General features: G+C 71.5%; 35 protein-coding genes and 2 pseudogenes. 26 read left to right on the forward strand and 11 right to left on the reverse strand.

Translation table 11 applies throughout. The features are described 5' to 3' along the window. Nucleotides 1-138: 138 nt before the first annotated feature. Nucleotides 139-759 carry a GTP cyclohydrolase I FolE gene (gene folE / locus ACZ63J_RS04355; protein WP_465342627.1) on the reverse strand — a complete coding sequence of 207 codons (621 nt, stop codon included), beginning with the start codon at nucleotides 757-759 and terminating at the stop codon, nucleotides 139-141. Nucleotides 760-846: 87 nt separating this feature from the next. Between folE and ACZ63J_RS04360 the strand changes: the two genes are divergently transcribed. Then, nucleotides 847-1,503, forward strand: coding sequence for a helix-turn-helix transcriptional regulator (locus tag ACZ63J_RS04360; RefSeq protein WP_465399784.1), 657 nt, complete (start codon nucleotides 847-849; stop codon nucleotides 1,501-1,503). 213 nt (nucleotides 1,504-1,716) lie between these two features. Here the strand turns inward: ACZ63J_RS04360 and ACZ63J_RS04365 are convergent, their stop codons facing one another. The 4 genes from ACZ63J_RS04365 to ACZ63J_RS04380 form a co-directional block, all read right to left on the reverse strand. Further along, nucleotides 1,717-2,445 (reverse strand): sulfite exporter TauE/SafE family protein, encoded by a 729-nt coding sequence (locus tag ACZ63J_RS04365; RefSeq protein WP_465342624.1) that lies wholly within the window; start codon nucleotides 2,443-2,445, stop codon nucleotides 1,717-1,719. Next, nucleotides 2,439-3,188: a FadR/GntR family transcriptional regulator gene (locus ACZ63J_RS04370; protein WP_465399783.1), complete on the reverse strand. Its 750-nt coding sequence runs from the start codon at nucleotides 3,186-3,188 to the stop codon at nucleotides 2,439-2,441. The genes ACZ63J_RS04365 and ACZ63J_RS04370 overlap by 7 nt, the downstream gene beginning before the upstream one ends. Nucleotides 3,189-3,250: 62 nt before the next feature. After that, nucleotides 3,251-4,360 carry a CU044_5270 family protein gene (locus ACZ63J_RS04375; RefSeq protein WP_465399782.1) on the reverse strand — a complete coding sequence of 370 codons (1,110 nt, stop codon included), beginning with the start codon at nucleotides 4,358-4,360 and terminating at the stop codon, nucleotides 3,251-3,253. Continuing rightward, nucleotides 4,353-4,925 (reverse strand): RNA polymerase sigma factor, encoded by a 573-nt coding sequence (locus tag ACZ63J_RS04380; RefSeq protein ID WP_465304251.1) that lies wholly within the window; start codon nucleotides 4,923-4,925, stop codon nucleotides 4,353-4,355. Before ACZ63J_RS04380 ends, ACZ63J_RS04375 begins: the two co-directional genes overlap by 8 nt. Nucleotides 4,926-5,041: 116 nt before the next feature. Here ACZ63J_RS04380 and ACZ63J_RS04385 point away from each other — a divergent pair, with 116 nt between their 5' ends. The 3 genes from ACZ63J_RS04385 (at nucleotide 5,042) to ACZ63J_RS04395 (ending at nucleotide 11,298) form a co-directional block, all read left to right on the forward strand. Continuing rightward, nucleotides 5,042-5,932 (forward strand): serine hydrolase, encoded by an 891-nt coding sequence (locus tag ACZ63J_RS04385; RefSeq protein ID WP_465399781.1) that lies wholly within the window; start codon nucleotides 5,042-5,044, stop codon nucleotides 5,930-5,932. A gap of 89 nt (nucleotides 5,933-6,021) precedes the next feature. Next, complete coding sequence (locus ACZ63J_RS04390) at nucleotides 6,022-7,065, forward strand: LacI family DNA-binding transcriptional regulator (RefSeq protein ID WP_465399990.1); 1,044 nt, start codon at nucleotides 6,022-6,024, stop codon at nucleotides 7,063-7,065. Nucleotides 7,066-7,218: 153 nt separating this feature from the next. Then, complete coding sequence (locus ACZ63J_RS04395; RefSeq protein ID WP_465399780.1) at nucleotides 7,219-11,298, forward strand: beta-galactosidase; 4,080 nt, start codon at nucleotides 7,219-7,221, stop codon at nucleotides 11,296-11,298. Here the strand turns inward: ACZ63J_RS04395 and ACZ63J_RS04400 are convergent. Then, entirely contained in the window at nucleotides 11,279-11,983 is a 705-nt protein-coding gene (locus tag ACZ63J_RS04400; RefSeq protein ID WP_465399779.1) for a DUF6008 family protein, read from the reverse strand. The two genes, ACZ63J_RS04395 and ACZ63J_RS04400, sit on opposite strands and share 20 nt — an antisense overlap. 110 nt (nucleotides 11,984-12,093) lie before the next feature. Next, nucleotides 12,094-12,711, reverse strand: a complete 618-nt coding sequence (locus tag ACZ63J_RS04405; protein WP_465399778.1) for a LysE family transporter — start codon at nucleotides 12,709-12,711, stop codon at nucleotides 12,094-12,096. Nucleotides 12,712-12,942: 231 nt separating this feature from the next. Here ACZ63J_RS04405 and ACZ63J_RS04410 point away from each other — a divergent pair, with 231 nt between their 5' ends. Both ACZ63J_RS04410 and ACZ63J_RS04415 read left to right on the forward strand, forming a co-directional pair. Then, nucleotides 12,943-13,737, forward strand: a complete 795-nt coding sequence (locus ACZ63J_RS04410) for an SDR family NAD(P)-dependent oxidoreductase (protein ID WP_465342213.1) — start codon at nucleotides 12,943-12,945, stop codon at nucleotides 13,735-13,737. Between the two features lie 215 nt (nucleotides 13,738-13,952). Next, nucleotides 13,953-14,078: a hypothetical protein gene (locus tag ACZ63J_RS04415; RefSeq protein ID WP_465304263.1), complete on the forward strand. Its 126-nt coding sequence runs from the start codon at nucleotides 13,953-13,955 to the stop codon at nucleotides 14,076-14,078. Here the strand turns inward: ACZ63J_RS04415 and ACZ63J_RS04420 are convergent, their stop codons facing one another. Both ACZ63J_RS04420 and ACZ63J_RS04425 read right to left on the reverse strand, forming a co-directional pair. Continuing rightward, nucleotides 14,079-15,545 (reverse strand): cellulose binding domain-containing protein, encoded by a 1,467-nt coding sequence (locus ACZ63J_RS04420; protein ID WP_465399777.1) that lies wholly within the window; start codon nucleotides 15,543-15,545, stop codon nucleotides 14,079-14,081. It abuts the gene before it with no gap. A gap of 122 nt (nucleotides 15,546-15,667) precedes the next feature. Then, nucleotides 15,668-17,707: a phosphocholine-specific phospholipase C gene (locus tag ACZ63J_RS04425; RefSeq protein ID WP_465399776.1), complete on the reverse strand. Its 2,040-nt coding sequence runs from the start codon at nucleotides 17,705-17,707 to the stop codon at nucleotides 15,668-15,670. 231 nt (nucleotides 17,708-17,938) lie between these two features. Here ACZ63J_RS04425 and ACZ63J_RS04430 point away from each other — a divergent pair, with 231 nt between their 5' ends. From ACZ63J_RS04430 to ACZ63J_RS04510, 17 genes and pseudogenes are all read left to right on the forward strand, one after another. Beyond that, complete coding sequence (locus ACZ63J_RS04430) at nucleotides 17,939-18,178, forward strand: hypothetical protein (protein WP_465399775.1); 240 nt, start codon at nucleotides 17,939-17,941, stop codon at nucleotides 18,176-18,178. Nucleotides 18,179-18,352: 174 nt separating this feature from the next. Beyond that, nucleotides 18,353-19,192: pseudogene (locus tag ACZ63J_RS04435) on the forward strand (glycoside hydrolase family 16 protein); the annotation flags it as partial. Between the two features lie 210 nt (nucleotides 19,193-19,402). Further along, complete coding sequence (locus ACZ63J_RS04440) at nucleotides 19,403-20,326, forward strand: D-alanyl-D-alanine carboxypeptidase family protein (RefSeq protein ID WP_465399774.1); 924 nt, start codon at nucleotides 19,403-19,405, stop codon at nucleotides 20,324-20,326. Nucleotides 20,327-20,343: 17 nt separating this feature from the next. Further along, entirely contained in the window at nucleotides 20,344-21,285 is a 942-nt protein-coding gene (locus tag ACZ63J_RS04445; RefSeq protein WP_465399989.1) for an endonuclease/exonuclease/phosphatase family protein, read from the forward strand. A gap of 131 nt (nucleotides 21,286-21,416) precedes the next feature. Further along, a complete protein-coding gene (locus ACZ63J_RS04450) occupies nucleotides 21,417-22,460 on the forward strand; it encodes a LacI family DNA-binding transcriptional regulator (protein ID WP_465399773.1) in 1,044 nt (347 codons plus the stop codon). Nucleotides 22,461-22,498: 38 nt separating this feature from the next. After that, the gene (locus ACZ63J_RS04455; RefSeq protein WP_465399772.1) at nucleotides 22,499-23,518 is read left to right on the forward strand and encodes an ABC transporter substrate-binding protein; all 1,020 of its coding nucleotides are present in this window, start codon (nucleotides 22,499-22,501) and stop codon (nucleotides 23,516-23,518) included. Between the two features lie 10 nt (nucleotides 23,519-23,528). After that, nucleotides 23,529-25,043, forward strand: a complete 1,515-nt coding sequence (locus ACZ63J_RS04460; protein WP_465399771.1) for a sugar ABC transporter ATP-binding protein — start codon at nucleotides 23,529-23,531, stop codon at nucleotides 25,041-25,043. After that, entirely contained in the window at nucleotides 25,040-26,074 is a 1,035-nt protein-coding gene (locus ACZ63J_RS04465; protein ID WP_465399770.1) for an ABC transporter permease, read from the forward strand. Before ACZ63J_RS04460 ends, ACZ63J_RS04465 begins: the two co-directional genes overlap by 4 nt. Continuing rightward, nucleotides 26,071-27,057, forward strand: coding sequence for a galactofuranose ABC transporter, permease protein YjfF (yjfF, locus tag ACZ63J_RS04470; protein WP_465399769.1), 987 nt, complete (start codon nucleotides 26,071-26,073; stop codon nucleotides 27,055-27,057). Before ACZ63J_RS04465 ends, yjfF begins: the two co-directional genes overlap by 4 nt. Then, entirely contained in the window at nucleotides 27,054-30,854 is a 3,801-nt protein-coding gene (locus tag ACZ63J_RS04475) for a LamG-like jellyroll fold domain-containing protein (RefSeq protein ID WP_465399768.1), read from the forward strand. The genes yjfF and ACZ63J_RS04475 overlap by 4 nt, the downstream gene beginning before the upstream one ends. A gap of 23 nt (nucleotides 30,855-30,877) precedes the next feature. Then, entirely contained in the window at nucleotides 30,878-32,509 is a 1,632-nt protein-coding gene (araB, locus tag ACZ63J_RS04480) for a ribulokinase (RefSeq protein WP_465399767.1), read from the forward strand. Then, on the forward strand, nucleotides 32,509-33,186 hold the full coding sequence (locus ACZ63J_RS04485) for an L-ribulose-5-phosphate 4-epimerase (protein ID WP_465399766.1): 678 nt from the start codon (nucleotides 32,509-32,511) through the stop codon (nucleotides 33,184-33,186). The genes araB and ACZ63J_RS04485 overlap by 1 nt, the downstream gene beginning before the upstream one ends. An 18-nt stretch (nucleotides 33,187-33,204) precedes the next feature. Beyond that, on the forward strand, nucleotides 33,205-34,704 hold the full coding sequence (gene araA, locus ACZ63J_RS04490; RefSeq protein ID WP_465399765.1) for an L-arabinose isomerase: 1,500 nt from the start codon (nucleotides 33,205-33,207) through the stop codon (nucleotides 34,702-34,704). Nucleotides 34,705-34,721: 17 nt separating this feature from the next. Further along, nucleotides 34,722-35,825 (forward strand): multiple monosaccharide ABC transporter substrate-binding protein, encoded by a 1,104-nt coding sequence (gene chvE / locus ACZ63J_RS04495; RefSeq protein WP_465399764.1) that lies wholly within the window; start codon nucleotides 34,722-34,724, stop codon nucleotides 35,823-35,825. Continuing rightward, entirely contained in the window at nucleotides 35,822-37,342 is a 1,521-nt protein-coding gene (gene mmsA / locus ACZ63J_RS04500) for a multiple monosaccharide ABC transporter ATP-binding protein (RefSeq protein ID WP_465399763.1), read from the forward strand. Before chvE ends, mmsA begins: the two co-directional genes overlap by 4 nt. Further along, the gene (gene mmsB / locus ACZ63J_RS04505; RefSeq protein ID WP_465304285.1) at nucleotides 37,339-38,559 is read left to right on the forward strand and encodes a multiple monosaccharide ABC transporter permease; all 1,221 of its coding nucleotides are present in this window, start codon (nucleotides 37,339-37,341) and stop codon (nucleotides 38,557-38,559) included. Before mmsA ends, mmsB begins: the two co-directional genes overlap by 4 nt. A 364-nt stretch (nucleotides 38,560-38,923) precedes the next feature. Further along, nucleotides 38,924-39,451, forward strand: a pseudogene (locus ACZ63J_RS04510) (substrate-binding domain-containing protein); the annotation flags it as partial. Between the two features lie 42 nt (nucleotides 39,452-39,493). Here ACZ63J_RS04510 and glpK (ACZ63J_RS04515) read toward each other — a convergent pair. Together glpK (ACZ63J_RS04515) and ACZ63J_RS04520 are read right to left on the reverse strand one after the other, a co-directional pair. Beyond that, complete coding sequence (gene glpK, locus ACZ63J_RS04515) at nucleotides 39,494-41,443, reverse strand: glycerol kinase GlpK (protein ID WP_465399762.1); 1,950 nt, start codon at nucleotides 41,441-41,443, stop codon at nucleotides 39,494-39,496. A 13-nt stretch (nucleotides 41,444-41,456) separates the two neighbouring features. Beyond that, nucleotides 41,457-42,209: an IclR family transcriptional regulator gene (locus ACZ63J_RS04520; RefSeq protein ID WP_465342192.1), complete on the reverse strand. Its 753-nt coding sequence runs from the start codon at nucleotides 42,207-42,209 to the stop codon at nucleotides 41,457-41,459. 153 nt (nucleotides 42,210-42,362) lie between these two features. Between ACZ63J_RS04520 and ACZ63J_RS04525 the strand changes: the two genes are divergently transcribed. The 3 genes from ACZ63J_RS04525 to ACZ63J_RS04535 are packed head-to-tail and all read left to right on the forward strand — an operon-like array spanning nucleotide 42,363 to nucleotide 46,423. Next, the gene (locus tag ACZ63J_RS04525; RefSeq protein ID WP_465399761.1) at nucleotides 42,363-43,184 is read left to right on the forward strand and encodes an MIP/aquaporin family protein; all 822 of its coding nucleotides are present in this window, start codon (nucleotides 42,363-42,365) and stop codon (nucleotides 43,182-43,184) included. 15 nt (nucleotides 43,185-43,199) lie between these two features. After that, nucleotides 43,200-44,717: a glycerol kinase GlpK gene (glpK, locus tag ACZ63J_RS04530; RefSeq protein WP_465399760.1), complete on the forward strand. Its 1,518-nt coding sequence runs from the start codon at nucleotides 43,200-43,202 to the stop codon at nucleotides 44,715-44,717. A gap of 2 nt (nucleotides 44,718-44,719) precedes the next feature. Continuing rightward, nucleotides 44,720-46,423 (forward strand): glycerol-3-phosphate dehydrogenase/oxidase, encoded by a 1,704-nt coding sequence (locus ACZ63J_RS04535; RefSeq protein WP_465399759.1) that lies wholly within the window; start codon nucleotides 44,720-44,722, stop codon nucleotides 46,421-46,423. The last annotated feature ends 361 nt before the right edge of the window (nucleotides 46,424-46,784 follow it).

A 46,784-nucleotide genomic window follows, 5' to 3' on the forward strand; every position in this document is an offset into this window, starting at 1 on the left:
ATGCGCCGACCCCGTGCCACAAATACGCCCCAAACCCCCCCCCCCCCCCCAGCCCCCCCCCCCCCCCCCCCCCCCCCCCCCCCCCCCCCCCCCCCCCCCCCCCCCCCCCCCCCCCCCCCCCCCCCCCCCCCACGGCCGTCAGGCGTTCACCCCGGTCAGCGCGAAGAACTCCTGCCGGGTCTTCGGCTGTTCACGGAGCAGGCCGTGCAGGGACGAGGTGACGGTGAGCGCGCCGGTCGCGCGCACCCCGCGCAGCGACATGCACATGTGCTCGGCTTCGATCACCACGCCGACGCCCTTCGGCGCCAGGTGCTCCTGCAGCCAGTCGGCGACCTGCTTGGTCAGCCGCTCCTGCACCTGCAGGTCGCGCGCGAAGAGCTCGACCACGCGGGCGAGCTTCGAGAGGCCGAGGATGCGCTCGCCGGGCAGGTAGCCGACGTGCGCGACCCCGCGGAAGGGCAGCAGGTGGTGCTCGCACAGCGACTGCACCGGGATGCTCTTGGCCAGCACGAGCTCGTCGTAGCCCTCGTCGTTGGGGAACGTCGTGAGCTGGAAGTCGCGTGGCTGCAGCATTTCCGCGTAGGCCTTGGCCACCCGCCGCGGGGTGTCGCCGAGGTGCTCCGACGACGGGTCCTTGCCCAGGGCGCGCAGCAGGTCGGCGACCGCGCGTTCCGCGGCGGCCAGGTCCACGGCGTCCCGGTTGTGCACGACACCGAGGTGCCGCAGCGGCACCGGTTCGCTGACGGGGTCGACGGTCAAGGCAGGCCTCCTTCCGAAACCAGGACGAGCTGACGGTAGAAGCCCGCCCGGGTTTTCGTCAACGTTCATTTGTTTTAGAGTGCGATGATGCACACTCCCGAGGCCGGCGCGGTGAGCGCGGTCGCGGCGCTCGACGAGCCGACCCGGCGCCGGTTGTACGACCACGTCGCCCGCCAGCCGGAGCCGGTGAGCCGTGACGACGTCGCGGCGGCCCTCAGCCTGCCCCGGGCGACGGTGGCTTTCCACCTCGACCGCCTGGTGGACCACGGGCTGCTGGCGGTCGGGCACGAGCGCCGGACCGGCCGCAGCGGGCCGGGAGCGGGCCGGCCGGCCAAGCTGTACCGGCGCGCGGACCGGCAGGTGAGCGTCTCCCTGCCCGAACGGCAGTACGAACTCGCTGGTGAGCTGCTCGCGGCGGCGGTGGAGGAGGCCGACGAGACGGGCGCCTCGCCCCGGGAGGTCCTCGGGCGGCGCGCCCGCGAGCGCGGGGCCGAGCTCGCCGCCGGCGCCGCGGAGATCATCGGCACGCTCGAAGAACACGGCTTCGAGCCCCGCGTCGACGGCCGCGAGGTGCTGCTGGGCAACTGCCCGTTCCAGCGGCTCGCCCGGACGCACGCCCGCCTCGTCTGCGAGATGAACCTCGGCCTCGTCGAAGGCATGCTCACCGGCGCGGGCGAGCACGGGCGGCGCGCCCTGCTGGTGGCGAAGCCGGGCTTCTGCTGCGTCCGGGTGGTGCCCGCCTAGCCGCGGCGGGCGGTGGCCCGCGGTCCGCGCCCGACCGCGTGGTGGGCGAGGGTCTTCCGGCTGTAGACCGGGTCGAGCAGGATGCCCTCGGTCCGGGCCGGCAGCAGGATCGCGTCGAGGCACGCCTCCGTGGAGTCGCCGTACTCGAGGCGGTGAGGTCGTCGCGCTTGAGCAGCAGGCGCGGGCCGAGCCGGGTGAGGACGTCCCTCCTTGCTAGCGCGGGAGGAACGGCAGCACGAAGAGGAAGGCGCCGAATACGACCAGGGCCGCGGAAGCGACGCGGTGCAGGTGCTGCCCGTGCAGCCGCCGGGCCAGCCGGGTGCCGAGGAACGCGCCGGCGCCCGCCAGCACCCCGAGGACGCTGCCGAGTCCGAAGTGGACGTTGCCGTGCGCCGCGTAGCCGATCGTCGCGAAGCCGACGAGCGGGAGCTGGATCAGCTGCCCGGCCGCGATCGTCGTCAACGCCGGCACGCCGAGCGCGAGCAGCACGGGGACCAGCAGGACCGGGCCGCCGGTGCCGGTCAGCGCCGAGCCGAACCCGACCACCGCGCCGACCACGACGGCCGCGGGCGCCGGCAGCTCCCGGGTTTCCCTGGGCTTGGCCCAGAGGTTGTAGGCGCCGGAACCGGCCGTCACGACGGCCAGGACGAGCCAGAGCGCCGTGGCCGGGACGACGCCGTTGACGAGGGCGCCGGCCGCCGCGGCCGGCGCCGCGCCGAGGGTGAGCAGGCCGCCGAAGCGCCAGGGCATCGCCTGGTGCCGGGCGTAGCCGGCGGTGCCGACGATCCCGGTGAAGAGGAAGCACCAGCTGCTCGTGCCGGCGGCCGCGTGGATGTCGAGCCCGCCGAGCCAGGTCAGCGCGGGCGGCAGCAGGACCCCGCCGATGCCGACGGTCCCGATGAAGACCCCCACCGGGAACGCGAGGACCAGAACGGCTAACACGACCCGAAGTGCTCCCGGAGCCGGCGCAGCCGCCGCAGCTGCGACGGCGGCAGCCCGGCGCAGGCCGCGGCATTGTCCACAGCGGACAGCAGGTGACGGCGTGACACGGCGGCCGCGGTGCCGGCGTCACCGCGGGCGAGGGCGTCGACGATCTCGCGGTGGTCGCCGGTCCAGGCGTGGGCCTGACGCGCCCCGTCGGCCCAGGCGGCGGCCTGGGTCTCCCGCCAGACCGGCCCGGACGCGCGTTCCAGCAGCGCACCGACCTGCTCGCGCAGGTCCGGGTTCCGGCAGACCCCGGCGATCGCGGCGTGCAGCCGGTGGTCGGTGTCGGCGGGCAGAGCGTCGCCGCCGGTCACCAGAGCCATGCCCGCGACGGCGTCGTGGGCACGGTCGAGCGCCGCCGGATCCGCGTCGGCCGCGGCGAGGGCCAGCACCGCGGGTTCGAGGACGAGCCGCGCTTCGAGCAGGTCGACGACGTCGGCGAACGACTGCGCCGCACGGACGTGCCGCGGGGCGGTGGGCACCGGCGAGCCGCCGAGCACGACGGTGCCGCGCCGCCGCCGCGGTTCGACGTACCCGGCGAACTGGAGCGCGCTGAGGGCTTCGCGCACCGACGGCCGGCTGACCTCGAACTCGCGGGCCAGCTCCAGCTCGGTCGGCAGCACGGTGCCCGCGGGCCACCGGCCGCCGTCGATGCGGGCCCGCACCTCGGTGGCGATCCGCAGCCCGGCGGAGGCTTCCACGGGCCGACCGTAGCACGGATATGTCAGACATATCCGTGGCGATGTCGGACAAACCCGCCGGGCTACCGGGCCGGGGCCACGCCGAGCCGGTCGGCGACCCCCGTCGTGATCGCGCTCGAGCCGAGGTCCGTGCCCGGCTTGATCCAGGACTGGTCCGGCTCCGCGCCCGCGACCGTGCGCTCGCCGATGAACTGGCCCGTCACCGGGTCGACGATGAGCTGGCGGATCTCGTGGCGGTCGTCCAGGCCGAGGGCGACGCCGGTGCGGCCGTCGAGGTTGGTTTCGGCCGCCAGCACCGTGATGCCCGGGATCTTCGCCAGCGCGCGGTACCACTGGGCGCGCAGCTCGGCGGGCATCAGCCCGGCGCGCAGGATCTCGATGCCGAAGTGGAACATCACCGTCGGCGTCGAGCCGCGGCCCTTGGTCAGGTTCTGCAGTTTCGCGTAGAGCTGGGCCGGGTCGTGCGGCAGTGTCGCGTAGTACGCCGGGCTGTCCCAGTCGGCCGGGTCGTCGCACTTCTTGGCCGGCTTGGCCTTCGGGAAGAAGTCGCCGCAGCGGCCCTGCCACTGTCCCTGGTCGGTGTCGGTGATCTCCGGCTCGGGCGCCTGGGCCTGCGGCATCGAGCCGCCCAGGAACTTCCCGGTGCTGAGGATCTTGCGGTTCTCCTGCCAGACGTCGTGCGTGTCGGCCGGGATCCAGCGCTCGAGCCGCTGCTCCCACAGGTAGGTGTAGCCGGTCGTCTCGCCGGTGTTGACCCCGCGCCCGACCCACGTGTGCTCGTCGACGTACCGGAACTGCCCGGGCCCGAGGGGCTGGTCGACCGCGCCGACGCTGAGGTCGGCCGCGCGGTTGAGCACCTGCGCCGCCGACATCAGCTTGATGTCCGGCCAGTGCGCGGTCGGGTTCGTGCTCGACGCGGGGGCGGCGGCCGCCGGCCCGGCGGTAGGCCCGGACGAACCGGTCTGCGTCACGACGACCGTCACCGCGACCACCCCGGCCACGGCGGCGGCGACCGGCAGGGCGAACCGGCGGGCCCGCTTCGGCCGCAACGGGATCACGGTGGCTTCGGGTGCGAGCTCCGCCATCAGCCGGGCGCGGGCCGCGGACAGGTCGGCCGGGGCCGTGCGGGCGTCGCGGTGGAGCAGCTCGAGGGTCTCGTCGAGCTCATTCATGGGTGTTCTCCTCGATGGGGACGAGCAGGGCCTGGAGGCGGTGGCGCACGCGGTGCAGCCGCGAGCGCACCGTGCTGGCGGGAACGCCGAGCGCCTCGGCGACTTCGGCCGGTTCGAGACCGGCCCAGGAGGTGAGCAGCAGGACGTCGCGGTCCTGTTCGGACAGCCCGGAGAGCTCGCCGGCGAGCAGACGCAGGCGGGCGGCCGCATCGACCCGCCCGGCCACCGCCGTGTCGTGGCTCTCGGCCGGGCGGTCCTCGGTCCCGGCCTTCGCGGTCAGCTGGAACCCGCGGACCTCCTGCCGCACGTGGTTGCGGAGCAGGTTGGTGGCGATCCCGTAGAGCCAGCCGCGGATGGGCGCCTTGGCGGGGTCGTAGCTGGCGCGTCTTCGCAGCGCGACGACGAAGGTCTCCGCCACGAGGTCGTCGGCGACGTGCACGCCCACACGGCCCGCGAGGTATCCGCGCAGGGGGTGGGCGTACTCGTCGAAGAGCCGCGCGAAGACCTCCTTCGGATCCCGCGCGGCGAGGTCGGGCCGATCGAGCCGTTCGACGATTCTGGTCACGGTACTGGTTGTCGCGACCCCGCATCCGCGTCCCCGATCACCCGGCCGGATGAGACGCAGGCCACATTCCGGCCCGTCCGGCCGAACAGTCGCGGCGGCTGCGGACAAGAGCCGGTATGCACCGAGGGAACGTGATGCTGGCCGGCTCGTGCGCCGGAGCGGTGGTGGCGATGCTGGTCGTCGCCGCGGCGATGCGGGCGCCGGGACCCGCCGTCGCGGCCGGGCCGGTGCTGGAAACCGGGCCGCCGCTGACCACGAGTGTGGCGACCACGGCGACGTCGGCCCCGCCGGAAACCTCGGCCTCGGCGCCGGCGAAGCCGCACCTGCCGGCCGGCGCCGAGCTCGCCGCGCTCGTGCCCGGCAAGGTGAGCGTGCTCGTCCACGACCGCAAGAACGACCAGGACCTCGTGTCCTACCGGCCGGACGCGACCTACACGTCGGCGTCGCTGGTCAAGCTGCTCATCGCGCTCGAAGCGCTGAAGCGGGGCGAGCCGGCCAGTGAGGTCTCGGAGATGCTCTCGCGCAGCGACGACGACGTCGCGAGCCGGCTCTGGTCACAGCTGGGCGGGCCGACGATCGTCACGTCCTGGGCGAAGCGGGCCGGCATGACCTCGACCCGGCCGCCCGCCGACGCCAACCACTGGGGCGGCACCCTGGTCACGGCCACCGACCTGATCCGCTTCTACGACTACCTGATGGACGACGCGCCCGAAGCCAGCCGTCAGGTGATCCTGCGCGCCCTCGACGGCGCCACCGAGCACGGCGCCGACGGCTTCGACCAGTTCTTCGGCATCCCGGGTGCGGTCACCGCGACCGACTGGGCCGTCAAGCAGGGCTGGTCCTGCTGCGACCCGGGCCGGAACCTGCACACCAGCGGGCTCGTCGGCGGCCGCCGGTACGTGGTCGTCGTGCTCAGCGCCCAGCCGGCCGCCACGAGCTGGGGGAAGGCCTCGCAGAACGTCACGGCCGTCGTGAAAGCGCTCTCCGGGCCGCTCGGCTGGGGCTGACGCCGCCCGCGCGGCGCGGGACGACCGGTGCGCGGCGGTTCGGCGGTACCGTCTCCCAGGTGGCGAAGCGCGAGGTGGAGGGGGCCAGGGTGGCGGACCGGGCGAAGCCGGGGGAGCAGGCCAGGACGTCGTTCCCCGGGCCGCGGCAGCCGAGCCTGGCCGACGTCGCCGGCATGGCCGGGGTCTCGCACATGACCGTCTCGCGCGTGGTCAACGAGAGCGGGCCGGTGCGCCCGGAAACCCGCGAACGGGTCCTCGCCGCCGTCCGGAAGCTCGGGTACCGGCCCAACTCCGCCGCGCGGACGCTGGTCACCGGCCGCTCCGGCACCCTCGGCGTGGTCGCGCTGGAGTCGAACCTCTACGGCCCGGCGAGCACGCTCTACGGCATCGAGAACGCCGCGCGCGAGGCCGGCTACGGGATCGCGATCTGCAGTGTCACGCGGCCGGGGCGCTCGTCGATCGGCGACGCGGTGGAGAGCCTGCGGCGGCAGGCCGTCGAAGGCATCGTCGTGATCGCCCCGCACGTGACGGCCGGACGCGCCCTCGACGCGGCCCCGTCGGACATCCCGCTGGTGGCCGTCGGCGGCGGGGAGGCCGCGCCGGTGCCGGTGATCTCGGTCGACCAGTACGACGGCGCCCGCCGGGCGACCGAGCACCTGCTGGCGCTCGGCCACCGGACGGTCTGGCACGTCGCGGGCCCCGAGGACTGGCTCGAGGCCCGCGACCGCGAACGCGGCTGGCGGGAGACCCTCGAACGGCGGGGCCTGCGGGTGCCCGCGCTCGTGCGCGGCGACTGGAGCCCGCGGTCGGGGTACGAAGCCGGCCGCGCGCTCGCCGGCAAGCGCGGGCTGAAGGCGGTCTTCTCGGCCAACGACCAGATGGCGCTGGGCCTGCTGCGGGCGTTCACCGAGGCCGGCATCCGGGTGCCGGAGGACGTCCACGTCGCCGGGTTCGACGACGTGCCCGAGGCCGCGTACTTCACCCCGCCGCTGACCACGGTGCGCCAGGACTTCATCGAGGTCGGCCGCCGCACGTTCGGGCTCCTGGAGGACCGGATGGCGGGCGGCGACGTCGGCGCGCGGCACCTCGTGCCGGCGGAGCTGATCGTGCGGGAGAGCACCGGCCCCCGCTGATGTCCCGTGCCTGGCTCGTTCGAGACACCGGAGCAGGACAGTTAGCGTTAACACGACGTCGGCACTGATCCATCTCGGTGTTGCATCTTGACCGCTTCTGTGCGGTTGCCAAAGGATCGTGTGCGGTTCAGTGCCGTTCCAGGAGGTCCCCGCATGCGTGCTTCGTTCCGGGCCCTGCTCGTCGCCCTGCTCGCGCTGGTCGGCGTGGTCGTCCCCCAGGCCGCCGCGGCGCCACCGAAGGCGGCCCACACCGTCACCTACGACGGCTACTCCTTCCTGGTCGACGGCAACCGCACCTACCTGTGGTCCGGCGAGGTCCACTCCTACCGCCTGCCGAGCCCCGACCTCTGGCTCGACATCTTCCAGAAGATGAAGGCCGCGGGCTTCAACTCGACGTCGCTCTACTTCGACTGGGGTTACCACTCGCCGCGCCAGGGTGTGTACGACTTCAGCGGCGTCCGCGACCTGGACAAGCTGCTCGACGTCGCGCAGCAGGCCGGGCTGTACGTCATCGCGCGGCCCGGGCCCTACATCAACGCCGAGGTCGACGGCGGCGGGTTCCCGACCTGGCTGTCCACCACCCCCGGCCACACCCGCAGCGCCGACCCCGTCTACCTGAAGTACTCCGACGAGTGGCAGACGCAGATCGACCGGATCATCGCGCGCCACCAGCTGACCAACGGCACCGGCAGCGTGCTGGCCTACCAGGTCGAGAACGAGTACTACAACGGCAACACCGACGGCCGCGCGTACATGAAGCACCTCGAGGACAAGGCCCGCGCTGACGGCATCACGGTTCCCCTGGTGGGCAACAACAACGGCACCTTCAACGCCGGCGAGGCCGCGCTCGACGTCGACGCCGCCGACTCCTACCCGCAGGGCTTCGACTGCTCCAACCCGACGCGCTGGAACGGCGTGCCGGACATCAGCTACGACCACGTGCCCGGCAAGCCGCTGATCACCGCCGAGTTCCAGGGCGGCGCGTTCGACCCGTGGGGCGGCCCGGGCTACGAGAAGTGCGCGCAGCTGATCAACGACCAGTTCGCGAACGTGTTCTACAAGCAGAACATCGCGGTCGGCGCCACCGGCCAGAGCTTCTACATGCTGCACGGCGGCACGTCCTGGGGCTGGAGCGCGATCCCGCAGAACTACACCTCCTACGACTACGGCGCCGCGATCACCGAGGGCCGTCAGTTCGACCCGAAGTACAACGAAGACAAGCTGATCGGCTACTTCACGCAGTCCGTCACGCCGCTGACCAAGACCGACGGGCTCGCGGGCGCGCCGCTGACCGACCCGGCGCTGACCGACACCGCGCGGATCAACCCCGACACGCGCACGCAGTTCCACACGCTGCGCCACACCGACTCGACGTCGACCGCCGCGAACACCACGAGCCTCGCGCTCGACCTCGCGGCGCACGCCGGCTACACCTACGACGACCGCGCGACCGAGGTCGGCTACACCGGCACGTGGACCCACGCCGGCCCGGAGGTGGACTACACCGGGGGTGACTACCAGCACACCGAGTCGTTCTCGGAGGTCACCGGCGACAGCGTGAGCATTCCCTTCACCGGCACCGGAATCCGCTGGGTGACGTCGAGGGACCCGAGCCACGGCGTCGCGGACGTCTACCTCGACGGGTCCAAGGTGGACACCGTCGACCTCTACGCGGCGAGCAAGCAGAACCAGGTCACCGGGTACGAGGCGCGGGGCCTGACCGCCGGGGCGCACACGCTGAAGATCGTCGTCACCGGGCAGAAGAACCCGAAGGCGACCGGGCCGTTCGTCGTGGTCGACGCCGTCGACCTGCTGTCGGACAGCGCCGACTACTACCCGGTCGTGCCGCAGCAGCCCGGCACCGGGATCACGCTGAACGGCCGCCAGTCGAAGATCGTCGTCGCCGGTTACGACCTCGGACGGACGCGGCTGCAGTACTCGACGTCGGAGATCATGACGTCGGCGGCCATCGGCGGCCGTGACGTCGCGGTCCTCTACGGGGACAAGGGCGGGCTCGGCGAGACGGTACTGCGGTTCGCCCAGCAGCCGTCGGTGCAGGTGCTCGGCGGCACCGCGACGTCCACGTGGGACGCCGCCCGCGGCGACCTGCGGCTGAACTACACCCACGACGGCCTGGCCCGCGTGCTCGTCACCGCACCCGGTCAGCGGCCGCTGCTCCTGCTGCTCGCGGACAAGGCGACGGCGGCGACCTTCTGGCGCCAGGACACCGCGGCGGGCCCGGTGCTGGTCCGCGGCACGCACCTGGTGCGGACCGCGGCCGACGACCACGGCACGCTGAACCTGACCGGCGACACCGGCACGGACGGCGCGTTCGAGGTCTTCGCCGCCGAGAAGTCGGTGTCCTGGAACGGCTCCCGCGTCGCGACCCAGCCGACGTCCAGCGGCAGCCTCACCGCCGCCGCACCGACTGCGAAGGCTGTCACGCTGCCCGCCTTGAGCGGCTGGAAGCACCAGCAGGAGTCGCCGGAGAGCCAGCCCGCCTTCGACGACTCGGCGTGGCCGGTGGCCGACAAGGACACCTCCAACAGCTCGACCGCGCTCGGCACCAAACCGGTGCTCTTCGCCGACGACTACGGCTTCCACACCGGCAACACCTGGTACCGCGGCCACTTCACCGGCGACGGCAAGCAGAGCGGGATCACGCTGTCGAGCCAGAGCGGCGGCCCGGCGGGCGCGTTCTCGGCGTGGCTCAACGGGGTCTTCCTCGGCAGCTCGAAGGACCCGCAGCACACGTTCACCTTCCCGGCGGGCACCCTGCGCGCGGGGGACAACGAGATCTCCGTGCTGACCGTGAACATGGGGCACGAAGAGGACTACGGCGCGAACAACGGCAACAAGGCCGCGCGCGGGCTCACCGCCGCCCGGCTGACCGGCGCGCCGCTGACGTCGGTGACCTGGCGGCTGCAGGGTGTCCGCGGCGGCGAGACCGGGCTCGACCCGGTCCGCGGCCCGCTCAACACCGGCGGCCTCTACGGCGAGCGCGCGGGCTGGTCGCTGCCCGGCTTCCCGGACCAGCACTGGGCCCCGGCGACGCTCCCGGCGACGGACACGACTCCCGGCGTCTCGTGGTACCGCACGACCGCGGACCTCGACCTGCCACGCGGCCAGGACACCTCGCTCGGCCTCACGATCACCGACGACCCGGCCCGGCAGTACCGGGCGCTGCTGTTCGTCAACGGCTGGCAGCTCGGCCAGTACGTCAACTACCTCGGCCCGCAGCACAGCTTCCCGATCCCGACCGGCGTGCTGAACCCCAACGGGCACAACACCATCGCCGTCGCGGTGTGGAACCTCGACGGCAGCACCGGCGGCCTCGGCAAGCTCGCCTGGACGAACTACGGCAGCTACCGCTCGCCGCTGACCGTGCGGCAGAATGCGTCCCCCGGTTACGACCCGGCGCGGTACACGATGCCGCCGGCGCCGACCGCCGCGGTGTCGCTGACCGCGCCGGACACCGCGTCGGGCGGACAGCGCTTCACCGCCTCGGCGACGGTCCGGGTCCCTGCGGGCGCGGCTCCGGCCTTCGACGTGAAACCGGTGCTCACCGCGCCGGCCGGGTGGACGGTCGGCCCGGCGTCCCCGCCTTCGGTGGCGCGGATCGACGGCGGGCGTTCGGCGACGTTCTCGTGGCCGGTCACCGCTCCCTCCACAGTGGACACCGCCGCGCTGAAGGTGGCGGTGGCCTACCGGCAGGCCGGGCGGCCGGGGTCGGTGTCCGGCGAACGGATCGTCGGCGCGGTGCCGCCGGCGCCACCCGCGGGCCAGGTCGCGGTGAGCTCGCTGCCCTTCCTGACCGCCACGAACGGCTGGGGCCCGGTCGAGCGCGACACGAGCAACGGCGAGGCGGGCGCGGGGGACGGCAAGCCGATGACCATCGGGGGAGTGGCGTACCCGAAGGGCCTCGGTGTCCACGCGGCGAGCGACGTCCAGCTCTACCTGGCCGGCGCCTGCACCCGGCTGACGGCGTCCGCGGGTGTCGACGGCGAGACCGGAACCGGCGGCAGTGTCGCCTTCAGCGTCTCGGTCGACGGCGCGACCCGCGTCACGACCCCGGTGCTGCGCGGCGGCCAGGCGGCCGTCCCGATCGACGTCGACGTCACCGGGGCCCAGGTCCTGGACCTGCTGGTGAACGACGGCGGGGACGGCAACGGCAACGACCACGCGGACTGGGCGCTGCCGACGCTGACCTGCGCTACGCCGCCTGCCGGGTGAGCTCGGGCAGCGGGCGGAGGAGGAACGTGGCGCGGATTTCCCGGCGTTCCTTCCACAGCTGGTAGAGCGCCAGCCCGAAGATGATCGACCCCATGACGTTGGCGATGAAGTGCCACCAGACGCGGTAGGTGGTGAGGCCCGGGCCGGCGTCGATGAGGCCGAAGAACGTCGAGACGCCGATGGCGCGCGACCCGAACGCGACCGAGAGGGTGAGGACCAGGTGCTCGAGCCCGTGCAGGCCCTGCAACCAGACGCCCATCTTCCCCCAGCGGCGGGCGCGGGTGTCGGTGGCGCGGCGGGTGATCACCATGACCCCGGCGAGCCCGGCCAGGAAGATGAAGTTCCCGGTGAGGTGCAGCAGCTCCATGCCGAACGTCGGCCGGTTCGGCAGGACCATCTGCAGCCCGTTCGCCAGGCCGGTGCCCCACGGGGTCATCCACGCCGGGGCGTTCGGGTGGCCGAGCCAGTACCCGACCTGCGCGATGTGCTCCTGGACGTGCCCGAGCTGCCCGAGGACCCCGATGCCGATCACCGCGAGCGAGCCGCGGTACACCCAGGGCCGCACCGGCCCGCGGTTCGCGTAGGCCAGGATCCCGACCGCCGCCCACATGGCGAGCGCCCACAGCACGATCAGCACCGCGCCGGCGGTGTCCCAGCCGGACATCGACGTCATCGGCATGTTCATGATCGCCTCCCGTGTCGTCCCTTCGACCCTAAACCCGGACCGGGGGCCTTACTTCTCCCGTCGTGCGGCCGGAAATCGGGACGAATCGTTACGGGACAACGGTTTTCCGGTCAGGAGAGGACAAGTCGGACGGCCAGCGCGGTGATCACCGCACTCGACACGAGCGCCGTCGCCAACCGGCCGCGCGCTCCGGTGAGGAGCCGCCCGAGCAGCGCGCCACCGCCGGCGAGAAGGGCCTGCCAGCTGGCGGAGGCGGCGAACGCGGCGAGCACGAAGACGGTTTGTTCCGGCACCGCGACGGCGGCGCCGGCCCGGTCGCCGACGACCAGCGCGGTGAAGTAGACGACGGTGGTCGGGTTCACCAGCGTGACCCCGAGCAGGGTGACGTAGGCGCGGCCGGGCGCGAGCGGCGTCACGGGCCGGGTGGCGGTGTCGCGGTGCTCGCGCAGTGCCGAGACAGCGCCGCGGAGTGCCAGCAGGACGAGGACGCCGGCCGAGGCGTATCGCAGGGGTTCGGCGACCGGCGTCAAGATCCCGGCGACTGCGGCCCCGGCGAGCACGGCGACCAGCGCGTACACGCCGTCGGCGCTCGCGACGCCGAGCGCGGCGGCCAGGCCGGTTTTGAGGGAGGTGCGGGCGGTGAGGGCGACGAGGTAGGTCGAGACGGCCCCGACGGGGATCGCGATGCCGTAGCCGGCCAGCAGCCCGGCGACCAGCGCGGTGATCACGACGCGGTGGTGCTCGACCCCCGCGATCGGCCCGGCTGCTGCGTGACCGGCGCGAGGGTCGCGGCGACGGTCGGCAGGAGCGGGGTGCGGTGCGTGGTCATGCGCCGATGGTGTCGGTGCGGTGCGCGTGGCGGCAACCGGATTTCCGGGATCGGCTCAGCCGGTGCGTCCCGGTCACCTGTGCTTGAATCGGCGCCGAAGCACCGGCCGACGCGAGAAAGGGCTTTCACGATGCGGGTCGACCTGAGCGGGAAGACGGCGCTGGTCACCGGGTCCACCCAGGGCATCGGCTCGGCGATCGCGGCGGGGCTCGCCGCCGCCGGGGCACGGGTCGCGATCAACGGCCGGAGCGAGACGGGCGTCGCGAAGGCCATCGCGCGGCTCAAGGAAGACCTGCCGGATGCCGACCTGGTGCCCGCCCCGGGCGACGTCTCGGAGGAGGCCGGCGCGGCGCAGGTCGTCGAAGAGGTGCCCGACGCCGACATCCTCGTCAACAACCTCGGCATCTTCGGCGCGCAGGAGCCGCTGGAGATCACCGACGCCGACTGGCGGCGCTACTTCGAGGTCAACGTCCTGGCCGCGGTGCGGCTCACCCGCGCGTACCTGCCCGGCATGACCGGGCGTGGCTGGGGCCGGATCCAGTACATCGCCAGCGACTCCGCGGTCGTGATCCCGGCCGAGATGATCCACTATGGAGTGTCGAAGACGGCGCTGCTCGGTGTGTCCCGCGGGTTCGCCAAGCACGCGGCGGGGACCGGGGTCACGGTCAACGCCGTGATCGCCGGGCCGACGCACACCGGTGGTGTCGAGGACTTCGTCTACGAGCTGGTGGACAAGGACCTGCCGTGGGACGAGGCGCAGCGGGAGTTCATGAAGAAGCACCGGCCGCAGTCGCTGCTGCAGCGGCTCATCGAGCCGGAGGAGATCGCGAACCTGGTGGTGTACCTCAGTTCGCCGTTCGCTTCGGCGACCACCGGCGCGGCCGTGCGGGTCGACGGCGGGTACGTCGACTCGATCGTCCCCTGAGGTCCCGCTCCCGCCCGGAAGCACGGGGGAACCTCTGGCGGGAACGGGAGTGGGAGGTGGCGGGCTTCGCCTCGCCGACACCTGTAAGAACGCTGGAGTTCACCTGGAGTTCCGCACCGGGGAGTGACGTGCGTCGCCGGGGTACCCCGCGCAGGGGTCGCCCGACCGGGCGCGCCGGGTGTCGGGATCGGCGCGCGTGGTTCATGATCGAATTCATGGACCACATCGAGACACCGGCGAAACCCGCCCGAGGCCTCCGGCGAGTCCTCCTCGCGGCGGCGACGGGCGCAGTGCTCGCCGCCGCCGCGTGGGTGGCCCTGTGGCTGGCCATGCACCTCTGACTACGGCGTGACGGGGATGTTCGTCAGCCCGGACTTGGCGTTCGTGACCGTGTTGGACGCGTACACCACGTTCGGGTTGGCCGCGCACTTGGAGACCGAGCTGATCTTGATCGCGTAGTCGCCGACGCCGCCGAGGTCCGACTTGTTGCCGCGCCACACGTTGCCGCAGCCGTTGTCGAACGACGGGGACGTGCTCGTGTTGTGGTTCTCGTAGCCGTTCGCGAACACGCCGGGCGAGGCGAACGTGCCCGTGTTGTTCTCGATCGTGTAGCCGATGCCCTTGACGTCGATCCAGGAGTCGGCCGAGTTTTCGCCGGAGATGCCGCGGCCGTCGAACGTGTTGCCGCGGATGACGCCGTTGAACGTGCCTTCCTTGACGTCGATCGGCTCCGCCGCGATGAACGGGCCGATGTGGTTGTCCAGCACCTGGATCCGGTCGCCGCGGTCGACGCCGCCGGAGTTGCCGTGGCAGGCCCAGTTCGAGTTGGCCGAGCCGAGGTAGACGCCTTCGCCGTACCCCGGCTGGACCAGGCCGGTGTAGGTGATCGTCGAGTTCTTCAGCACGCTGTCGGCCGACGAGCGGCGGAAGTGGACCGCCTCCTCGTCGACGTGGTTGACGTTCACGCCGTCGATCACCGTGTGCGGGGAGTTGTCGGCGACGATGCCCTTCTTCGACTCCTGCACCGTGAAGCCGGTCAGGTTCCAGTACGGCGCGCCCGAGAGCCACAGGCCATAGCCCGAGTCCCAGCCCGCCGTCGGCGCCGGGCAGTCCGGCGCGTCACCCGACGGGCCGTCGTTGATCAGGATCGCGTTCGACGGCCCCGAGAGCGTGATCGGCTTCGCCGCCGTCCCGGCCTTCGTTGTGACGAACGAGCCGCGGTAGGTGCCCGCGGCGAGCTTGATCGCCTGGCCCGGGGCCGCGTTGGCCAGCGCCGCCTGCAGCTGGGCGGCCGTCGAGACGTTCACCGTGTCCCCGGCGGGCGGGGGAGTCGTGGTCGTCGTCGGGGGTGGAGTCGTGGTGGTCGTCGGCGTGGTGGGTGTCGTGGTGACCGGGCCGCCGCCGGCGCACGGGAGCCCGTTCACCGTGCAGCCCGCGGGCAGCCCGGACCCGGCGACGTTGAAGCCGAAGTTCGCGGTGGCGCCCGGTTTGACCGTGCCGTTGAACCCGGCGTTCGTGAACTTGTAGTGCTGCCCGGACTGCGTTTTCACCGAGTTCCACGAGCTGCTCACCGAAGTCCCGGCGGGCAGGTCGAACTCGACGGTCCAGCCGGTGGCGGTGGCGTCACCGCGGTTGGTGATCGTGTACCCGGCCCCGTACCCGCCGGTCCAGACCGACGTCTGCGCGAACGCGGCGGACAGGTTCGCCGCCGCGGCCTGGGCGGTGACGGCGCCGGTCAGCGCGAGGGCGGCGGAAACGGTGGCGGCGCCCAGCAGGACGGCACGGCGGAGCGGACTTCGTCGGAACACCCGAGACCTCCGGGAAGGGGGACTACAGCGGAGGTGTTGCGGCGTGACACCCGGACGCCCCTTTATAGGTCACACTCGTGACACGCGTCAACAAACTGAACGCCGGTCACGTATGTGAAAGATCAGCCCGTGACGCTCGGCGCGCCGGTCTCGACGTGGCCGCTGAACCGGCGCAGGAACTTCGGGTCGGCGTCGAGCGTCGCCGAGAGGTCGTACCAGCCGGAGCCGTAGGAGACGGGGTTCCAGTCGTCGGTGATCGTCTGGCCCGCCGCCAGCGGGTACGTCCACGGCCCGTCGGTGCGGTAGTGGTTCGCGGTCACCGTGATCTTGACCGCCGTCGTGCCGCCGTTGCGCATCGTCAGCCGCAGCTTGTTCTCGGTCGTGTAGCCGGCCGTGACGTCGACCGCCGCGCCGGCGCTGTTCGCGTCGCCGGCGAAGACCCAGCGGAACCGGTTGGGCCCGTGCACGGCGACGCCGTACTTCCCGCCGCCGTAGAGCTGCACCCGCCAGGTGTCGGCGACCTGCGCCCCCGGGGCGACGTCGTAGGGCCACGGCCCGTCGGCCTGCCCGTCGTTGCGGTAGGCCATCAGCTGGACCGCCGCGCTGCCCTGGTTGGCGAACGTCGTGGTGAGGATCTGGCGGTCGGCGCTCAGCGACGTCGTCACCAGCGGCCGGTAGGGCAGCGGCCGGGCGGGCCGGGTGCCCGCCTCCTGCGCCGGAACCTGCTGCTTCCCGGTCGCGGGCGGCGCCGGCTTCGGCAGCTTCCGCTGGGTGTCGTCCGCCTGCTTCCGCAACGCCGCGGTGTCCGGCAGCAGCGGGATCTGCACGTTCGCGGCGCCGAAGTCGAAGCAGCTCATCAGGTCGCCGCAGAGCGCCCGGCGCCAGGCGCTGATGTTCGGTTCGGCGACCCCGGTCCAGCGTTCGAGGAACCGGATCACCGACGTGTGGTCGGTGACCTCGGAGCTGACCCAGCCGCCGCGGCTCCACGGCGAGATCACCGTCATCGGCACCCGCGCGCCGAGCCCGATCGGCTTGCCGCCGATGTACTCGCCCGCGGTGCCGGACGGGGCGATCGGCGGGGCGACGTGGTCGAAGAAGCCGTCGTTCTCGTCGTAGTTGATGAGGACCACAGTGGACTCCCAGAGCTTCGGGTTGGCCCACAGGGCGTTCAGCACGGTCTGGGTGTACGCGGCGCCGTCGACCGGGCGGGCTTCCGGGTGCTCGCAGTAACCGTAGGGCGCCACGATCCAGGACACCTTCGGCAGTGAACCGCTCGCGCAGTCGGCGGTGAACTCGGCGAGGACGTGGTTGACATCCTTGCCCTTCCCCGAATCCGGGCCCCAGGTCTTGAAGACGCTGGCGCGCTTCGAAAGGTCGCTCGAGTAGTCCTGATGGTAGGCCTTGAACAGCCAGAGCGGGTTGTCGCCGTAGTCGCCGACGAACGAGCCGCCCGCGTCGCCGACCTCCTTGTTGGCGTAGACCTTCCACGAAACCCCGTGCTGCTGCAGGCGTTCCGGGTAGGTGGTCCAGCCGAAGACCGGCTTGTAGTCGGCCGGGTTGTAGTTCGCCGGGCCGCCCGCCTGGCCCGCGGCGTCGATCGTGCCGGTGAACAGGTAGAGCCGGTTGGGCGTGGTCGGGCCCTGCACCGAGCAGAAGTAGTGGTCGCACACCGTGAACGCGTCGGCGAGCGCGCGGTGGAACGGGATGTCGCCCTGGCCGAAGTACCCCATGGTCATCTCGCCCTTGGCGGGCACCCACGCGTTGTTCGCGCCGCTCGCGATCGCCTGGTGCTGGTCGGCCCAGCCGTGGCCGAGGTCGCCGAGGTCCTGACCGTCCACTTTGGTGGTGTCCACGCGGAACGGCAGCAGGTACTTGCCGTCGCTGCGGCCGGAGTCGGGCTGGTGGAAGACGTCCTGGCCGTTCGGCTGCACGATCGCCGACCGGTCGCCGAACCCGCGGACACCCTTCATGGTGCCGTAGTAGTGGTCGAACGACCGGTTCTCCTGCATCAGGACGACCACGTGCTGGACGTCGGACAGGCTGCCGGAAACCCGCGGTTCGGCGAGGGCTTCGGCCATTCCCGGCGGCAGGGCGCCGAGCGCGCCGGCGGCGGCGACCCCGCCGAGGAAGCTGCGGCGGGTGAGTCGGTTCGGATCGGCCATCACGGGAGCCTCCAGGGGGACCTCGGGCGGGCAGCGATCAGCCTAGGTGATCGAAGCTGTTCGTAACTACCGACGTTCGGACGTAATCGAGCAACAACTGTTCATGTGCTGTTCGATCGCCGGTCCCGCCGCGTGACACTTTCCGGTGACGCGGAGCTGAACGGGCGGACGGCGGGGAACTCCTCCCTGCACAAACCCCTGGGAGACCGGGGATTCCGGGAGGAGAGCACCATGAAGACCCGCATCGCCGCGCTCGCGGCCGCGCTCACCCTCGCCTCGGCCGTCGTTACGGCGGCCCCCGCGTCGGCGGACCCGGTGCCGGGCAACCCGAACCAGTTCTACGCCTACTGCTCGGTCGACCTGCTCGGGGTGCTGGTCGGCTGCACGGAGACCGACGAGGCGCACGCGTCGCACCTCTGCCAGTACCTGGCGACCCCGGTCGGGGTCGGGCTCGACTGCATCCAGCGCTGAGCCGTTGCCCGAAAGTACCCGGTGGTCCGGACCATCGGGTACTCGTCGGAAAATGTCCGACCGGATAGTCTTGTTCTTCGCCACCGGCCCGTTCATACTTTGTTGCGACGCACAACAAATAGGGTGCCGGTGATCCGCCAGCCCGTCGCCCGCGGAACGGAAGAGGCGACAATGATGTCGACCAGGAACTCCGCCCGGTGGTGGCGGACGGCCCGGCTGCTGGCCGCGCCCGCCGCCCTGCTCGTGCTCGGCGCCGTGGTGGCCGCCCCGCAGAGCCAGGCCGCGCCCGCCGCGCCCCTCGCGAGCTTCAGCGACGACTTCGACGGCCCCGCCGGCGCGGGCGTCGACGGCTCGAAGTGGGTGCACGAGACCGGTGACAACGTGAACAACCACGAGCGCCAGTGGTACACCGACGGCACCGCCAACGCGGCGCTCGACGGCCAGGGCCACCTCGTGATCACCGCGAAGAAGGAGAACAGCGGCAACAACTGCTGGTACGGCCCGTGTGAGTACACCTCCGCGCGGCTCAACACCTCCGGCAAGTTCACCGCGTCCTCCGGCCACATCGAGGCCCGGATGAAGCTGCCGCGCGGGCAGGGCATGTGGCCCGCGTTCTGGATGCTGGGCTCCGACATCGGCAACGTCGGCTGGCCGCAGTGCGGCGAGATCGACATCATGGAGAACGTCGGCTTCGAGCCGAACACCGTGCACGGCACCATCCACGGCCCCGGCTACTCGGGCTCCGGCGGCATCGGCGCGGCCTACAACGGGCCGAACTTCTCGGACGACTTCCACACCTACGCGATCGACTGGTCGCAGGACCGGATCGTGTGGTCGGTCGACGGCAACGCCTACCAGACCCGCACGCCGGCCGACGTCGGCGGCAACCAGTGGGTGTTCAACCACGACTTCTTCGTGATCCTCAACCTGGCGGTCGGCGGCTACTGGTCCGGCGACCCCGACGGCAGCACCCAGTTCCCGCAGCAGCTCGTGGTGGACTACGTCCACGTGAGCTGAGGGGGCCAGACCAGCGGGACCGGCTCTCCTCCGCGCGCGGCGGAGGGGGGCCGGTCCCGCGCCATGTCCCGGCCCGGCCGGCTTTGGTACAGAACCGCGACATTCCTGGTTCAGACCTGTCGAACAACCCCGACGGACCGGCGATCTTCCCCGGACAGAGTGACGGCGTGCGCTCGACCAGCGCACCCCGGCACCCGGAGGAGAGTCATGGCCCGTACCCGCATCCCACCCCTCGTCGGCGGGCTGGCCGCCGCCGCGGCGGTGGCGCTCGCCGCGGCCGTCTGGGTCGTCTTCCCGCCCGAGGTCGCCGGACGGGCGAGCGCCGCGCGGCCGGACGTCGACCTGCCGCTGCCGTGGCCCGCGGAAGGCCAGGCCAGTGCCGAGGTCCAGGGGCTCGGCTCGCTCGGCAGCCGCGGTGAGCAGCAGCCGGTGCCGATCGCCAGCGTCACCAAGGTGATGACCGCCTACGTCGTGCTGAAGGACCACCCGCTCGCCGAGGGGGACGCGGGCCCGGAGATCACCGTCGACGACCAGGCCGAGGCGGAGTCCACCTCCGCCGACGAGTCGACGGCGCCGGTCCGCGCGGGCCGCCGGATCAGCGAGCGGGACCTGCTGGCCCTGATGCTCGTCCCGTCCGGCAACAACGTCGCCCGCCTGCTCGCGCGCTGGGACGCGGGCAGCCAAGACGCCTTCGTCGAGAAGATGAACCGCGAGGCCGGCGCGCTCGGGATGACGAGCACGACCTACACCGGCGCCAGCGGGGTCGAGGACTCGACCACCAGCACCGCCACCGACCAGCTCCGGCTGGCCCGCGAGGTGATGAAGAACCCCGTCGTCCGCGCGATCGTCGGCACCCCGAGCCTGCGCGTAGACGGTGTGCCGGGCACCGTCGTCAACACGAACACCCTGCTCGGCCGCGACGGCGTGATCGGGCTCAAGACCGGGTCGTCGACCGCGGCCGGCGGCGCCCTGATGTGGGCGGCGCAGAGCCGGGACGGGGCGCTGATCCTCGGGGTCGTGCTGCACCAGAGCCCGGGCGGGAGTCCCGCGGCCGGGCTGCGCGCGGTGCTGGACAACAGCGCGAAGCTGATCTCCGCGATCCAGCGGGAGCTGCCGGCGGCGACCCGATGACCGCGGTCACCGAGCCGATCACCGTGCCGAAGCCCGGCCGCCCTCGCGCACGCCGTGGCCGCGTCATCGCCGTGTTCTCGGTGCTGACGGCGGTGCTGCTGCTCGCGCATTCCCTGGTGCCCAACTGGATCGGCAACGCGGGCAGCCTGCTCGAGACGGTCCTGCCGTGGACCGGGCTCCTGCTCGTCCCGCTGCTCGTCGCGGCACTGGTCCGGCGCTCGGCGCTCGCCCTCGTCTCGCTGCTGCTCCCGGGCCTGGTCTGGGCCGGCTTCTTCGGCGGGCGGGTGTTCGACAAGACCGAGGCCGGCGGCGACTTCACGATCGTCTCGCACAACGTCAACGACGAGAACCCGGACCCGGCCGGCACCGCCCGCGCGCTGGCCGCCTCGGGCGCGCAGGTGATCGCGTTGGAAGAGCTGAAGAGGTCCGAGATCCCGAAGTACGAGGACGCGCTCGCCGCGCGCTACCCGCACCACTCGGTGCAGGGGACGGTGGGTGTCTGGAGCTCCTACCCGCTCGGCGACACGCGGCCGGTGGCGATCATGCCGTGGACCCGCGCGCTGCGGACCACAGTGGACACTCCGAAGGGGCCGGTCGCGGTGTTCGTGGCGCACCTGCCGTCGGTGCGCGTGCGGCTCGACTCCGGGTTCACCGCGAACGGCCGCGACACCGCGATCGGCCTGCTCGCGGACGCCGTCGAAGCGGAATCCGCGCCGCGCAAGGTGCTCGTCGGCGATTTCAACGGCACCACCGACGACCGCGCGCTCACCCGGGTCACCGACCGGATGCGGGTCGCGCAGGACGAAGCCGGTGACGGGTTCGGCTTCAGCTGGCCGGCTTCGCTGCCGTTGGCGCGCATCGACCAGATCTTCACCGCCGGGCTCCGGCCGACGGCGGCCTGGACGTTGCCCGCGACCGGCAGTGACCACCTCCCGGTGGCGGCCTCCCTCGCGCTCTGACGCCCGGCCCGCGTGACGAGACCGTTACGCAGGCCGGGTTGACCGCGCGGGTGTTATCGCTAACACTGACTCCTCGCCGTCACCGGAACGGGTGACGGGCGCCACGTCGAAGCGGACGGAAGGGGACGCCGGTGGTCGAACGATCCCGGGCCGGTGGTCCCGTCAAGGTGACCGCGGCCGGCACCCGGCAGCCCAGCCTGACCGACGTCGCCGGGGTCGCCGGGGTGTCCCACATGACCGTGTCCCGGGTGATCAACGGGACCGGCCCGGTGCGGCCGGAGACCCGCGCCCGGGTGCTCGCCGCGATCGAAGAACTGGGCTACCGCCCCAACTCCGCGGCCCGCGCACTCGTCACCGGGCGGACCGGCACGCTCGGCGTCGTCGCCCTCGAGTCCAACTTGTACGGTCCGGCGAGCACGCTCTACGGCATCGAGAACGCCGCCCGCGAAGCCGGCTACGCGATCACGATCTCCAGCGTGAGCCGCCCGGGCCGGTCCTCGATCGCCGACGCGGTGGAGAACCTCCGCCGCCAGGCCGTCGAAGGTGTCATCGTCATCGCCCCGCACGTGACCGCCGGCCGGGCCCTGGAGGCCGCGCCCGCGGACTTCCCGGTGGTCGCCGTCGGCGGCGGGGAGACCGCGCCGGTCCCGGTGATCTCCGTCGACCAGCGCGACGGCGCCCGCCGCGCCACCGAACACCTGCTGGCGCTGGGCCACCGGACCGTGTGGCACATCGCCGGCCCGGAGGACTGGCTGGAGGCCCGCGACCGCGAGCTCGGCTGGCGGGAAACCCTGGAACGCCACGGTGTTCCGGCGCCGCGCGTGGTCCGCGGCGACTGGAGCTCGCGCTCCGGCTACGAGGCGGGGCGATCCCTCGCCGGGGAACGCGACCTCGATGCCGTCTTCGCCGGCAACGACCAGATGGCGCTCGGCCTGCTCCGCGCGTTCGCCGAGGCGGGCATCTCGGTGCCGCGGGACGTGCGTGTCGCGGGCTTCGACGACGTGCCCGAGGCGGCGTACTTCACGCCGCCGCTGACCACCGTGCGCCAGGACTTCATCGAGGTCGGCCGGCGCACGTTCGGGCTGCTGACCGAGCGGCTGGGCGGCGGCGACCGGCACGCCCGGGCCTTGGTCGTGCCAGAGCTGATCGTCCGCGAGAGCACCGGGCCGCGCTAGCGCGGTCGCCTGCGGCGGAGGCCGTGAACCACCTCCGAATGTTAACGCTAACAGAATTGATCACCGTCGATCGAGGAGTGAACGTGCTGAAGAAGCGATGGGCCGCCGCGGCGGCCGCGGCGGCGGGACTCGTGCTGCTCACCGCGTGCGGCGGGGGGAGCGGCTCGGGGTCAACCGACGGGAAGATCACGCTCGGCTTCGCCCAGGTCGGCGCGGAGAGCGGCTGGCGGACGGCGAACACGAAGTCCATCCAGGACTCGGCGAAGACCGCCGGGATCGAGCTCAAGTTCTCCGACGCGCAGCAGAAGCAGGAGAACCAGATCTCGGCCATCCGCTCCTACATCCAGCAGAAGGTCAAGGTCATCGCCTTCTCGCCGGTGGTCGAGTCCGGCTGGGAGACCGTGCTCAAGGAGGCCAAGACGGCCAACATCCCGGTCATCCTCACCGACCGTGCGATCGACTCGCCGGACAAGTCGCTCTACAAGACCTTCCTCGGCTCGGACTTCATCGCCGAGGGCAAGAAGGCCGGCGAGTGGCTGACCAAGGAGTTCGGCAGCGCCACGGGCCAGGTGAACATCGTCGAACTGCAGGGCACCACGGGTTCGGCGCCGGCGAACGACCGCAAGAAGGGCTTCGCCGACGTCATCGCGGCGGACCCGAAGTACAAGATCGTCGCCTCGCAGACCGGTGAGTTCACCCGCGCCAAGGGCAAGGAGGTCATGGAGGCCTTCCTCAAGTCCCAGCCCAAGATCGACGTCCTCTACGCGCACAACGACGACATGGCCCTCGGCGCCATCGAAGCGATCCAGGCCGCGGGCAAGGTGCCGGGCAAGGACATCAAGATCGTCTCGGTCGACGGCGTGAAGGACGCCTTGCAGGCACTGGCCGACGGCAAGATCAACCACGTCGTCGAGTGCAACCCGCTGCTCGGCCCGCAGCTGATGGACCTGGTGAAGAAGGTGTCCGCCGGCGAGCAGGTGCCCGCGCGCATCGAGACCCAGGAGACCGAGTTCGACCAGGCGTCGGCCAAGGCCGCGCTGCCGCAGCGCCAGTACTGAGGGGTGCCGCATGTCCGCCGAAATCCTCACCATGACCGGGATCCGCAAGGTGTTCCCCGGGGTCACCGCCCTCGACGACGTCGGCTTCCGCCTCTTCCCGGGCGAGGTCCACGCGCTGATGGGCGAGAACGGCGCCGGCAAGTCCACCCTGATCAAGGTGCTGACCGGCGTGTACGGGGTGGACGCGGGCACGATCACCCTCGCCGGGACCACCGCCGCCTTCGGTGGTCCCGGCGAGGCCCAGCGGGCGGGCATCAGCACCGTCTACCAGGAGGTCAACCTCTGCCCGAACCTGTCGGTGGCGGAGAACGTCTGCCTCGGCCGGGAACCCCGCCGCTTCGGCCGCATCCAGTGGGGCCCGATGCGGCGGCGGGCCGAGGAGCTCCTCGCCCGGCTGGACGTCCACGTGGACGTCTCGGCCGAGCTGGGCACCTGCTCGATCGCCGTCCAGCAGCTGGTCGCGATCGCCCGCGCGCTCGACGTCGACGCGCGGGTGCTGGTGCTCGACGAGCCGACGTCCAGTTTGGACACCGGCGAGGTCGCGAAGCTGCTGGAGGTCGTGCGGTCGCTGCGGGCGGAAGGGATGGCGATCCTGTTCGTCTCCCACTTCATCGACCAGGTCTTCGCCGTCGCCGACCGGATGACCGTGCTGCGCAACGGGAAGCTGATCGGTGAGTACCGCACCGAGGAGATCACGCCGGTCGAGCTGGTCACGAAGATGATCGGCAAGGAGCTCTCCGTTCTGGAAACGCTCGAAGACTCCGGGCCGAGCCGCGCCGAGGTCGCGGACGCGCCGGTGCTGCTGGCCGCCGAGGGCCTCGGCCGCAAGGGCGGTGTCGAGCCGTTCAGCCTCGGCATCCACGCCGGTGAGGTCGTCGGGCTGGCCGGGCTCCTGGGCTCGGGACGCACCGAGCTTGCCCGGCTGCTCTTCGGCGCCGACCACGCCGACACCGGTTCCGTTCGGGTCGACGGGGAGGTCACGACCCTGCGCACACCGCGCGCCGGGCTCGACCACCGGATCGCGTTCTGCTCGGAGAACCGCAAGACCGAAGGCCTGGTCGAGGAGCTGACCGTCCGGGAGAACATCGTCCTCGCGCTGCAGGCGTCCCGCGGCTGGGCACGGCCGCTCTCGCGCCGCCGCCAGGACGAGCTCGCCCGCAAGTACGTGGCGCTGCTCGACATCCGCCCGGCCGACCCCGAGGCGCCGGTCGGCACGCTGTCCGGCGGCAACCAGCAGAAGGTGCTGCTGGCGCGGTGGCTGATCACCGAGCCGCGGCTGCTCATCCTCGACGAGCCGACCCGGGGCATCGACATCGGCGCCAAGACCGAGATCCAGCGGCTGGTGACCCGGCTCTCCGCCGACGGCGTGGCCGTGCTGTTCATCTCCGCCGAGCTCGACGAGGTGCTCCGGCTGAGCCACCGCGTCGTGGTGCTGCGCGGCCGGAAGGTGGTGGCGCAGCTGGACAACCGGGCGCTCACCGCGGACGAGATCATGGCCACGATGGCCGAGGGAGCCGTCTCATGACCAAGCACCGCCTGTTCTGGCCCGTCGTGGCGCTGCTCGCGCTGCTGGTGGGCGACCTCATCGCCAGCCCGGCGTTCTTCTCGGTCGAGCTGCGCGACGGACACTTCTACGGGAACCTCGTCGACATCCTGAAGAACGGCGCCCCGCTGATCCTCATCGCGATCGGCATGACGCTCGTCATCGCCACCCGCGGCATCGACCTCTCGGTGGGCGCGGTCGTCGCGATCAGCGGATCGCTGGCCTGCCTGTGGATCGCCGATCACCCCGGTGGTGTCGGCGCCACGCTCGTCGCCGTCGGGCTCGCGCTGGGGCTGTCGCTCGTGCTCGGGGTGTGGAACGGCTGGCTCGTCGCCGCGCTGGGCATCCAGCCGATCATCGCCACGCTCATCCTCATGGTCGCCGGCCGCGGGATCGCGCAGCTGATCTCCGGCGGGCAGATCATCACCATCAACTCCGGCCCGTACGAGTGGATCGGCAGCGGGTTCGTGCTGACGCTGCCGAGCGCGATCCTCCTCGCGCTGGCCGTGTTCGTGCTGGCGTCGGTGCTCGTCCGCCGGTCCGCGCTCGGCCTGCTCGTCGAAGCCGTCGGCGGCAACCCCGAGGCCAGCCGGCTCGCCGGGTTGCGCTCGGCGCGGCTGACCTGGCTCGTCTACGTCTTCTGCGCGCTGTGCGCGGGCCTCGCCGGGCTGATGATCAGCGCGAACGTGCACAGCGCCGACGCCAACCACGCCGGGCTGTTCATCGAGCTCGACGCGATTCTCGCCGTCGTCGTCGGCGGCACGCAGCTGACCGGCGGCCGGTTCTCCCTCGGCGGCGCGGTGATCGGCGCGCTGCTCATCCAGACGCTCACCACCACCGTCTACGCCCTCGGCATCCCGCCCGAGGCGATCATGCTGTTCAAGGCCGTGGTCGTGCTCGCGGTGTGCCTCCTGCAGTCGCCCGCGCTCCGCCGCAAGCTCCGCCGCCGGACGCCGCCACCCGGGCAGCCGGCCCCCACCTCCGCTCCGGAGAAGGTCGAGGTCACGGCATGACCACCCTGGCCCGCGTCCGCGGTTACCGGCCGAAGCAGCGGCACCTGCCGATCCTCGCGACGATGGCGCTGCTCGTCGGCGCGTACCTCTTCGGCGCGTCGAGCTACGAGGCGTTCGGCTCCGGGCAGGTCGTGCTGGACCTGTTCATCAACAACGCCTTCCTGCTCGTGGTCGCCGTCGGGATGACGTTCGTGATCCTCACCGGCGGCATCGACCTGTCCGTCGGGTCGGTCGTCGCCCTGTCCACAGTGGTCTCCGGCGACCTGCTGCAGAAGCACGGCTGGCCCGCGTACGCCGCGATCGCCGTGGTGCTGGTGATCGGCGCGCTGCTCGGCGCCGGGATGGGCGCGCTCATCCACTTCTTCGAGATCCAGCCGTTCATCGCGACGCTCATCGGGATGTTCTTCGCCCGCGGGCTCTGCTACACGATCAGCACGGAGGCGTACTCGATCGACAACCCGACGATCGCCGGTCTCGCCCAGACGCAGATTCCGTTGGGCGGGGAGCTGCACATCTCGATCAGCGTGGTCGTCGCGCTGGTCGTCGTCGCGGTCGCGGCGTACGTGCTGGCCTTCACGCGGTTCGGGCGCACGGTCTACTCGATCGGCGGCAACGCGCAGTCCGCGATGCTGATGGGCCTCAAGACCGGCCGCACGAAGATCGCGGTGTACACGGTCAGCGGGTTCTGCTCGGCCCTCGGCGGGCTGCTGCTGGTGCTGTACAAGTCTTCCGGCGACCCGCTCAACGGCGTCGGCCTCGAACTGACCGCGATCGCCGCGGTGGTCATCGGCGGCACCATCCTCACCGGCGGCTCCGGCTACGTGCTGGGCACCGTGCTCGGGATCATGGTGCTGGGCATCATCCAGACGCTGATCACCTTCGACGGCACCCTCAACTCGTGGTGGACCTCGATCATCACCGGCGCCCTCCTGTTCGTCTTCATCGTCCTGCAACGCCTCGTGACCCGAGGGAGCCACCGATGAACACCCGCATCCTGGCCGTGCTCGCGGCCCTGACCTTGTTCTCCACCCTGCCCGCGACGGCCACCGCGGCCGAGCCCGCCTCAGCGCTCGCCGGGCACTGGACGTTCGACGAGGGCAGCGGGACGACCGCCGCCGACACCGCGGGCGACCACCCCGCGACCCTGAACTCGGGCGCGGGCTGGGGCCCGGGCATCCGCGGTGGTGCCCTGACCACCGACGGGTCAAGCGGATTCGCCGATGCCGGCGCCCCGGTGCTCGACACCGCGAAGAGCTTCTCAGTCAGCAGCTGGGTCAAGCTCGACAAGACGTCGGGCTACCAGACGTTCGTGAGCATCGACGGCACCCAGGTCAGCAACTTCTTCCTGCAGTTCCGCGACGACTCCCGCCGGTTCGCCTTCACCCGCCTGGCCGGGGACGCGCCGGCCGACGGCGTCGTCGCGTCGGCGAACTTCGACCCCGTCGCGGGCCAGTGGTACCAGCTCACCGGCGTGTTCGACGCGGCCGCGTCAACGCTGTCGTTGTACGTGGACGGCACCCGGCAGGCCACGGTGGCCGCGCCCGCGGGCTGGGCCGGCACCGGGCACCTGGTGATCGGCCGCGGCAAGTACGGCGGCAACCCGGTGGACTACGTCGACGGCTCGATCGACGACGTTCGCGCCTACAGCGGCGCGCTGACCGCGGCCGACGCCTCCCGGCTGGCCATCGCCGGGCACTGGAGCCTCGACGAGGGCACCGGCGCCACCGCGGCCGACGACTCTCTCGACGCCCGCACCGCGACCCTGACCGGCGGCGCGACCTGGGGCGACGGCGTCGTCGGCCCGCACGGCGTGGTCCTGAACGGTACCGACGCCGCGGTCGAGACCCCGGCCCCGGTGGTCGACACCGGCCAGAGCTTCTCGGTGTCCGCGTGGGTCAAGCCGACAACGGCCACCGGCTTCCGGACCGCCGTCAGCGTCGACGGCTCGGCGATCAGCGGCTTCTACCTCCAGCGCGCCGCCGACGGCCGGTTCGCCTTCACCCGCCGCGCTTCCGACGGCGACACGGCGTCGTCCGCGGCGGTGTCCGCCCTGCCCGCCCAGGCCGGCCAGTGGCAGCACCTCGTGGGTGTGTACAACCGCGCGGCGGGCACGCTTTCCCTATACGTCAACGGAACCCTGCAGCAGAGCGTCCCGTTCACCACGCCGTGGACCGCGAGCGGGCACCTGGTCATCGGGCGCGGGAAGTGGGCCGGAAACCCGGCCGACTGGTTCGCCGGGGGAGTGGACGACGTCCGCGCGTACCCGGCGCCGTTGACCGCGTCCGCCGTCGCCGCGCTGGCCGCGAGCGGGTCGTGGCACTTCGACGAAGGCGCGGGCACGGTCGCCCGGGACTCGAGCGCGAACGCCGCCGACGGCACCCTGCGCGGTGCCGGCTGGACCGCGGGTGCGGCGGGCAAGGCCGTCCAGCTCGACGGCAAGTCCACTGTGGACCTGGGGACCTCGCCCGCGTTCGACACCGGGACCGGCTCGCTCTCCCTCGCCGCGTGGTTCCGCACGACGGCGGACGGCACGCTCGTGGACCACGGCGACGGGTACGCCCTGGGCGTGACCGGCGGCAAGCTCACCGCCCGCGTCGGCACGATCCAGGTGACCACCAGCGGCGGCGGCCTGGCCGACGGCGCCTGGCACCACGCGGCCGTCGTCCTCGACCGCGCGTCGCAGCGGCTCACCGTCTACGCCGACGGTGACGCGGCCGCGGTCACCAGCACCTGCGGCACCCCGACGGGCACCACCCTCGACGTCTCCGCCTGCCCGGCCTCCGGGACCGCCGCCGCGCCGCTGACGGTCGGCGCGGGCTTCACCGGCACGATCGACGAACTCGAACTGCGCCGCTTCCCGCTCACCGCGGCCCAGATCGGCACCCTGGCCGGAGCGAACCAGCTGGCCGTGGACGCCAACGTCGTCCGCGCCAACACCCGCCCGACCACCTACGGCTCGATCCTCGAGGACATCAGCCACTCCGTCGAAGGCGGGCTCTACGCCGAGCTGGTCCGCAACCGGACCTTCAAGGAGGCCTACCAGCGCGGCAGCGGCGCGGGCGACACCCCGGTCCCGTACTGGTCCCTGCTCGCCTCGCCGGGAGCGACCGGCACGTACACGATCGACGGCGCGACCCCGCTCAACACCGCGCTGGACCGCTCGCTGAAGCTGCACGCCGACACCGTCCCGGCCGGCGGGCGGGTGGCCGCCGCGAACGTCGGCTTCTACGGCGTCGCCGCGAAGCCGTCCACCAAGTACACCGGCAGCTTCTTCGCGCGCGGAACGTGGACCGGCGCGGTCCGCGTCAGCCTGGAGAAGCCGGACGGGACCGTGCTGGCGAGCAAGGACCTCCAGTCTCCCGGCGCGGCGTGGGCGCAGCAGACGTTCAGCTTCACGACGCCGTCGACGATCACGACGTCCACCGACAACCGGATCGTCGTCTCCCTGGTGAACAAGGGGAAGAAGGCACTCGCCGGGGACGCCTGGTTCCAGCAGGTGTCGCTGTTCCCGCCGACCTTCAAGAACCACGGCGTGCGCCTGGACCTCGGGCAGAAGCTCGCCGCGATGAAACTCGGCCTGTTCCGCGTCCCCGGCGGCAACTACCTCGAAGGCAACACCCTCGACACGCGGTTCGCGTGGAAGAACACCATCGGCAAGCCGGAAGAACGGCCCGGCCACCAGAACACCGCGTGGGGTTACTGGTCCACCGACGGCTTCGGCATCCTCGACTACCTCAAGCTGTCCGAGGACATCGGCGCCCAGCCGCTGCTCGCGCTGTTCGCCGGCTACACGCTCAACGGCCAGCACGTCGACCAGGCCGACTACCCGCAGTACGTCCAGGAAGCCCTCGACGAGATCGAGTACGCCATCGGCGACGCCTCGACGACATGGGGTGCGAAGCGGGTCGCCGACGGGCATCCGGCGCCGTTCGACCTGCACTACGTCGAGGTCGGCAACGAAGACTGGTTTGACGGTTCCGGCTCCTACTCCTGGCGCTTCACCGACATGTACAACGCCGTCAAGGCGAAGTACCCGCAGCTGACGGTGATCGCCACGACCGGCGGCCTGCAGGGCGGGGCCGCGTCGAGCACCCCGACCGGCGTGCGCCCGGACGCCGCGGACGACCACTACTACCAGTCGCCGCAGTGGTTCACCGACAACTCGACCCGGTACGACACCGCGGACCGCAGCGGCCCGGAGATCCTCGTCGGCGAGTACGGCGCCCAGGACGGCCGGCCCACCGGCACCCTGGCCGCCGCCATCGGCGAGGCCGCCTTCCTCACCGGGCTGGAACGCAACAGCGACGTCGTCATCGGCTCGATGTACGCGCCGGTGCTGGTGCAGGAGAACCAGTCGAACTGGCCGGTCAACCTGATCGGCTTCGACGCCGGGAGCAGCTACGGCTCGCCGTCGTACTGGGTGCAGCAGATGTTCTCCAGCACGCTCGGCAAGCAGATCGTGTCCAGCCGCCTCAACCCGGGCAGCTCGCTGCGTCAGGTGGTGAACGTGACCACCAAGGGCGGCAAGAAGACGTTCACCGTCAAGCTCGTCAACCCGACCGGGCAGGTGCAGACCGCGCGGCTGGCGCTCACCGGCGTCACAGCGGTCGACGGCACCGGGACGCTCACCACCCTCACCGGCGACCCGGCGGGGCGCAACAGCCTCGTCGCGCCGGCCGCGATCGTGCCGCAGACCAGGGAGATCAGCGGGCTGGCGGCGACCTCGAAGCTCACGGTGCCGGCGAACTCCGTGACCACGCTCGTCCTCACCGCCCGGTGAACCACCCCAGAAAGGACCCAGCAGTGTCAGCAGAACCCCTCGTCGTCGGTGTCGACTTCGGCACGCTCTCCGGGCGCGCGGTCGTCGTGCGGGTGGCCGACGGCGCCGAGCTGGGCAGCGCGGTCTTCGCGTACCCGCACGGCGTGCTCGACGAGACGCTGCCCGCTACCGGCCGCGCGCTGCCGCCGGACTGGGCGCTGCAGGTGCCCGCGGACTACGTCGGCGTGCTCCGCAATGCCGTCCCGGCGGCGCTGCGGGACGCGGGCGCCGACCCGGCCGCCGTCGTCGGCATCGCGACGGACTTCACCGCGTGCACGATGGTCCCGACGACCGCCGACGGCACACCGCTGTGCGAGCTGCCGGAGTTCGCGGCCGAGCCGCACGCCTACGTCAAGCTGTGGAAGCACCACTCGGCCCAGCCGCAGACGGACCGGATCAACAACCTCGCCCGCACCCGCGGCGAGAAGTGGCTGCCGCGGTACGGCGGGCTGATCTCCTCGGAGTGGGAGTTCGCCAAGGGACTCGAGGTGTTCGAAGAGGCCCCGGCCGTCTACGCGGCGATGCGGCACTGGGTCGAGGCGGCCGACTGGATAGTCTGGCAGCTGACCGGCGGGTACGTCCGCAACGCGTGCACGGCGGGGTACAAGGGGATCCTGCAGGACGGCCAGTACCCGAGCCGCGACTTCCTCCACGAGCTCTCGCCGGGCTTCGAGTCCTTCGTGGCCGACAAGCTCGAACACCCGTTGGGGCAGCTGGGTTCCCGCGCGGGCTCGCTGTCGGCCGAGGCCGCCGCGTGGACCGGGCTGCCCGAGGGCGTCGCGGTCGCCGTGGGCAACGTGGACGCGCACGTGACCGCGCCCGCGGCGAACGCCGTCGAGCCCGGGCAGATGGTCGCGATCATGGGCACCTCGACGTGTCACGTCATGAACGGCGCCGAACTGCGTGAGGTCCCCGGCATGTGCGGGGTCGTCGACGGCGGGATCGTCCCCGGGCTCTGGGGCTACGAAGCCGGGCAGAGCGGTGTGGGCGACATCTTCGGCTGGTTCACCGAGCACTTCGCGCACGAGGGGCACGAGCAGCTCACCCGGCTCGCGCAGCAGCAGGAGATCGGCGAGCACGGCCTGGTCGCGCTCGACTGGCACAGCGGCAACCGCTCGGTGCTCGTCGACCACGAGCTGTCCGGCGTGATCGTCGGGCAGACCCTCGCCACCCGCGCCGAGGACGTCTACCGCGCGCTGCTGGAAGCCACGGCCTTCGGCACCCGCAAGATCATCGAAACCTTCGGGGAGGCCGGGGTCCCGGTCACCGAGCTGATCATCGCGGGCGGCCTGATGAAGAACACGCTGCTGATGCAGATCTACGCCGACGTCACGAACCTCCCGCTGTCGGTCATCGGCTCCCAACAGGGACCCGCGCTCGGCTCGGCCATCCACGCGGCCGTCGCCGCCGGGTCCTATCCGGACATCCGCGCGGCCGCCGGGGCCATGGGCTCGGTCCAGCGAGCGGTTTACCGGCCGATCCCGGCGAACGTCGTCGCCTACAACGAGCTGTACGCCGAGTACACGACGCTGCACGACTACTTCGGCCGCGGCGGCAACGATGTCATGCACCGCCTGGCCGCCCGCCGCCGAACCGTCGCGAAAGGACGGTCCTGATGTCCCTGACCGACGAAGTCCTCGACACCGTCGCCGAGCTCCGCGAGACGGTCGCGAACCTGCACGGTGAGCTGACCCGCAACGCGCTGGTCATCTGGACCGCCGGCAACATCTCGGCCCGGGTCCCCGGGCGTGAGCTGATGGTCATCAAACCCTCGGGCGTGTCCTACGACGAGCTGTCCGCCGACACGATGGTCGTCACCGACCTGCACGGCGAACTGGTGCACGGCGAGCTCGCGCCGTCGTCCGACACCGCCGCGCACGCCTACGTCTACCGGCATCTGCCCGAGATCGGCGGGGTCGTGCACACGCACTCGACGTACGCGACGGCGTGGGCCGCGCGTGGCGAGCCGATCCCGTGTGTGCTCACGATGATCGCCGACGAGTTCGGCGGGGAGGTGCCGGTCGGGCCGTTCGCGCTGATCGGCGACGACTCCATCGGCCGTGGCATCGTCGAGACCCTCCGCACCAGCCGCTCCAAGGCCGTGCTGATGCGCAACCACGGCCCGTTCACCGTCGGCCGCACAGCCCGTGACGCGGTCAAGGCCGCCGTGCTGGTCGAAGACGTCGCCCGCACCGTGCACAAGGCCTTCGAGCTGGGCACCCCCGAACCCCTCCCACCCGACGACGTCGACCGGCTCTACGCCCGGTACCAGAACGTCTACGGCCAGCACTGAACGCTTCCAGGAGAAACGATGACCCGCGCGTCGAAACCCCAGCTCTGGTTCCTCACCGGGAGCCAGGCCCTCTACGGCGAGGAGACCCTCGAACAGGTCGCCGGCCAGTCCCTGCGGATCCAGCAGCTCCTGGCCGCCGCCGGCGGGCTCCCGGCCGAGATCGTCGGTAAGCCGGTGCTGACCGAGGCTTCGTCGATCCGGCGGGTCCTGCAGGAAGCCAACGCCGACGCGGCGTGTGTCGGCGTGATCGCGTGGATGCACACCTTCTCGCCGGCGAAGATGTGGATCACCGGCCTGGACGCGCTGCGCAAGCCGTTGCTGCACCTGCACACCCAGCTCAACGAAGCCCTGCCGTGGTCGACCATCGACATGGACTTCATGAACCTCAACCAGGCCGCGCACGGCGACCGCGAGTTCGGGTTCGTCCAAACGCGGCTCGGCGTGCCGCGCAAGACGGTCGCCGGGCACGTGTCGGACCCGGTTGTCGTCGCGCGGATCGACGCGTGGGCGCGTGCTGCCATCGGCGCCGACCACCTGCGCAACCTCCGGCTGGCCCGCTTCGGTGACAACATGCGCGATGTCGCGGTCACCGAGGGGGACAAGGTCGAGGCCGAGCTGCGGTTCGGCGTCTCGGTCAACACCTACGGCGTCAACGACCTGGTCGATCTCGTCGACCAGGTGTCCGATGTGGACTCCCTGGTCGCGGCTTATGCGGAGGACTACGACGTCGTTCCGGACCTGGCGGCCGGGGGAGCGCGGCACGAGTCGCTGCGGTACGCGGCCAAGATCGAAGCCGGGATGCGGAAGTTCCTCACCGACGGCGGCTTCGGGGCGTTCACCACGAACTTCGAGGACCTCGGCGGGCTGCGTCAGCTGCCCGGCCTCGCGGTGCAGCGGCTGATGGCCGACGGTTACGGCTTCGGCGGCGAAGGCGACTGGAAGACGTCGGCGCTGCTCGCGGCGGTGAAGGCGATGGGCACCGGCCTGGACCGCGGCACGTCGTTCATGGAGGACTACACCTACCACTTCGGCCCGGGCACGCCGAAGATCCTCGGCGCGCACATGCTGGAGGTCTGCCCGAGCATCGCCGCCGCCCGGCCGTCGTGCGAGATCCACCCGCTGGGCATCGGCGGCCGCGAAGACCCGGTCCGGCTCGTGTTCGACGCGGCGCCCGGCCCCGGCGTCACCCTCGGCCTGGTCGACCTCGGCGACCGCTTCCGTCTGGTGGCCAACGAGATCGAGGTCGTCGCGCCGGACGAGCCGCTGCCGAACCTGCCGGTCGCGCGGGCGGTGTGGGAGCCGGCGCCGTCGCTGTCGACGTCCGCGGAGTCGTGGATCACCGCGGGGGGCCCGCACCACACCGTGCTCACCCAGGCCGTCGGCACCGAGACCTTGCGCGACTTCGCGAACCTCCTCGGCGTCGAGCTGCTGGTCATCGACTCCGACACCACGCCGCACGGTTTCACCGACCGCATCCGCTGGAACCAGGCCTACCACCGGCTCGCTCAGGGTTTCTGAGAAAGGAAGAAGGAACAATGAAGTTCACCAGAGGAATCGCGGCTTTCGCGGCCGCGGGACTCGTGCTGACGCTCTCCGCGTGCGGTTCGAGCGAGAAGACGGCCGACCAGGCGGCGGCGTCGAGCGCGGGCGCGGCGGGCGGCCTCGTCGGCGTCACCATGCCGACCAAGTCGTCGGAACGCTGGATCCACGACGGCGACAACATCAAGTCGGCGCTGGAGAAGCTCGGCTACAAGGTCGACCTGCAGTACGCCGAGAACGACATCCCCACCCAGGTGAACCAGATCGAGAACCAGATCACCAAGGGCGCGAAGCTCCTGGTCATCGCCTCGATCGACGGCACCGCCATCACCACCCAGCTGCAGGAGGCGGCCGACCGCAAGATCCCGGTCATCGCCTACGACCGGCTGATCCGCAACTCGCCGAACGTCGACTACTACGCGACCTTCGACAACTTCAAGGTCGGCGTCGAGCAGGCGAACTCGCTGGTCAAGGGCCTGGGTGACGGCGCGGGTCCGTTCAACATCGAGCTGTTCGCCGGCTCGCCCGACGACAACAACGCGACCTTCTTCTTCAACGGCGCGATGTCCGTGCTCAAGCCGCTGATGGACAGCGGCAAGCTCGTCGTCAAGAGCACCCAGACCGACTTCGCCCGCGCGGCGATCCTGCGCTGGGACCCGGCCACCGCGCAGCGGCGCATGGAAGACCTGCTGACCAAGACCTACACCGGTGGCGCCAAGGTCGCCGGCGTGCTCTCGCCGTACGACGGCCTGTCGATCGGCATCCTCTCGGCGCTGAAGAGCAACGGCTACGGCACCGCCGGCCAGCCGTACCCGGTCGTGACCGGGCAGGACGCCGAGGTCGCGTCGGTCAAGTCCATCATCGCCGGCGAGCAGTACTCGACGATCTTCAAGGACACCCGCATCCTCGCCGACACCACGGTGAAGATGGCCGACGCCGTGCTCAAGGGCGGCAAGCCGGAGGTCAACAACACCAAGGACTACGACAACGGCAAGAAGGTCGTCCCGTCGTTCCTGCTGCAGCCGGTCACCGTGGACAAGGCGAACTACCAGAAGGAGCTCGTCGACTCCGGCTACTACACGGCGGGTCAACTGAAATGACCGAACTGCTCGGCATGCGCGGGATCACCAAGACCTTCCCCGGGGTCAAGGCGCTGTCGGACGTCACCCTTTCCGTGCACAGCGGCGAGATCCACGCGATCTGCGGGGAGAACGGCGCCGGGAAGTCCACCTTGATGAAGGTGCTCTCCGGCGTCTACCCGCACGGGACGTACGACGGTGAAATCCACTTCGACGGGCAGCGGTGCGAGTTCGGTTCGGTGCGCGACAGCGAGCGGCGCGGAATCGTGATCATCCACCAGGAGCTCGCGCTGTGCGGGCAGCTTTCGATCGCCGAGAACATCTTCCTCGGCAACGAACAGGCAAAACGCGGCTGGATCGACTGGAACCGCACCAACCACGAGGCTGGCGCGCTGCTGCGGCGCGTCGGCCTCGCCGAAAACCCGGTGACGCCGGTGCAGGAGCTCGGTGTCGGCAAGCAGCAGCTGGTCGAGATCGCCAAGGCGCTGTCCAAGGAGGTCCGGCTGCTGATCCTCGACGAGCCCACCGCGGCGCTCAACGACGAGGACTCGGCCCACCTGCTGGAGCTGCTGCGCGAGCTGCGGTCCGACGGCGTGACCTGCGTGATCATCTCGCACAAGCTCGGCGAGGTGACCGCGATCGCCGACACCGTCACGATCCTGCGGGACGGCCGGACGATCGAGACGCTCGACGCGGCCGGGCTGACCGAGGAACGGATCATCACCGGCATGGTCGGGCGCGACCTCGAGCACCGGTTCCCGCCCCGGGAGCCGGACATCGGGGAAGAGGTGCTGCGGATCGAGGACTGGACGGTGCACAGCCCGACCCAGGCCGGCCGGGTCGTCGTCGACCACGCGTCGCTTTCGCTGCGGCGAGGGGAGATCGTCGGGCTGGCCGGGCTGATGGGCGCGGGCCGGACCGAGCTCGCGATGAGCGTGTTCGGCCGCTCCTACGGCAAGGACATCTCGGGAAGGATCCTCAAGCACGGCGAGGAGATCGACGTCCGGTCGGTGCGTGACGCCGTCCGCCACGGCATCGCCTACGCCACCGAGGACCGGAAGCGCTACGGGCTCAACCTGATCGAGGACATCCAGCGCAACGTGTCCGCGGCGGGGCTGGGCAAGCTGGCCAAGCGCGGCTGGGTCGACGAGAACGCCGAGCACGACACGGCTGCCCGCTTCCGGCGTGACCTGCGGATCAAGGCGCCGACCGTGCGCAGCGTGACCGGGAAGCTCTCCGGCGGCAACCAGCAGAAGGTCGTGCTGGCCAAGTGGATCTTCACCGACCCGGACGTGCTGATCCTCGACGAGCCGACCCGCGGCATCGACGTCGGCGCGAAGTTCGAGATCTACACGATCATCAACGCCCTCGCCGCGCAGGGGAAGGCCGTGCTGGTCATCTCCTCCGAGCTGCCGGAGCTGCTCGGGCTCTGCGACCGGATCTACGCGCTGTCGGCCGGGCGGATCACCGGCCAGGCGACCCGCGAGGAAGCCACCCAGGAACTGCTCATGCAGTACATGACGAAGGAACGGGAATGACCACGACCGAAGCGCGGCCCGCCGCGCCCCCGGTTGAGCGCTCCAAGCGGAGGATCTCGATCAACCCGCGCCAGAGCGGCATCTACGTCGCGTTCGCGCTGATCGTGGTGCTGTTCGAGGTGCTCACCGGCGGCGCGCTGCTGGAGCCGCAGAACATCTCCAACATCATCGTGCAGAACAGCTACGTGCTGATCCTCGCGATCGGGATGATCCTGGTGATCATCTCCGGGCACATCGACCTCTCCGCCGGGTCGGTGGTCGCGATGACCGGCGCGGTGTCGGCGGTGCTGATGGTGAACTGGCACCTGCCGTGGTTCTGGGCGGTGCTGGTCACCCTCGTCGTCGGCGCGGTGATCGGCGCGTGGCAGGGCTACTGGGTCGCCTACTTCGGGATCCCGGCGTTCATCGTGACGCTCGCCGGGATGCTGGCGTTCCGCGCGCTGACCCTCACAGTGCTGGGCAACCAGGGCATCGGGCCGTTCCCGGACGCGATCCGCACGCTGTCCAACGGGTTCACCGACGGCTACCTCGGCAACATCGGCCTCGGGCCGTTGGGCGGAGCCGACCTGGTGTCGCTGCTGGCGGGTGTCGCCGCGGTGGCCGGGATCGCGTTCACGCAGTGGCGGAAGCGTTCGGCACGGCTGGGGTACGGCCAGGACGTCGACCCGTTCCCGATGTTCGTGCTCAAGATCGCCGGGGTCGCGGTGGTGGTCCTCGCGCTGGTCGTGCAGCTGGCGCGGTTCAAGAACCTGCCGTGGGTGCTGATCCTGCTGGCCGTCCTGGTGCTGGGGTACTCCCTGGTGGCCGGGAAGTCGGTGTTCGGGCGGCACATCTACGCCGTCGGCGGCAACCTGCAGGCCGCGACGCTGTCGGGCGTCAAGGTCAAGTCGGTGACGTTCTGGATCTTCGTCAACATGGGTGTGCTCGCTGCCCTGGCCGGGATCATCTTCGCGGGGCGGCTCAACCAGGCGGGCCCGACGGCCGGCGTGAACTTCGAGCTGGACGCGATCGCGGCGGCGTTCATCGGCGGCGCGGCGGTCCAGGGCGGCGTCGGCAAGGTGGTCGGCGCGATCACCGGCGGCCTGATCATGGCGGTGATCAACAACGGGATGTCGCTGATCGGCGCGCCGAGCGAGCGGGTGATGCTGGTGAAGGGCGTCGTCCTGCTGGCGGCGGTGGCCTACGACATCTGGACCAAGCGCCGCGCGGCCTCCTGACCCCGGCCGGAAGGGGCTGCCGCCGGGCGCCCCTTCCGGCCGTTTTTATTGAATGTGAAGGAAGTTCACGTCTGCCGGTGTGATCGCTAACATCACTGACATGCCCGTGGACGACGCAGGTCCCGCGTTCCCCGTCCGAGACCTGACCCTCCGCCGCGGCACGCTGGGGGTGATCACGACCACGGCCACGGCGGCCGACCCGGTGCTGCACGGTCTCCGCGCGGCGGCGAGCGAGGCCGGCTACACGCTGAGCGTCTTCAGCATTCCCCGGCAACGCGCCGGCGCGCCCGCCGCGGCGGTGGCCGGTCTGCGCCTGCAGGGGGTCGCCGGGATCGTGGTGCTCGACCCGCACGTCGTCACGGACATGGCGCCGGTCACGGGAATCCCGCTCGTCCCCGCGGTGTCGGCGGACCAGCACGAGGGCGCGCGCCGGGCCACGCAGCACCTGCTCGACCTCGGGCACGACACCGTCTGGCACGTGGGCGGTCCCGAGAACCTCGCGGTCGCCCGCGCCCGCGAGCGCGGCTGGCGCGAAACGCTGGAAGACTGGAACGCCGAGATCCCACCGGTGGTCCGCGGCGACTGGTCGGCCCGCTCCGGCTACCGCGCCGGGCAGTCCCTCGTGGGCGAACCGCGGCTGTGCGCGGTGTTCACGGCCAACGACCACATGGCACTTGGCCTGCTGGCGGCGTTCGCGGAGGCGGGCATGAGGGTGCCCCGCGACGTCCACGTGGTCGGCTTCGACGACGTTCCGGAGGCGGCGTACTTCGCACCTCCGCTGACGACGGTCCGCCAGGACTTCGTGGCGGCGGGCCGGCAGACGCTGGCGGTGCTCACGGCCCGGATCGACGGCGTGGCGCCGCCGCCCCGCGGCCGTGTCGAGGCCGAGCTGGTGGTGCGGGAAGCAGCCGCTCGACGCGGTTCTGAGGCCGGGCTAGAGCGTCAGCCGGTCACCCAGTGCGCGGATGTGGTCGGCGTTGCCGCAGTCGAGGCCCAGCTGACGGCGCCGCTCGGCGGCGAACGCTCGGCCGAGGCCCGTGCGGTCCGAAGTGGACATCGTACGGCGCAGGTCGTTCAGCAGCCCGCGCTCTTCGCCACGGACGTGCGCGTCGACGACGTTCTCCAGGCGCAGCAACGCCTTTTCGGAGTCCGACGTCTCCAGGACCGCCAGGAGGTCGTTGGCGAAGGACAGCCCGGGGGAGTCCGGGCGCACGATCCGCTCGGTCGCCGTCGCGTGGGCGACCAGCAGGCCCGCCAGCTCCGCGACCAGCGCCGGGCGGTCGGCCTCGGTGTTACGCAGGTCGCGGAACAGCTGCTCGAACCGGCGGTGGTCGGCCAGCAGCACCTCGACCAGGTCCGAGCCGGGCGCGACCGCGGCCGGGCCCGGGCGCATCCAGCCGAACGTCAGCTCCACCGCCTGGCGCCAGTGCCCGTACTCGCTGTCGCGGCGCGCCGGGTCCATCGCCGGCAGCCACTGCCCGGCGCGGTGCCAGTTGCGCCGCAACCCTTCCAGGTCCGGCCAGTAACCGACGGACAGCCCCGCCGCGTAGGCCGCGCCGAGGGACACCGTCTCCGCCACCATCGGGCGGACCACCGGCACGTCGAGCACGTCCGCGACGAACTGCATCAGCAGGTTGTCGGCGGTCATCCCGCCGTCGACCTTCAACGTGGACAGCGCCAGGCCCGAGTCGGCGTTCATCGCGTCGACCACCTCGCGGGTCTGCCAGCCGGTGGCCTCCAGCACCGCCCGCGCGAGGTGGCCCTTCGTGATGTACGACGTCAGCCCGGCGATCACCCCGCGCGCCTCGCTGTGCCAGTGCGGCGCGAACAGCCCGGAGAACGCGGGGACGATGTAACAGCCGCCGTTGTCCTCGACCGTCTTGGCCAGGGTCTCGATCTCGGGGGCGCTGCCGATCAGCTCGAGGCCGTCGCGGAACCACTGCACCAGCGACCCGGTGACCGCGATCGAGCCTTCCAGGGCGTACACCGCGGGCTCGTCGCCGATCTTGAACCCGACCGTGGTGAGCATGCCGTGGGTGGACAGCACCGGGGTCGGGCCGGTGTTGAGCAGCAGGAAGCTGCCGGTGCCGTACGTGCACTTCGCCTCGCCGGGCGCGAAGCAGGTCTGGCCGAACAGCGCGGCCTGCTGGTCACCTAGGGCCGCGGCGATCCGGATCCCGGGCACCACCCGCGACGTCGTCCCGTACACCTCGGTGGAGGACCGGATCTCCGGCAGCATCGCGCGCGGGACGTCGAAGAAGTCGAGCAGCTCCTTGTCCCAGGCGAGGGTGCGCAGGTTCATCAGCATGGTGCGCGAGGCGTTGGTGACGTCGGTGACGTGCACCCCGCCCTCGGCCCCGCCGGTGAGGTTCCAGATGAGCCAGCTTTCGATGGTGCCGAAGAGGACGTCGCCGCGCTCGGCGCGCTCGCGCAGGCCCGGGGTCCGGTCGAGCAGCCAGCGGATCCGCGGCGCCGAGAAGTACGTCGCCAGCGGCAGCCCGCACAGCTGCCGCACCCGGTCGGCGCCCGGCTCGCGGGCGAGCTGTTCGAGCATCGCGTCGGTGCGGGTGTCCTGCCAGACGATCGCGCGGCCGACCGGATTGCCGGTGTGCCGGTCCCACAGGACGGTGGTCTCCCGCTGGTTGGCGATCCCGAGGCCGACCACCTGCTCGGCGGTCGCGCCGGCGTCGGCGAGGGCCTGCGGGACGATCCGCGCGAGGTTCCGCCAGATCTCGGTCGCGTCGTGCTCGACCCAGCCGGGCCGCGGGAAGTGCTGCTGGTGCTCCCGCTGCACGACGGAGACGAGCCGGCCGCGCGCGTCGAACAGGATGCACCGGGTCGAGGTGGTGCCCTGGTCGACCGACATCACGTACCGCTGGACCACCCGGACACCTCCTTCACCATCGGGACGCGCCCAGGTCGCGGGACACCGCGCGCGCCGCGTCGCGGACGTGGCCGAGCAACCGGGGGCTCGGCGCGCCGTCCGGCTCGCAGATCCGCTCCACGGCGCCCGACACCCCGATCGCGCCCACGACGATGCCGCCGTGGCCGCGGATGGGGGCCGCGATGCCGGCCTCGCCCGAGATCATTTCGCCGTTTTCGACCGCCCAGCCCGCTTCGCGGACCTTGGCGCAGGCCCGCTTGATCGCGGTCTGCGTGGTCAGCGTACGGCGCGTGTACAGCTCCGGTGTCGCCTTCAGCGTGGTGTCGTAGGCCAGCAGGACCTTCCCGAGCGCGGTCGCGTGCAGCGGCAGCAGCGAGCCGACGTCGAGGGTCTGCAGGCTGTCGTCGGGCCGGAACACGTGGTGCACCACCAGCACCCGGCCCTCCAGGGGCGCGCCGATCCGGACGGCCTCGCCGCTGCGCGCGGCCAGCGCGTCCGCCCAGTTGATGGCGCGGGACCGCAGCTCGTTGACGTCGAGATAGCTCGTCCCGAGGTGCAGCAGCGCCGCGCCCAGCTGGTACTTGCCGGTGTCGCGGTCCTGTTCGACGAACCCGACCCCCTGCAGGGTGCGCAGGATCCCGTGCGCGGTGCCCTTCGCCAGTTCGAGGGACTCGGCGATCTCGCCGACGCCGAGCCGGCCCGAGCCACGCGCCAGCAACCGCAGGATCGCGGCGGCGCGCTCGATGGACTGGATCGGACCGGGCACCCCCTGACGGTAACCTGACCGGCCCTGATTCGACAATGTCGAACATCCACTTCGGCCGTTCGACAATGCCGACCGGTGTCCGTTGACCCCCCGGAAACCCGAACTTAACTTTCACTCACCAGGGGGAACGAACGGTCCTTTGTGGAGGAAGCAATGGTGCGAAACCTCAAGGCCCACGGGCTCGGCGGCGAGATGGCCGCGGAGTTCGTGGGAACGATGATCCTCATCCTCTTCGGGTGCGGGGTGGTGGCGCAGGTCGCCGCCGCGGGTATCGGGGACCACGACAGCATCGCCTGGGCCTGGGGGCTCGGCGTCACGCTCGGTGTCTACGTCGCTTCGCGGATCAGCGGCGCGCACCTGAACCCGGCCGTGACCATCGCGCTCGCGGTGTTCAAGGGCTTCTCCTGGCGCAAGGTCGCCCCGTACGCCCTCGCGCAGACGGCCGGTGCGTTCCTCGCCGCCCTGCTCGTGCGCTGGAACTACACCGAGGTGCTCACCGCCAAGGACCCCGGCCTGACGATCAAGACCCAAGGGGTGTTCTCCACCCTGCCGGGTAACGGCACGCTGCCCGTGGGTGACTGGGGCGCGTTCCGCGACCAGATCATCGGCACCGCGATCCTGCTGATCGTCCTCTTCGCGATCACCGACCTCCGCAACACCTCGCCGGGCGCGAACCTCGCCCCGGTCGTCGTCGGCTTCCTCGTCGTCGCGATCGGCATGGCCTGGGGCACGAACGCCGGCTACGCGATCAACCCCGCCCGCGACTTCGGCCCGCGCCTGGCCTCCTGGCTGACCGGCTACGACACGGCGTGGTCCGACCAGTACGGCTTCCCCTACTGGTGGATCCCGATCGTGGCCCCGGTGCTCGGCGCCCTCGTCGGCGGCGCGATCTACAAGTTCCTCATCGAGCGCTTCCTCCCCGCGGGGGAACCGCTGGACGCCATGCCCGCCAAGGACCTCGAGCCCGCCCACTGACTGAGGAGAACCCCCATGCCTGACTACGTCGGCGCGGTTGACCAGGGCACCACCAGCACCCGGTTCATGATCTTCGACCACGGCGGCAACGAAGTCGCCCGCCACCAGCTCGAACACGAGCAGATCCTGCCGAAGCCCGGCTGGGTCGAGCACGACGCCACCGAGATCTGGGAACGCACCCGCTCGGTCATCGCCACCGCGCTGAACAAGGCCAACCTGACCTACCGCGACCTGGCCGCGCTCGGCATCACCAACCAGCGCGAGACCACCGTCGTGTGGAACCGCCGCACCGGCCGCCCCTACTACAACGCGATCGTCTGGCAGGACACCCGCACCGACCGGATCGCCTCGGCGCTGGAGCGCGAGGGCAAGGGCGACGTCATCCGCCGCAAGGCCGGGCTCCCGCCCGCGACGTACTTCTCCGGCGGCAAGCTGCAGTGGATCCTCGAAAACGTCGACGGCGTGCGCGAGGACGCGGAAAAGGGTGACGCCCTCTTCGGCACCACCGACTCCTGGCTCATCTGGAACCTCACCGGCGGCCCGGACGGCGGGGTGCACGTCACCGACCCGACCAACGCCTCGCGCACCATGCTGATGGACCTCGAAACCCTCGACTGGGACGACGAGCTGCTGTCGTTCTTCGACGTCCCGAAACGGATGCTCCCGGCGATCCGGCCGTCGTCGAACCCCGGCTTCTTCGGCGTCACCCGCGCGGACGGCCCGCTCGGCGGCGAAGTCGCGCTCACCGGCGTCCTCGGCGACCAGCAGGCGGCGACCGTCGGCCAGGTCTGCTTCCGGCCCGGCGAGGCCAAGAACACCTACGGCACCGGCAACTTCCTGCTGCTCAACACCGGCCACGAGCTGGTCCGCTCGAAGCACGGCCTGCTCACGACGCTGTGCTACCAGTTCGGCGACGAGAAGCCGGTCTACGCGCTGGAAGGCTCGATCGCCGTCACCGGGTCGGCCGTGCAGTGGCTGCGCGACCAGCTCGGCATCATCAGCGGCGCGTCCCAGAGCGAAAGCCTGGCCCGCCAGGTCGAGGACAACGGCGGTGTCTACTTCGTCCCGGCCTTCTCCGGCCTGTTCGCGCCGTACTGGCGCTCGGACGCCCGCGGCGCGATCGTCGGGCTCACTCGCGCCACGACCAACGCTCATCTCGCGCGGGCCACCCTGGAGGCGATCTGCTACCAGACCCGCGACGTCGTCGAGGCCATGCAGAACGACTCCGGTGTCACGCTCGACGTGGTGCGTGTGGACGGAGGGGTGACCGCGAACGAGCTGTGCATGCAGCTGCAGGCCGACATCCTCGGCGTGCCGGTGTCGAAGCCGGTCGTCGCCGAGACCACCGCGCTCGGCGCCGCGTACGCGGCCGGCCTGGCCGTCGGGTTCTGGCGCTCGACCGACGAGCTGGAGCAGAACTGGAACGAGGACAGGCGCTGGGCGCCGTCGTGGACCGGCGAGCAGCGCGCCGAGGGCTACGCGGGCTGGCAGAAGGCCGTCGGCCGCACGCTCGACTGGGTCGACGTGCAGTGACCATGAGGAGGAACACCGTGACACCGCTTTCCCCGGCCTACCGGGCCGAGACACTGCGCAAGCTCGCTCGCGAAGAGGTCGACGTCCTGGTCGTCGGCGGGGGAGTGACCGGCGCCGGCGTCGCGCTCGACGCGGCGTCCCGCGGGCTGTCGACCGCGCTGGTCGAGGCCCGCGACTTCGCCGCCGGGACGTCCAGCCGCTCGTCGAAGCTGATCCACGGCGGCCTGCGGTACCTGGAGCAGCTGGACTTCAAGCTGGTGCGCGAGGCGCTGAAGGAACGCGGTCTGCTGCTGCAGACCCTCGCGCCGCACCTGGTCCGGCCGGTGAAGTTCCTGGTCCCGCTGACGCACCGGGTGTGGGAGCGCGGGTACATCGGCGCCGGCGTCACGCTGTACGACACGCTCGGCGGTGCCCGCGCCCTGCCGCGGCACCGGCACCTGTCCAAGCGCGGCGCGGCCAAGGTCGCGCCCGCGCTGGCCGACGACGCGCTGATCGGCGCGATCCAGTACTACGATGCCCAGGTCGACGACGCCCGCCACACGATGACCATCGCGCGGACGGCGGCCGAGCAGGGCGCCTCGGTGCTGACGCGCGCTCGCGTGACGTCGTTGCTGCGCGAGGGTTCCCGGGTGGTCGGCGCGAAGGTCGTCGACCGCGAGAGCGGGGTCGAGTTCGAGATCCGCGCCCGCACGGTCATCGCGGCCACCGGCGTGTGGAGCGACGACATGGCGGAGGCGGCCGGGATTCCCGCGCCGTTCACCGTGCGCGCGTCGAAAGGCATCCACCTCGTGGTGCCGCGGGAGAAGATCGACCTCGACACCGGGCTGATCCTGCGCACGGAGAAGAGCGTGCTGTTCGTGATCCCGTGGGGCAAGCACTGGCTCGTCGGCACGACGGACACCGAATGGTCCCTCGACCGCGAGCACCCGGCGGCGAGCCGCGCCGACGTCGACTACGTGCTGGAGCACCTCAACAAGGTGCTGCGCACGCCGGTGACGCACGACGACATCGAAGGCGTGTACGCCGGACTTCGCCCGTTGCTGGCGGCGAAGGCGGCCGCGACGACGAAGCTGTCGCGGGAGCACGCGGTGGCGCATCCGGTGCCGGGCCTGGTGATCGTGGCCGGCGGCAAGTACACGACGTACCGGGTGATGGCCGCGGACGCGGTCGACGTCGCGGTCGAAGAGGTGGGCAAGCCGACCCCGCCGTCGTGGACCGACCGGCTGCCGATCGCCGGCGCCGAGGGGTACCACGAGCTGTGGGCCGACCGGTACTCGGTCGCTTCCCGGACCGGGTTGTCGGTGGCGCGCGTCGAGCATCTCCTGCAGCGGTACGGGACGCGGATCTGGAACCTCGTCTCCCTGATGGAGGAGGCCCCTTCGCTGGCTTCGCCGATCACGGAGACCTCCGAGTACCTGCGCGTGGAAGCGGTGTACGCGGTTTCGCACGAAGGCGCGTTGCACCTCGAGGACGTCCTGACGCGGCGGACGCGCATCTCGATCGAGGAGCGCGACCGCGGTGTCGCGGCGGCTCCGGTGGTCGCGGAGCTGATGGCTCCGCTGCTGGGCTGGGACGCGCACCGGACCGAGCGTGAGGTGACGAACTACCTCGCGCGGGTCGAGGCGGAGCGCTCGGCGCAGGAGGCCCCGGACGACGAGGCCGCCAACGCCACCCGGCTGACGGCCCCGGCGCTGCTGCCGAGCTGACTCGGCCGGCGGTGCTGACGGCGCTGACCGCGGTCCCGGCGAGTGCGGACGAGCCGGGCGGTCCGATCGACCTGGGCAGCGCGCTGGTGCGGGCCTGCCCGGGTGGGTACTTCGTCCTGGGGGCTCGCGCGGCCAGACCACGGCCGACGAGGCTTCCTGCCTGGTGAACGACCTGAACGACCGCGGCAGCGTCACCGGTACATGTCACATCCACCACGCCGTCCGAGGCGCCCGCCGGTCCTCGGCGACCAGTGACCGAACCCCGGGGTGGGGGGGCCGCCGCCTGTGGGGCGGGGGCCCAGGACTGTACAGGGACGTGCAGACCTGCACGCGCCCTCTTCCGTTCACAGTGTTCCCTTCT

This window comes from Amycolatopsis sp. NPDC104863 (assembly GCF_055582965.1).

Coding starts and splice junctions, on each gene's coding strand:
- ACZ63J_RS04360 (WP_465399784.1), top strand. CDS start 847: ATGCACACTCCCGAGGCCGGCGCGGTGAGCGCGGTCGCGGCGCTCGAC.
- ACZ63J_RS04375 (WP_465399782.1), bottom strand. CDS start 4,360: ATGAATGAGCTCGACGAGACCCTCGAGCTGCTCCACCGCGACGCCCGC.
- ACZ63J_RS04385 (WP_465399781.1), top strand. CDS start 5,042: ATGCACCGAGGGAACGTGATGCTGGCCGGCTCGTGCGCCGGAGCGGTG.
- ACZ63J_RS04395 (WP_465399780.1), top strand. CDS start 7,219: ATGCGTGCTTCGTTCCGGGCCCTGCTCGTCGCCCTGCTCGCGCTGGTC.
- ACZ63J_RS04400 (WP_465399779.1), bottom strand. CDS start 11,983: ATGAACATGCCGATGACGTCGATGTCCGGCTGGGACACCGCCGGCGCG.
- ACZ63J_RS04410 (WP_465342213.1), top strand. CDS start 12,943: ATGCGGGTCGACCTGAGCGGGAAGACGGCGCTGGTCACCGGGTCCACC.
- ACZ63J_RS04415 (WP_465304263.1), top strand. CDS start 13,953: ATGGACCACATCGAGACACCGGCGAAACCCGCCCGAGGCCTCCGGCGA.
- ACZ63J_RS04425 (WP_465399776.1), bottom strand. CDS start 17,707: ATGGCCGATCCGAACCGACTCACCCGCCGCAGCTTCCTCGGCGGGGTC.
- ACZ63J_RS04430 (WP_465399775.1), top strand. CDS start 17,939: ATGAAGACCCGCATCGCCGCGCTCGCGGCCGCGCTCACCCTCGCCTCG.
- ACZ63J_RS04440 (WP_465399774.1), top strand. CDS start 19,403: ATGGCCCGTACCCGCATCCCACCCCTCGTCGGCGGGCTGGCCGCCGCC.
- ACZ63J_RS04455 (WP_465399772.1), top strand. CDS start 22,499: ATGTTAACGCTAACAGAATTGATCACCGTCGATCGAGGAGTGAACGTG.
- ACZ63J_RS04460 (WP_465399771.1), top strand. CDS start 23,529: ATGTCCGCCGAAATCCTCACCATGACCGGGATCCGCAAGGTGTTCCCC.
- ACZ63J_RS04465 (WP_465399770.1), top strand. CDS start 25,040: ATGACCAAGCACCGCCTGTTCTGGCCCGTCGTGGCGCTGCTCGCGCTG.
- yjfF (WP_465399769.1), top strand. CDS start 26,071: ATGACCACCCTGGCCCGCGTCCGCGGTTACCGGCCGAAGCAGCGGCAC.
- ACZ63J_RS04475 (WP_465399768.1), top strand. CDS start 27,054: ATGAACACCCGCATCCTGGCCGTGCTCGCGGCCCTGACCTTGTTCTCC.
- ACZ63J_RS04485 (WP_465399766.1), top strand. CDS start 32,509: ATGTCCCTGACCGACGAAGTCCTCGACACCGTCGCCGAGCTCCGCGAG.
- araA (WP_465399765.1), top strand. CDS start 33,205: ATGACCCGCGCGTCGAAACCCCAGCTCTGGTTCCTCACCGGGAGCCAG.
- chvE (WP_465399764.1), top strand. CDS start 34,722: ATGAAGTTCACCAGAGGAATCGCGGCTTTCGCGGCCGCGGGACTCGTG.
- mmsA (WP_465399763.1), top strand. CDS start 35,822: ATGACCGAACTGCTCGGCATGCGCGGGATCACCAAGACCTTCCCCGGG.
- mmsB (WP_465304285.1), top strand. CDS start 37,339: ATGACCACGACCGAAGCGCGGCCCGCCGCGCCCCCGGTTGAGCGCTCC.
- ACZ63J_RS04525 (WP_465399761.1), top strand. CDS start 42,363: ATGGTGCGAAACCTCAAGGCCCACGGGCTCGGCGGCGAGATGGCCGCG.
- glpK (WP_465399760.1), top strand. CDS start 43,200: ATGCCTGACTACGTCGGCGCGGTTGACCAGGGCACCACCAGCACCCGG.
- ACZ63J_RS04535 (WP_465399759.1), top strand. CDS start 44,720: ATGAGGAGGAACACCGTGACACCGCTTTCCCCGGCCTACCGGGCCGAG.